The following is a 57671-nucleotide window of genomic DNA, read 5'->3' as shown; positions in this document are numbered from 1 at the left end:
AAATATTATTATCGGTGTTTTTGCTTATTGAGTTATTGGGAATTATTTTAACGTTAGGAATTTCATGGTGGACGAATGAGCCAATTTCTTTCTTATATAATAATCAAACATTGTTTCCTGCAATTCAAGCTATAATTCTTATGATAATTTTTCTTAAATTTAAAGTTGATAGTTTTTTGAATCATAAAAGAAATATTATTATAAAAATATCACGTTATACTCTATTTATTTACTTATTTCATCCTTTTGTTATAAATTTTTTAGATAATAATTTAAGAATAAATTCTTTATCTTTGAATGAATGGGTATCAGTACCACTAATATCCATGATAGTAGTTATTATTTGTCTGTTATTTGCGTTTGTTTTATCACATATACCTATTGTAAAGAAATGGATTATATAAGGAGAATGAAAATGATTATATTTTTAGTATTTTTATGTTTTATCATGATTTGTTCCTGCAAATTTTGTTTTCCAAATTTAGATAGTAAATATCTTTCAAAAGAATATACACAGGCTATAAAGGGAATTTTTGTTATTATTGTATTTTTAAGCCATGTAAGAACTTATGTAGATTTTAATGGTGCTGGTGATATTTTTGTTATTCAAATACTGAATTATTTTGGACAATTGATGGTAGCATTGTTTTTGTTTTATTCAGGTTATGGTATATATGAATCTATTAAGTATAGGGGGCAAAAATACATTGATTTATTGCCTAAAAATCGTATAGGTAAAACTTTTTTTGATTTTGCTTTAGCTATTATATTGTTTTTAATTATTGATCTTATTATAGGGAAGAATTATTCAATTTCTACTATTTTGTTATCTTTTACTGGTTGGACAAGTATTGGTAATAGTGCTTGGTATATGTTTGCTATATTTACTTTATACATTGTTACATATATATGTTTTAAAATGTTGAAAAATAAAAGATTTTTATCTATTTTGCTTATTACAATATTATCTTTATGCTATATATATATTATGTCTTTATTGAGAGATAATTATTGGAGTAGTACATATTTGTGTTATGTTGCTGGTATGTGGTATTCTTATTTTAAAGAAAAGATAGATTGTTTTTTTAGTAGAAATCAAAAAATCTATTATATAGTAACTTTGTTAATAGTATTTATGTATATTTATTTCTTTCAATATAGATACACAAGATTAATGATGTTTAATTTTGTTTCAATATTATTTTGCCTTTCTATTGTTTTATTATCATTTAAGATATCTTTTCAAAGCCAATTGTTAAAGTGGTTTGGAAATCATTTATTTTGGATATATATTCTTCAAAGAATTCCAATGATTTTATTGCAATATTTTCATATTGAGCAATATGATTCCTATCTGTATTTGAGTTTGTGTTTTGTTATTACAGTGATTTTTGCGCATTATACTAATATTTTTTCAGGTTATTTAAAAAATAAGATATGGAAATAACTGTGTTAAAGGAAGTGTGAGAGTATGAAGAAAATTAAAAGAAAAATAAAAATATTAATATGCATTATCTTAAACAGGATATTCATTTTAATTTTTCCACTTCAAAAAAATAAAGTGACATTTTTATCAGATGTCAGAAAGGTCATGGGTGGAAATCTGGAATGTGTATATGAGTATCTTGATGATTGTCAGTATAAAAAAATTATTGCTTTAAAAGGTGATCATAGAGATAAGAGAGGGTTTATAAAAAAAATTAAATTAATATATCATTTAAGTACTTCACATTATATTCTTTTAGATGATTTGTCTAGAGAATGTAATTATTTAAAGGTTCGTAAAAATCAAGAAGTTGTTCAATTATGGCATGGAGCAGGTGCTTTTAAAAAGTTTGGTTGGTCCAGATCAAATACTGGAGAGGATGTGGGTCCCATTCATAAAGGATATCGTACTTACACAAAAGCTATTGTCAGTAGTGATGATATTAGAAGTTGCTATGCTGAAGCTTTTCATATGGATATCTCTCAAATAAAGGCGACTGGTTTTCCCCGCACAGATATGTTTTTTAATGATCAATATAAAGAAAATATAAAAAAAAGTTTTTATCAACGACATCCACGTTATCAAGGGAAAAAAATCATTTTATTTGCACCTACTTATAGAGGTGCTCCTGTTTCTAAAGCAACTTATGATTTTTCTAAAATTGATTTTCAACAAATATATGAAACATTCCATGAAGACTATATATGTATATTAAAATGGCATCCTGCATTGTATAATAATATTCAAAGAGGATATGTAGAAATGCCAGATTTATCACAATACAATCATTTTTATAAAGATTTTTCTAATTATCGTGATATTAATGATTTGTTGATTGTTAGTGATATTTTAATTACTGATTATTCATCTGTTATTTTTGATTACTATTTTACACATAAACCTATTATTTATTTTGCTTATGATTTAGATGAATATACAGGTTATGGTGGTAGAGGACTCTATTTTGATTTTTATGACTATGTCTATGGAGCCATTGCAACAACGACCTCTCAATTAATAGAAGATATTCAAAAGAGAGAAATGTATGATGAAAAACGACAGGTTTTTTATCAAAAGTTTTTAAGTGCCTGTGATGGGCAATCTACAAAAAAATCATGTGAATGGATTTTTAAGGAGTCAGCATAAGCAAGACTCCTTTTTTAATCTCTAAAATATAAATCTCTTGTGTAAACTTTCTCAATGACTTCATCAATTTCATGAGTATAACGATTTGCTAAGATAATATCACTTTGTGTTTTGAATGCTTCTAAATCATTAACAAGTTTCATATCTTCATAGCTATCTTGATTTAAAGTAGGTTCATAAATAATAATCTCAACCCCTTGTTTTTTGATCATATTCATAACATCTAAAATAGCACTTGCTCTAAAGTTATCGCTATTCGCTTTCATTGTTAAGCGATAAATACCGACAGTATGAGGATGTTTGTCTAAAATCATTTGTGCAATATGTTTTTTTCTTGTCATATTAGAATCTACAATAGCTTTGATAATATCATTTGGAACACCTTCATAATTTGCTTTTAATTGTTTTGTATCTTTAGGTAAGCAATATCCTCCATATCCAAAAGAAGGATTGTTATAATGCATTCCAATACGTGGGTCCAAACAAACACCTTCAATAATTTGTTTCGTATTCAGATTCTTAATTTCACAATAAGTATCTAGCTCATTAAAATAAGCGACTCTTAAAGCAAGGTACGTATTTGCAAAAAGCTTTATAGCTTCAGCTTCTGTAGGATTTGTAAATAATAATGGAATATCTTGCTTCATAGCACATTCCTTAAGCATTGATGCAAAAACATGAGCACGTGAACTATTTTCTCCTACAATAATACGTGAAGGATATAAATTATCATATAATGCTTTTCCTTCTCTTAAAAATTCAGGGGAAAAGATAATACGATCAGTATGGAATCTCTCATTGATACTTTTTGTATAACCAACAGGAATTGTTGATTTAATGATGATGGTTGCATAATCATTATATTTCATGATTTCTGTAATGACAGATTCTACAGCACTTGTATCAAATTGATGAGATTCATCATCATAATTTGTTGGAGCAGCTACAATGACGTAGTCAGCATCTTGATATGCCTCTTTACCTATACAGGTTGGCGTTAATTGAAGCTCCTTATGAGCTAAAAAGTCTTCAATTTCTTGATCTTTAATTGGAGATTTTTTATTTTTAATGAGTTTAATTTTTTCGGGAACAATATCTATAGCTGTCACTTCATATTTTTGAGCGAGTAGACAAGCAAGACTTAAACCAACATATCCCAATCCAGCAACTGTAATTTTCATAATCTACCTCTTTTCTTTTTTTAGTTTAAACAATTAAAAATCTTTGTAAAGGCTTTTAACAAGACTTTAACATGACTTTACAAAAACTTAATTTAATACTTTATTCTAGAAATGAAGTTTAAAATAGTCAAAGAATAAATGTGAAAAGATGATTTGTTTTTAACATACCATTAACATAAACTTAATTTGATTTGGTAGTTTCAAAAGCATAAAAAAGAGTATATTACTGATATAATGTCAAGAAGGTGAATTTTATGCTCAAACGTAAGGCGTATCTTCAAGTTTTAAGTGTTCTTTCATGTTTTGCTGTTATTTTCTTACATGTTAATCACTGTTTTTGGGATTTTGGTTATGAAGATTATTGGATATTAGCTAATTTTATTGAAAGTATCATGTATTTTGCTGTTCCAGTTTTCTTTATGATAACAGGTGCGACATTATTAAATTATCGAAAAAGGTATTCTACAAAAAAATATTTTCAAAAACGTATTCATAAAGTTGTTATTCCATATGTCATATGGTCAATAATAGGAATACTATTTATGTTGGCATATCGAAGAATAGCTTTGGAAGATATCAGTTTAAAGATGATTGTTGATACTTTCATGAATGGCAATGTAGTCACTGTTTACTGGTATTTTATTCCATTATTTGCAGTTTATTTAAGTATACCTGTTCTATCTTCAATTGAAGAAAATCAACAACAAAATATTTTTGGATATATGATTATTATTTCTTTTATGACAGTGTCTTTATTACCATTAGTCTTTAAATTGATAGATATTCCTTATAATGGTTCTTTACAATTTCCGGTTGGAATGAATCATATTATTTTTGTATTAATTGGTTATTATGTTGATCATTATGAATTATCTAAAAAACAAAGAATGATGATTTATGTATTAGGAATTTTAGGATTTTTAGCTCACTGGTTAGGAACGTGGTATGCTTCTTATCAAATAGGTGAAGTCAGTCGTTTATGGAAAGGATATACGAATGCACCATCAGTGCTTTATTCTTCAGCTATTTTTGTTTTCTTTAAATATTTTCCAAACAAATCAATAATGAATGTTTTGGAAAAAGTAAGTTCTTACTTTAAAAATGTGACATTTGGAACATACCTTATTCATTGGTATATTATTCAAATGATTTTGACCATATTACCCATTTCACAACGTCAAGTTATATATCGTATTATAGGGCCATTTGTGATTATGATTATTTGTTCTATGATTATAAAAACGATGCAAAAAATACCAATGATTAAAAATAGCGTACCTAAATAAAAGAAAGGATGAGAATGATGAAGTACGATTATTTAATAGTAGGAAGTGGATTGTTTGGCAGTATCTTTGCCTGTGAAGCTAATAAGAAAGGAAAGACATGTCTTGTTATTGATAAAAGAAGTCATGTTGGTGGAAATATTTATACTCAAGAAGTGGAAGGCATCAATGTACATAAGTATGGAGCTCATATTTTCCATACTTCAAATAAAGAAGTTTGGGATTATATTCAGCAGTTTGCACAGTTTAATAGATACACAAATTCACCTATTGCCAATTATAAAGGTGAAATCTACAACATGCCTTTTAATATGAATACTTTCAATAAGTTATGGGGTGTTGTCACACCTGAACAGGCTAAGGAAAAGATTGATGAACAGATTAAAGAATCAGGAATTACTGAACCTCAAAATCTTGAAGAACAGGCTATTTCATTAGTTGGAAAGGATATCTATGAAAAGCTTGTTAAAGGCTATACACAAAAGCAATGGGGTCGACCATGCAACGAGTTACCTTCATTTATTATCAAGAGATTACCGGTTAGATTTACATATGATAATAACTATTTTAACGATTTGTATCAAGGTATCCCTATCGGTGGATATACACAAATTATTGAAAAAATGCTTGAAGGAATTGATGTCAAAGTCAACTGTGACTTCTTTGAACATCGTAAAGAGTTAGAAGAAATAGCAGATAAGATAGTCTTTACGGGAATGATCGATCAGTATTATGACTATTGTTATGGAGAACTGGAATATCGTAGTTTAAGATTTGAAGAAGAAATTTTAGATACAGATAACTATCAAGGAAATGCCGTTGTCAACTATAACGAATATGAAGTACCTTATACAAGAATTATAGAACATAAGCATTTTGAATATGGAACACAACCTAAAACAGTGATTACAAAAGAATATCCAGCTTCATGGCATAAAGGTGATGAACCTTATTATCCAATGAATGATGAAAAGAACAATGCTTTATATGAAAAATACAAAGCATTGGCACAGAAGGAAGATAAGGTTATCTTTGGAGGCAGATTAGGTATGTATAAATATTTTGATATGCATCATGTTATTGAAGAAGCATTAAAATGTGTAAAAAAGGAAATGATATCATTGAGGTGTAAAGGATGAGTGATATTAAAGTTTCGGTGATTATACCGGTTTATAATGGAGGTCAAGCATTTAAGAAATGTCTTTATGATGTTATGAATCAAACTTTAAAAGACATAGAAATCATTTGTGTAGATGATGGTTCAACGGATGAATCAGCTCAAATTATATCACAGGCTGCTTTAGAAGATTCAAGAATTCAATATGTTTATCAAAATAATCAGGGAGCTGCAGTTGCAAGAAATAAAGGTATGGAATATGCGACTGGTGAATATGTATCTTTTCTTGATGCAGATGATTTTTATGAAGCTGAAATGTTAGAAAAAGCTTATATAAATAGTGTGAAACATGATGTTGATATATGTATTTTTAGAGGAAATAAATATGATGCTTCTTCTCACCAGTATTTATCAATGGATTATGCTTTACGTTTTCACGAAATTCCATGTAATCCATTTACTTATAAAGATATCTCGGACAATGTTTTTCATTTTTGTGTAGGATGGGCATGGGATAAACTTTATCGTAGACAGTTTATTATTGATGAGAAATTATCTTTTCAAAATTTGAGAACATCAAATGATTTGTTTTTTGTTTTTTCTTCACTTGTTAAAGCAAAAAAAATTTATGCATTAAATGAACTTTTAATTCATCATCGTGTCAATGATTCTTTATCGCTTTCCGTAACAAGGGAAAAATCATGGAATTGTTTTTATTTGGCAGCGAATGCTTTGAAACAAGAATTGGAACGTATCGGTAAATATCATGAGGTTGAAAAGTCTTTTGTGAATTGGTATGTACATTTTAGTTTTTGGAATCTTGATACTATTGAAGGAGATGCTTATAAGAAAGTCTATGAACTGATCAAGTATGAAATCCTTCCTTCACTTCATCTTGAACAATATCCAGCTGGTTTTTTATCAACCAATTATGTAAAACGTGTTTTCGATGTTCAATCTTATGATTGTGATGAATATGTGTATGAACAATTTTTTAAATTAAGAAAAAAGGCAAAACAAAAAAGTGATGATGGAGCTAAACGAATTAAAAATTCTAAGACATATAAAGTAGGAAAGATTGTATTGTTTATTCCATTGCACATAAAGAAATGGTTGAAAAGGAGAACGAAATAATGGCTAAAGTATCAATTATTGTACCTATTTATAATGTTGAACAATATTTAGTTGAATGTATGGAAAGTATTGTTCATCAGACTTTGAAGGATATAGAAATTATATGTGTTAATGATGGTTCAACAGATAATTCATTAAAAATAGTTCAAGATTATGCTCAAAAAGATAATCGTATTGTGATTATTGATAAGCAAAATGAAGGTTATGGTAAAGGAATGAATGATGGTCTTGATAAGGCAACAGGAGAATATGTTGGAATTGTTGAGCCAGATGATTATGTAGACTTACATATGTATGAAGACTTATATAAAATTGCTCATGAAAATGATCTTGATGTGATTAAAGCTGATTTTTATCGTTTTGTATATAAGAATGGAACTCTTATAGCAACTTATAATCAGTTATCTAAAGATGGAACAGGTTATAACCAGATTGTTAATCCTAAAGAGCATCCACAAGTTTTTCGATATATTCTCAATACATGGAGTGGGATTTATAAACGAGAAATGCTTGAAAAATATCATATCAGACATAATACAACACCGGGAGCTTCGTTTCAAGATAATGGATTCTGGTTTCAAACGTTTGCATGGGCTGAAAGAATGTATTTTGTGAATAGACCATATTATATGAATCGTCGAGATAACCCTAATTCTTCTGTAAACAGCAAATCAAAAGTTTATTGTATGAATGAAGAATATCAATTTATTCATGAATTTTTAGATAGAAATCCACAGTTAAAAGAATACTTTATTTATGAATATTCCTTAAAACGTGTCAGAAATTATTTTTGGAATTATGGACGTATCGCAAAAGAATTCCGTCTAGAATATTTATATCAACTTTCAAAAGAATTTAAAGAAGCGATGAACTTAAAAGAAATGCGTGAAGAAGATTTTACGAAGTTAGAATGGCAAAAAATAACACGTATTATCGAAAATCCTAAAGCTGCTTATAAATGGATGAATACAAGTGCACGTATTCGAAAAACAAAAAATTTCATCAAAAGACGTATTAGAAATGTAAAGAAAATATTACATATTTAAAGAAGATGAAAAGGAGGATTTATCGGTGAATCAAATTAAAGTCAGTGTGATTGTTCCGGTGTATAATGCTCAGCAATATTTAAAGGATACTTTAGATACTATTCTTGGACAATCTTTAAAATCAATTGAAATTATCTGTGTGGATGATGGTTCATCTGATGAATCTTTATCCATATTAAAAGATTATCAAAATAAAGATTCTCGATTAATTGTATTAACACAACAAAATCAATATGCTGGTGTTGCGAGAAATAATGGGTTGAATATTGCTAGAGGGAAGTATGTAGTGTTCTGGGATGCTGATGATTTATTTGAAAAGAATGCTCTTGAATGTATGTATAAAAAATGTGAAAAAGATCAGGCTGATTTATGTGTATGCGCAGCTAACCGATATGATTCATTGACTCAAACGATCATTAAGACAGGAACATATTTAAAAAAAGAGATGTTACCAGATCATATTCCTTTTTCTAAAAAGACCCATCCTCGTTATATCTTTAATTTTTCTACAAATGTTCCATGGAATAAGATGTGGAAAAGATCTTTTATAGAAAAACATCATTTAAGATTTCAAAATCTTAAACAAGCAAATGATACTTATTTTTCCATGATGTCTTATTTTTTGGCAGAGTGTATTACTGTTGTTGATAAACCATTAATGCATTATCGTATTAATAATACGCAAAGTTTAACGGGTAAAGCATCTTCTACAGTTTTTTGTAGTTATCAAGCTTATTATCAAGTATATCAAGATTTAAAAAATGATATTCATTTTACAACAGAAATTAAGCAGTCTTTTGACAATAGGCTTATTAATGGTATGCTGTATTCTTTAAAAACACAATCAATGGTGCAATCCTTTATGAAAATATATATCAAATTACAACAAAGTCTTATTCATGATTTTCAAATTTCACAACAATTAAATCAAGATTATTTCTATGTCAAAAAAGATTATCAAGACTTTAAAGATGTTATGACACTTACTCCACATCAGTTTTTACTAACACAATATCAAATGACTAATCAACATATATATACACGAGGTCATGGCTTTTTATATCGTATTTATTATGCCCTTTATTATTCAAGGATATGGAAGCTTTGTATGAAATTAAAAGAAAATCTCAAAAAGTTATAGGTTATGTGAAAATGACTTATAATTTTTTTATTTTTATGACAAGATATGTTATAATGCATAAAAGCAGGTGATGATTTTGAAAAGTTATATAAAAATGGTTTTACAAGTTCTTCGACGTTTAGATTATATACTTATATATATATGGTATAGAATGAGGTATGGAATAACACCAAGACAGGTTTTGTTTTTATCAGATTCTCGAAATACAATGACTGGTAATTTTAATTTTATTGAGAAGGCTTTGGATGAAAGTTATATTATCAAGAAACATTTATATGAATCAAGTTTGATGAAACATGATAAAAAATCAATCTGTAAAGATATGGCGACTTCTCAATATATTCTCATAGATGATTTTTATCCCATTATTTATCCTATACCTTTAAGAAAGCAGACAAAATTGATACAGGTTTGGCATGCGGTAGGAGCATTTAAAACGGTAGGTTTTGCTAGAAAACAAAACCATGATCGATTTTCTATGACACATCGTCATTATACAGATACGATTGTAAGTAGTGAAAGTATTAGAAAAGATTATGCAAAAGCTTTTCGTATGGATATTCAAGATGTTCATAGTTATGGAATTCCTAGAACAGATATTTTTTTTGACAAAGATTATAAAAAGCAAATCAAAAAAGATTTATATGATAAATATCCAATGTTAAAAGGGAAAAAGGTTATATTATTTGCTCCTACATTTAGAGGTAACGATATTCATAAGGCTTATTATGATTTTAGTCAAATACATTTTTCATCTTTACAACAATCATTAGGTGAAGATTATGTTTGTATTATCAAATTACATCCATTTATTAAAAACAAATATCAAGAAACTTTAGATCCTCAATTTTATATTGATTTGACTTCAATGCGTGAAATTAATGATTTATTGTTTATAACAGATATATTAATAACGGATTATTCATCTGTTATTTTTGAAGCATCATTACTTGATATTCAAACTATATTCTTTGCTTATGATTTACAAGAATATATTCAAGCACGAGATTTCTTTTATCCTTATGAAGAATATACTTATGGTCCAGTTGTTAAAAATCAAAAGGAACTAGAGAAGGCTATTTTAAATCCAAATGATTATTCTCAAAAAAAGGAAAAATTTCAGAAAAAATTTATGTCATCTTGTGATGGAAAATCTACAAAGCGTTTTGTAGAACAATTATTAGGAGGAAAATCATGAGTATTATTGTTAATATTGGTATTTTTGGATTAAATATTTTGTATTTTTTTATGAAATGTTTACCAGTTCAAAATAAGATAACTTATATATCACGTCAAATGGATGTGACACCTTTGGATTTTCAAATGATCATAGATGAAACAAAAAAAATAACCCCAGATATTCAACATGTTGTTTTAGCAAAAATGTTAAAAAAAGGAATGAAAAATCATATTTTATATTGTTTTCATATGTTAAAACAAATGTATCATATAGCAACTTCTAAAATGGTTATTTTAGATACTTATTGCATTCCTGTATGTATATTAAAACAACGTTCAGACTTAGTTGTCATTCAAATTTGGCACGCTTTAGGTGCGTTTAAAAAATTTGGATATAGCATTTTAGACCAACCAGAAGGATCAAGTTCAAAGATTGCTCATTTAATGAGAATGCATAAAAATTATACTTATGTTTTTTCAAGCAGTGAATATACAAGACCTTTCTTTGCTGATGCATTTCATGTAGACTTATCTCAAGTCAAAGTCTTTCCTTTACCCAAAACAGATTTATTAGTTGATGAGAATCATAAACAGGTTATAAGCCAGAATATACTAGAAACTTATCCACAACTATGTCAGTCAGATAAAAAAATCATTGTTTATGCTCCTACTTTTAGAAAAGATGACCACGTACTCTATAACGCTATTAAAGAGCTTATTGATGTTATAGATTTTAATCAATATCATCTTGTATTAAAATTGCATCCATTAACAACATTTCATATTCATGATTCTAGAATTATCGAAGATCATCAATATACTTCTTTAGAATTTTTCCATGTTGCAAACTACATTATTACAGATTATTCGGCAGTTATATTTGAAGCCTCATTATTAAACAAACCTTTGTTTTTTTATGCATTTGATTATGAAGAATATATGAGAAAACGTAGCATGTATATTGATTATCTACATGATTTACCGGGAACTATTTTTCAAAGCCCAAAATCTCTTATAGAATCTTTGAATCATCCACAAAGATATGATATTCAATCTTTTGCTCATAAGATGATTGCTAAACCTCAAACAACATATACACAAGATATTGTTCGTTTTATGATGGAACAGTGGAAATAAAGAATGCCTGTTTTGTGCATTCTTATTATTTTATGTCATCATATTTTTCTTATCTTATTCATATACTATTTGTATGATAGGAGGACAATATGAATAGGGGAGAAATATATTATGCAGATTTATCACCAGTCATTGGTAGTGAACAAGGTGGATATAGACCGGTTTTGATTTTACAGAATAATAAGGGTAATAAATATTCTACAACGGTTATCGTCGCACCTATTTCTTCAAGAATGACCAAAAATGATTTACCAACACATGTCATCATTGAAACACCTTTTTTAGAAAAGAAGTCTGTGATTCTTCTAGAACAGATACGTACCATTGATAAAAAAAGAATAGATGAGCGTCTAGGAGTTTTATCTCAATCTTTTATGGAAAAGGTAAATCAGGCGATTAAAACAAGTTTAGACATTAAATAAGAGATATGATATAATGTTGGAAATTAAGGGGTGATAAAAATGAATATAAAAATGATAAAAGAAAGAGCCAGTCAAATTCAAAATATGAATAGAACTCAATATATGCGTATTTTGTTGATGATTGTTTTGCTTGAATTAATTCCAAATATTTTTAACATTGGAGAAGATATATTATCTCGTTTACTTTATTTAGTTATGAGTATTGCTTTTTTAACGGTTTCACATGGTTATATTGTGAGTTCATTAAAAATGGTAAGAAATCAATCTCAGTCATTAAAAGATGATGATGCTTTTGTAGGATTCAAACGTTTTAAAGAATTGTTTTCTACATATATATTAATCAATATATTTATGATGGCTGTTTTATTTATTGTTGCTTATATTTTATTAGTGATTATAGGTGTATTTCTATCACAGTCGTTACAGGGAATTTCTGGTGAAATGCTTTTAACAGGAAATTATGCTTATATATTGTCATATATTCTCAAACATTCTCCACAAACATTATCAATGTTTGTACTCTGTTATTTTGTATTGTTGATTATTTTATTCTTTGTATCTTCATATCTTTTTGCAGCGCCTTATTTATTAGAAAGATTTCATATGAAAAATTTAAAAGCTATGAAAGCTTCATTTTCTTTAATGAAAGGACATATTTTTGAATATTTTAAATTATATCTTTCATTTTTTGGATGGATCTTTTTAATGGTTATTATTCAAAGTATTATTGCAGAACTATTGTCTTTTTTACCTGTTTTAGGTTCTTTAATAGCGGCAATTATTGCAGGAGTTATCAGTGTTTATAGCTATTTACCTCGTTTTCATTTAGCACAGGCGATTTTCTTTGAAGAACTGGCTTATCATCGCTATGAACAAACAAATACTTATAATGGAGATGAGCAATATGTTTAATCAACATTTTACAAGGAGAGTACCAACCCAAGCTAAGTGGATGTTTGTGCTTGTGATATTGCCTCTTTATGTTTATTGTGGTTCATTGATTTTAAGTGCTTTATTTAAATTTGTTATTATACAGTTTCAACTGGAATTTGATTATAATCAGATGAATGCCTATTTAAATTTGATCTTTGATGTCTTTTTATTAGGATTGGCAGGTTGGTTATTAAAAGATAGCATGTTAGAACAATGGCGAGATTTTAAAAAGAATTTAAAGCAGTATCTTATTGAGGGCTGTGTTATAGGTGTTTTGCTTATCTATGCATGTCAAATCATTGGTGGTTTAATCACAATGGCTTTAGGTGGAAATCAGGCAAGTGAAAATCAGCAATTTATTGAAACTATTACAACTTCTTATCCAGTTTTAATGATTTTTGTTTCTTGTGTTTTAGCACCTATTTTAGAAGAAATGTTATTTAGAGGTATTGTCTTTGGCTGGATTTATGAATGGAATCCCAAAATGGCTCATCTTATTTCATCATTTATATTTGGTTTTATTCATATTATGAGTGCTGTCTTTAATGGAAATACAGCAGAATGGATACAGATTTTTTCATATTGTTTTATGGGGTTTGTATTAAGTTATCTATATGAAAAAAACAATAATATTTATGTTCCTATTTTATCTCATATGATGAACAATATGATTTCTATGTGTATGCTTTTATTGTAATTGGGGATTTTTGTTGATCAAAGATCCTTTTTTTATAAAAAAAGAAACCTACAGGTTTCTAAATATAATAAATGAAAACACCAATACCTATACCTAAAAGCATACCACAGATGACATCACTTAAAAAATGAACAAAGAGATAAATTCTTGAAAGTCCTGTTAAAAAAGCAAAGAAATAGGCAAATACACCCCAGAAGGGGTAGAAAAGAAAGATAATCGTACTACATGCAAATGCAGAAGTGGTATGACTGGAAGGAAAAGAAGAATCATGAGGAGTTGGAACAAGCAATGGGATATGAGGATATAAATGGCAAGGACGGTGTCTTTGAACAAGTGATTTAATAGAAATTTGTCCAATCAGTGCTGAAGCAATCAAAGCAATGAGAAGATGGATTGACATTGAACGTGAAGCAGGGTTGATGAAAGTCATCAAAGCGACAAAAAGCCATATCATACCATAATTACCACAAAAACTGATCCACTTCATGAAATGATTGAGGATATGGTGATGATAAAGCTGAGTCATATAAAATGACAGTCGAAGATCATAGCGATGGATATTATGAAGAATGGTTTTCATTGTCAGAATCTCTCCTTAAAATATAAATAATGATTTTAATAAAACTCATGAGGATAATTTGAAAAATAAAGATATTAAAGAGTTGTATGCCATCTAAAGAAAACATTTGATTATTTATGAGGTAATCTTGATAATTTGGAATGATAGGAATTAGGGTATGTAAGCTATTAAAGAAAACTCTAAAACATGATTCAATCATAGCATAATATCCTTGAAAGATGACAGTAATAATCTGAAAAAACATGTTTGGATTTTCAAATTGAGGAAGTAATGCTATATAAATAATAATACCTACAAAAATAATTAAAAATGAAGTTGCAATAATATAAATAAAATTAAAAATAAAATCAATCCATGAAAAAGATGTTTCTTCATCGTATTCATCTTCATCCTCGTTTTCAATATGGTCTTGATTGTTTTCATCAATCAAAACATCCGTATCTTTCTTATGATTAATTTGAGATAATAATGCAGTTAATTCATCTTCTTCTTTTGAATTTAAAGAAGAAAATGATTTTTGTACAGGCTGCGTTTTATTTTCTTCTTGATCAATAAGGTTTTCTACTGGTTCTTTAGAAGGAGTATCATCAGGTTCATTTTCATCATCAAAACGAAAAGTTTTTCTGGAACGTGTTTTTTGCATATAGACACTGCCATCTTTGACAACAGGTTCATTTAAATGAGCTAAATGATATGCATAAGTCTGATTCACAATCTGATTTAATTGTGAATCATCTGGATAGTCTTCTTCCCATTTATTTTTGACAGAATCTAATTCTTTTTTTGACATATGTTTATGCATTCCTAGAAGTGATGAATACATATCCATTTCATTATATCTATCAAATAATAAAGTATTAAACACGTCAAAAAGATTATGACATGTCTGATAAGATGTTTCTTTTTCATAGCTACTGGCAGCTTTTAAATCTTCACAAAAAAGGATATTCATATGAAGCTGATAACTGGCTTTATTTAAAGCTTCAAATGAAGAAATAACTAAAGTCTTTTCAGGTTTGATTTGAAAATGTTGTAAAACATTTTCAAGCATTTCTTTACCGGGTAAAGGCATACTCACCATATCACTACCAATGATATAATCGACTTTTTGTCTTAAATGAGCCATTTCTAAATATTTGATGGCATCTTTATAACGATGTGTCGATATCACAGCAATAGGAATATTCTTTTGACGAAGATATTCTATCAGTTCTAAAAATCCTTCTTTAGGTTTGAGTCCTTTATATGTAAGATACTGCATCATTTCTCTTTCTATTTTAGCATTATAAAGTCCCTCGTTCATAATTTTAGCAACTGGGGTATCATTATACATTTCATACATATTACAAAGGTGATGATAAAAATCATCAAGTGAATAATCAAGATGATGACTTTCACAAAAATGGTGGGTGTAATTATATCTATATCGATTGAGGTTAAAAATAGTACCATCTAAAGGAACGATTACTAATTGAATATCTTGAATAGATTGCTTATACATTATTTCACCACCTTTATGTGTAACATTATATCAAATATTATGTAAATATTCCATTTAAATATCTTGATTTTTTATAAGCTTTAGTGTATTATATATAAGTCGATTATCTCTCCGTAGCTCAGCTGGCAGAGCATCTGACTCTTAATCAGAGGGTCCACGGTTCGATCCCGTGCGGGGAGACCATTTGAAGAAATGCGAAAAACGTTGATTTTATCGGTGTTTTTCGTTTTTTTATATAAATAAAACCATAAAAATGGGTATCCAAGTTTGCTGCTTTTTTGTGTTTTTTATCGACTTTTAAAGGGTCAAAAAAAGCAGCTAATTAATAACTTTTAGCTGCTTATCCTTGTTAATTTTTTTATTTATGTAATTGTTTAATTTTGTATCAGCTTCCATATTCTTTTGTCTTAGATGCGTATATATCTTTCTTGTCGTGGAAATATCAGCATGTCCCATTAATTTTTGCGTTTCAAGCTCGTTGACATCACTGTAGAAAAGATTTGTACTAAATTCGTGTCTAAGCATATGTGCAGTCAGTGTCGTTATTGTTTCTTCATCATAAAGATCACGTGATTTCTTTGATTTTTGAATCTTAGGCAATTCAACACCATCACATGGATTGAATGTTATGATTTTATTGATGATTGCAGCCTTGAATATCTGCTTTAAAGTCATATGGACCTTATGGCATTGATTAGGCTTGTCATAACATTCATTTAAACATTGTTGAACATCATCAGATGTAATTTCGCCGAGTTTCATATCAGCAAGATAATCAATATGATTATTAAGAACATTGAGATACATATCCTTAGTCTTTTCCTGCTTGTTTGATTTATATGCATAATACCATTTAACTGCATAGTCATCAAATAATATATTTTGACTCCACGTTTTAATTTTATCTGAACATCAATGTAGTTATTATTTAATTCTTCCAGTATATGCCCATAGACATAGATGATACCTTCAGGCGTATTTATAGATTTTCTATAACGCTCACCACTTCTTTTTTTTAAGTGATTTTCTTCCCATAAAGATTGGTTTAGATAATTCTTATGATAATCGTAAGAAGATTGCCAAGAAAAATGGTATTTCAAACTACTCTGGTACTGTCAGCCAAAATGAAAAATTATTATCTCTTTTAAAACAGGCTAAACTCAAAAAGGCATAAAAATGGTAAAGTTTATTTTCGTAAAAATTGCATATCGAGCACCTACAATTGATGGTGATCATATGCCATTGTGGCTTTATGATCGTCCATTATATGTAATTAAAGAAAAAGGAGACACTGTTGTTGTGAGATGCAACAATAACGAGTTTTACACATATGAAAGAGTATATAGAAAACACCTCTAGCCATTGTGGTTAGAGGTGTTTTTTTTATATAGTTTTTAATCTTTCTTTTAGAGCATCTTGAAGAATTTGTGAAAAGTTTAAATTTTTCTTTGTAGCTAAATCATTAAGCCAGTAAGGAATAGTTAATGTTTTTTTGACAGCTCTGTTATCAAATGATTTTAAATATTCATCAATATCAAGTTCAATCAATGCAATACATTCATTTTCTTTTGTTTTGATATTTTGCAATTGAGATGGTTCAGGTGCAGAGGCAAATAAGTCTTTCAGATAATCTTCTAAATAAAGTTCCATTGCTTCTTTTGCCATATCATATGCTTCCTCAAATGTAGATGCACAGCTTATACATCCGGGTAAATCTGGAAAAGTAATAGTGATACCATCATCATCTTGCAAAAATACTGCTGGATAAATTAATTTTTTTGACATATAAAGACCTCCGTTTATAAATATATGGGAAAGTAGGACTTATTTTTTAAGCCCTGTTTCCTTTAATATGGCTTGTTCAGTGCCTTTCGGCAAATCACCATTATGCATAGGGACAATAGTTGTTATATTGGTTTTAGAATTGTAAAGCTTGAGATGAGAACCTCTTTGAGCAACTTCTTTAAAACCATTCTTTTTAAGGAACTTAACCATTTCTCTTGCTGTCATTGGCAATTTAACATTCCTCCCTTACCACAATAATATTATAACACGTACAAATACGTACGTCAATAGAATTATACGTGTTTATGCGTATTATAATATTATTTAAGAATATAAAAAGGGTCAAAAAGGGTCAATAAAAAGAAAAAAACTTTATAAATAGGGAATATTTTTTAATAAAACAATGACTCTTAATCAGAGGGTCCACGGTTCGATCCCGTGCGGGGAGACCAGTAGAAAATAAAAGTCTGCATGTTATTGTGGACTTTTTTATTTATATTTTACATAAAATTAATATAAATTTCATATCGAAATGATTTTTATATATGTTATTTTTGTTAAAATAATAGTGGCTATTGCGTAAGTCATCTTAGTGTCAGTTCTGTTTATGCAATAGTTGAAATAAAGGTATACCTTATTTCGAATAATTCTCACTATCTCATGTTGTCAAAACCAATCTCTTAACACACAAAGACAACACATAAAAAATCAGATTTGTTCTGATTTTTTATTTTTTTACGCTCTTTTTAATAAAAATGTTGCTGCTATTATTACTTTTTTATTTTAACACCGTTTTTTAGGTGTTTATCCATTGTTTTAGAAGTTATCTATTTTTCATATATGCTATACTTTTCATAGAAGGATTGGCGATACTTATGATTAATGAAAAACAAGTTATTGATTTCTTAAAAACTAAAGATAAATCTTATATAGATTATTTGTTTTCATTATTGAATAATAATCTAAATAACACTGATTCATCTGATCAGGTTTGTCCTATCTGTGGATCAACACATGTCAAGAAAAACGGAAAAGATTCTAATGAGCGTCAGAGATATCTATGCAAAGAGTGTCATAGAACATTCAATGATAGAACCCATACACTTTTCAGTTGGTCGCATCTTACAATGGAGCAATGGATACTTTTTGTTGATCTGGAGATTTCTGAAATGAAACTGGAAGACGAAGCACATTTTCTTGGTGTCAGTACGACGACATGTTTTTACATGCGTCACAAGCTTTATCATGCTGCTACTGAAATCATCAATAATCAGATCCTTTCAGGAGAAATTGAAGTTGATACTCAATATCTGAGTATCAACCTGAAAGGAACAATGCCTCATAATATGCCAAGATATTCTAAAAAAAGGGGTGGACAATCTGCATTTAGGGGTATATCACATCATAAAGTCAGTGTGATATGTGCTGTTGATGAAAATGATCATATGATCATGAACATTACAGGACTTGGAAGCGAATCTTTTGAAAAATATATATCAAATGAAATGTATTTTGGCGATATTAAAGAAATCATTTCTGATTCAAAGTCATGCATACAGCAGCTTGCAAATCATCTTGGAACAACTAACAACAAAGTTCCGACCTCACCAACAGAAAAGAGATACCTGACTAGAGATGGTAAATCATTAGGTGTCATCAACGAAATGATGACTGAGGTAGCCGGTCTGATTATAAAGACAAAAGGCATAGGCACGAGATATTTGCAGGGATATCTGAACTTCAATATACTAAGAAAACAGATGAAGTACAGATACAAACGAAATGAGATGCCAGAAAAGATTATGAATTTATTGGTAGAAACATCATCATTTAGGAATATATCTGTATTGGCAACACCAATGCCAATATCTCTTAAAGAAGCTTATTATGAATATCGTTATGGAATATTTGCAGAATAAGCAAGTCACAGCAATAATTTTTTTAAAAAGAGCGTTTTTTTATTTGATTGTATTTACAATAAGAGAAAAGAGGTTTAAACTTATAGTTAGCAATATTTAACTTGAAAGAAGGAAATGATATGAAAAGATTTGGAAATGATGAATGTTGGTGTGGGAGTCATAAAAAATATAAAAAATGTCATGAAAAATTTGATGGAAGACTGCAATATTTAAAAAAACAGGGATATGTTATTCCAAAACGTGCAATGATTAAAAATGATAAGCAAATAGAAGGAATCAGACAGGCTGCCATTGTGAATAATGGGTTATTAGATTATATTGAAGAACATATTTGTGCAGGGATGACAACTCAGCAGATAGATGATATGACTGTTGAATATTTAAATAGTCATGATGCTTCTTCAGCTGATCTTCATTATGAAGGCTATCCTAAAAGTATTTGTACATCTGTTAATGATGAAGTCTGTCATGGGATTCCTAGTGATGATGTGATATTAAAGGATGGGGATATTATTAATGTTGACGCAACGACATGTTATAAAGGATATTATGCTGATGCCTCACGTATGTTCATGATCGGCAATGTCAGTGATGAAGCTAAACAGCTGGTTGCAGTTACACGTGAATGCTTATATAAGGGGATAGAATCTATTCAACCATTCAAAAGTACCATTAGTGATATTGGTAGAGCTATTGAAACGCATGCACATCAATATGGATATAGTGTTGTCAGAGAGTTTTGTGGACATGGTGTCGGTTTATCTATGCATGAAGATCCTTATGTACTTCACTTTGATCCACATTGTCCTACAACTGTGCTTGTGCCAGGTATGGTGATAACAATTGAACCGATGATTAATGCAGGAGAGCGCTTTATTCATATTGGCTCTAATGATTGGACAGCTTATACAGATGATGGCTCATTATCAGCCCAATGGGAACATACACTTTTAGTGACGGATACAGGAGTAGAAATTCTTTCTATGTAATATCGATTAATTTCGGTATTTTCTTTTTATGAAATTATGATTATCGTCAATTGAAAAAGGTGTAAAATATTTTTCATGAAATAGGCGAAGTCTAGAAGACCTCGCCCCTTCCCGAACCGTACGGGCACCTTTCAATGCATACGGCTCTCCATTTCTAAATGAGTTTTCGTTTTGTCATTTGATTGTATTCTAAAAGGTTTTGACTAACCTTTATAAAACATTCTCTGCATAAGCATATCTGCCTACGGTTTATTCTTATCATTTCTTTGATGATATGAGAATAAGGCATATGCAGTGAACTTATCCTTTTTCTATGAAACATGACATGATGTTGTGGATTGCCACATATGTAACAGTTTCTTTTGAGAGGATTCGTATCTCTATATCTGTATTCCACGTCCTGCTTGATTCTACGAAGCCACTGTGGGAAGAATGTTTTATCACGTTTGAATGAAGGATATAAAGCTAATCTGATTGTTTTAGCTTCTCCCCTGTCATTCATATACGAATAAATCAGTTGTGTATGATGTTTCTTAAAGACTTTCTTTATTGAAATATCACATTTACGTGCAATCGTATAGGCAATGGAATATTGAATGATGTACTGGATTCTATGCATGTCATAGTAGTTCCTGCAGCCCTGATTATTGTTGACCAGACCCCTGAGAACCTGATTACCATAGGTAATGATGTCTTCTATGGGTTTGCATAATAATCGTTTTATGGAAGCAGGATTTCCAGATGCATCACACATTCCGTTGTCATGCAGTTTGCGTATGAGTTTTTGTTTGTCAATGAAGATGTCAATGTTAGGGAAATCTCCTGCTGATGAGATATCCAAGAAAGTGTGCCTTTTCATTTTTTGCATGTGTGATAAGGGTCTTTTCTTCGCTGAGCCTGAGATGAAGTTCATCTTCAAGGAATTGTTTAATTTCCTGTTTGAGCTGTTGAGCATACGCTCTTGAAGAAATGGTTCCTATCAAGAAATCATCGGCATAGCGTACGTAATGTACCCTACGAAATGAAGAATCAAAGTTATCAACAGATGATGTTGACTTCAGTTCTTTTCTTAGTCTTTTGATTTCCTTGACATCGTGCACTGATATCGCTTTGTCAAGCTGATATCTTAGCCTGGCATATTCAGGATTCTGTCTGCGATGTTTTCCCATCGTATCGCGTTCGATAACTTCTTCCATGAATCTGTCCAGCTTATCCAGATAGATATTTGCAAGAATCGGACTGGCACAGGAACCCTGTGCATTGCCTTGTTTCGTTGAATGGAATTTGTGTTCCATGTCAAAATATCCAGCCTTAAGCAGTTTATTGATGAGGCGAATAAAGCGTTCATCATGAATTCTCTCACGAAGGATGGATTCTAGAATACGATGGTCGATTTCGTCAAAACATGCAGAGATGTCACCCTCAATGAACCAGACCGTAGAGCGCCAGGTTTCAACTTGAGCCAACGCACTATGTACACTGCGATTGGGACGGAAGCCATGGGAAAGGTTTGAGAATGTAGGTTCATAGATACATTCGAGTATGATATGAACGCATTCCTGTACCAGCTTGTCCTTTCCATTGGGAAAGCTAAGCTTACGCATTTTCCCATTTTTCTTGGGGATGTAAGTAATTCTGTTGGGCTGGGGCTGATAGCTTTCATCTCTAAAGGATGAAATCAATTCATCAATCCACTCCTCACAGAAACCATGAAGAGATGTTCCATCGCTGCCAGCAGTTTCAGCACCATCATTGGATTTGATACTGTTGTAGGCAATGTAGTAGAAATCTCTATCGTATAGAAGGCGATAGACATCCTTGTTGATGTAACAGTGATTCTGGCTGTTACGGGAACGAAAACCTTCTAGTTTCGTTAAAAGTTTTTGATGACTCATTCGGGTCAACTCCTTTCAAAAATAGAAATTAGAAACTGTCTCCTTTCACCATGTATTATCCATTACAGATAATCGTTGGGCTACTGTAGAGACTCTCTACCCGTGATGGTTAAAATAAAGAAAAACCAGAGCACTAGGGTATATCACGGTAACGCTTAATATAGTCACTCCATACTTAGGTATCCAATTGGTCTTTTAGGTTGATGATGTCAACTGTGCTAAACGGCCTGCTTATATTCAATCCCTTGAATATTGAATATACTGTTTAGAGACAGGAGTGGTTACCTGAATGTCTTCCTAAAACCACAAGACTTGGATTCAGCTCTGGAAGCTTTACCATATATGGCCTAGCTAGCCAGGCCACTCGTTCATAGAGAACTAATCCTGGCTTTACCGACATGCTTTGGTCCCCGTCGGGTTATCCCCTAAAGGTAAGTCGGTTGCTTTACATCGCAATGCAGGAGCGATGATTTCAAAAGAAATATATATTAAGCGCAAGAACGTGCGCACAAAGGGGAGGAAAATATATGAACTATAAAAAATATAGAAGATTTGAAACAATTAAATTGGCAGATCGTACATGGCCAGATCATGAAATTGAACAAGCGCCTATCTGGTGTTCGGTTGATTTACGTGATGGGAATCAAGCTTTAATTACACCAATGGATATTAATGAAAAAGTAGAAATGTTTCAAATGCTTGTTGATTTAGGCTTTAAAGAGATAGAAGTTGGTTTTCCATCATCATCACAGATTGAGTTTGACTTTTTAAGATTACTAATAGATAAAAATCTGATACCTGATGATGTGACAGTGCAGGTATTAACACAAGCGAGAGAACATTTGATTAAAAGAACATTTGAATCCTTAAAAGGATTAAAAAAGGCGATTGTGCATATTTATAATTCAACATCTATTTTACAAAGAGATGTTGTGTTTCATAAAAGTAAGGAAGAAATTAAGAAAATTGCTGTTGATGGAACAAAATTAGTCAAGGAGTTATCTCAGGATTTTGATGGAGAAGTTATTTTAGAATATTCGCCTGAAAGTTTTACTGGTACGGAAGTTGATTATGCGATGGAAGTCTGTGAAGCTGTTTTAGATACTTGGGGTGCTTCAAAAGAACATAAAGTGATTATTAATTTACCATCTACAGTTGAAATGGATACACCAAATGTATACGCCGATCAGATTGAATGGATGTGCCGTCATTTTAAAGATCGAGAAAGAGTTATTGTGAGTGTTCATCCACATAATGATAGAGGTTGTGGTGTGGCTTCTACTGAACTTGCTTTATTGGCAGGAGCTGATCGTGTTGAAGGAACATTGTTTGGAAATGGGGAAAGAACAGGAAATGTTGATATTGTGACATTGGCTTTAAATATGTTTACACATGGCATTGATCCAAAATTGGAATTAGGTCAAATGAATCAAATTAAAGATGTTTACGAAAAATGTACAAAAATGGAAATTCCACCAAGACAGCCATATGCTGGAGAACTTGTTTTTACTGCCTTTTCTGGCAGCCATCAAGATGCCATTAATAAAGGTATGTATGCTTATCATCAACGTGGAGATGGTATTTGGGAAGTCCCTTATTTACCAATTGATCCAGCTGACTTAAATCGTCAATATGAGCCAATTGTACGTATTAATTCACAATCAGGTAAAGGTGGAGTCGCATTTGTGATGGATACTGTCTTTGGTTATCATTTACCAAAAGCATTGCAGGCTGATTTTGCAAAAGCTATTCAAAATATTAGTGAAATTGAAGGAGAAGTTTCTCCAGAACGTATTTATGACACATTTAAAAAGGAATATATAGATTTGGAATATCCATATAAATTTATTAAACAGAGATTAATAGATATTAGTGATGAAGATAATGAGTATGAAAGACGCGCTGAAGTGACAATTGAAGATCATGGTGAAGTGAAAACTTTAATTGGATATGGCAATGGACCTATTGATGCAGTTAAGAACGCATTCAATGCCACAGATGATTTTCTATATACAGATTTAGTGGATTATAGTGAACATGCTTTAACATCTGGTTCAAATTCTAAAGCTGCTGCCTATGTCCAATTAAGACCACAAGGTGAAGAGCTTTGTGAATATGGGGTAGGAGTGCATTTGAATATTACAACAGCGACGATTAAAGCTATGATTTCAGCTATGAATCGTATTTATCAAAATATAAAAAAGGAAGGATAATTTATGGAAGAACTTATTTTATCAATTCTTGTACACAATAGTGCAGGGGTTCTGACACGTGTGAGTGGTTTGTTTTCAAGACGTGGCTATAACATTGATAGTTTAACCGTAGGACCAACAAACACAGAAGGTATTTCAAGAATGACAGTGGTTGCACATGGGAATCAGCAAATTCTTGAACAGATTGAAAAGCAGCTTAGAAAGTTAGAAGATGTCATTGAAATCTTTGCCTTACCAAGCGAAGCATCTGTTTACCGTGAACTTGTCATGATTAAAGTTGAAGCTGATTGTCACACACGTGCAGATATTGTTTCAATCGTCGATATATTTAGAGCTAAGATTGTTGATGTGTCACCAGATTCAATGGTTATTGAAGTAACAGGAACACATAATAAAATCAATGGTTTATTAGCAATGTTAGATGGCTTCAATATTGTTGAGATCGTGCGTACTGGTTTAGCTGGTATTTCAAGAGGTCTTAATAATTTTGAAATAAATAAGAAAGAAAACAGGGGGTAAAAAAATGTCAAAAATTTATTATGAATCAGATTGTAATTTAGCTTTATTGGATGGAAAAACAGTCGCTATTATTGGTTATGGATCACAAGGACATGCTCATGCATTAAACTTAAAAGAATCAGGAGTACATGTTATTGTAGGACTATATGAAGGTTCAAAATCTTGGGCAAAAGCTGAAGCACAAGGATTTGAAGTTTATACTTCAGCTGAAGCTGCTAAAAAAGCAGATATTATTATGATTTTAATTAATGATGAATTACAGGCAAAATTATATAAAGAATCAATTGAACCAAATTTGGAAGAAGGAAACATGTTGATGTTTGCACATGGATTTAATATTCATTTTGGTCAAATTGTGCCACCAAAAAATGTTGATGTGACAATGATTGCACCTAAAGCACCAGGACATACAGTACGTAGTGAATATCAGGCTGGAAAAGGAACACCATGTTTAGTAGCAGTAGAACAAGATGCAACAGGTCGAGCTTTAGATATGGCTTTGGCTTATGGTTTAGCTATTGGTGGGGCAAGAGCAGGTATTTTGGAAACAACATTCAGAACTGAAACTGAAACTGACTTATTTGGTGAACAGGCTGTATTATGTGGTGGTGTCTGTGCATTAATGCAGGCTGGTTTTGAAACATTAGTAGAAGCAGGATATGATCCAAAGAATGCATATTTTGAATGTATTCATGAAATGAAATTGATTGTTGATTTGATCTATCAATCAGGATTTGAAGGAATGAGATATTCTATTTCAAATACAGCAGAATATGGAGATTATATTACTGGACCAAAGATTATTACTGAAGATACAAAGAAAGCTATGCGTCAAATCTTAAAAGATATTCAAGATGGAACATTTGCGAAAGATTTCTTATTGGATATGTCACCAGCTGGAGGACAAGCTCATTTCAAAGCTATGCGTAAATTAGCTAAAGAACATCAAAGTGAAAAAGTTGGAAAAGAAATCAGAAGTTTATATAGCTGGTCTGATGAAGATAAATTAATTAATAACTAAAATACACACACTTTGTGTGTGTTCAGTAAAGAGTCATTTGACTCTTTAGTGAGGACATACAAAGTCATAAGGGGGAATATATATGTCAATGACAATGACACAGAAAATATTAGCTGATCATGCAGGATTGAAAGAAGTTGTGGCTGGTCAGTTAATTGAAGCAAAACTAGATGTTGTAATGGCTAATGATATTACAGGGCCAATGGCTTTGCCGATTTTTAAACAAATGGCTGATCATGTTTTTGATAAGGATAAGGTTGTTTTGGTTCCTGATCATTTTACGCCTAATAAAGATATGAAATCAGCAGAAAATTCAAAGGCCATCAGAGAGTTTTCTAGAGAACAGTGTTTAACACATCATATGGAACAGGGAAAATGTGGTGTTGAACATGCCATTTTACCAGAACAGGGAATTGTCGTTGCTGGAGAGTGTATTATTGGGGCTGACTCACATACTTGTACTTATGGAGCGTTAGGGGCTTTTTCAACAGGTGTTGGAACAACTGATATTGCGACAGGTATGGCCACAGGAGAACTTTGGTTTAAGGTGCCAAGTGCTATTAAGTTTGTTTTAAAAGGAGCATTACAGCCGTATGTCAGTGGTAAAGATGTGATTTTACATATTATTGGACGTATTGGTGTTGATGGTGCTTTATATAAATCTATGGAATTTACTGGGGAAGGTGTTTCTTCTTTAACGATGGATGATCGTTTTACAATTTGTAATATGGCGATTGAAGCAGGTGCTAAAAATGGTATTTTCCCAGTTGATGACAAAACAAGAGAATATATGAAACAACATTCAAAGAAAAGTTATAAAGAGTATCAGGCAGATGAAGATGCAGAATATGATGAAGTCATTGAAATTGATTTATCAAAAATTACACCAACTGTGGCTTTCCCTCATTTACCAGGAAATGCACATACAATGGAAGAAATCAATGAAAGTGAAAAGATTTATATTGATCAAGTTGTGATTGGTTCATGTACGAATGGTCGTTTAAGTGATTTGCGTAAAGCTGCGGCGTTATTAAAAGGAAAGAAAGTCGCTGATACAGTTAGAGTCATGGTCATTCCTGCAACACAGAAAATCTTTGTGGAATGTATTCGAGAAGGTTTGGCAGAAATTTTTGTGGAAGCAGGATGTGCATTCAATACACCAAGCTGTGGACCATGTATGGGTGGTCATATGGGTGTTATGGCAAAAGGTGAAAAATGTGTTTCTACAACAAACCGTAACTTTGTAGGAAGAATGGGAGATACAGAATCTTTGATTTATTTAGCTTCTCCTGAGGTTGCGGCAGCGAGTGCTATTGCAGGATATATAGCTGATCCAAGAAAGGTGGGAAAATAACATGAAAGCCCAAGGAACTGTTTTAAAATATGGGGATAATGTGGATACGGATGTGATTATCCCAGCACGTTATTTAAATTCATTTGATGCAAAAGAATTAGCCAGTCACGCCATGGTGGATATTGATCCAACATTTGTAGAAAGATTAAATCCAGGAGATATTATGGTGGCAGGAAAAAACTTTGGCTGTGGTTCTTCACGTGAACATGCTCCATTAGCTTTAAAGACGGCTGGAGTCAGTTGCGTGATTGCTCAGTCTTTTGCTCGTATTTTTTATCGTAATTCGATTAATATTGGATTTGCTATTTTGGAATGTCCTGAAGCCGCTCAAGACATAGATGAAGGCAATCAGGTAGAAGTTGATTTTGATACAGGAATCATTAAAAATATAACAAAAAATAAACAATATCAGGCACAGCCATTCCCTGAATTTTTACAAAAAATGATTCAGGCAAATGGATTGGTGAATTATGTTAACGAAAAGAAAAGAGGATAATCTATGGAAAAAACAATTGCAGTCATTAAAGGTGATGGTATTGGTCCGGAAATTGTCAATGAAGCATTGAAAGTCTTAGATGCTATTGCCAAGAAATATCATCATACTTTTCATTATCAATATATAGATATGGGTGGTATATCCATTGATAAATATGGTGTGCCTTTGACTGATGAAGCTATTGAAATGGCTCAAAAAAGTGATGCCGTTTTATTAGGCTCTATTGGTGGCGATACAAATACTTCACCATGGTATCAGTTAGAACCATCATTAAGACCAGAAGCCGGGTTGTTAAAGATGCGTAAAGCTTTGGGGTTGTTTGCCAATTTAAGACCTGCTTATTTATATAAAGAATTAAAAGGTGCCTGTCCATTAAAAGAAGAACTAAGTCAGGATGGTTTTGATATGATCATTGTTCGTGAATTGACAGGGGGACTTTATTTTGGTGAAAGAGAAACCAAAGAGATTGATGGACAGATGGTGGCTCATGATAATCTGATTTATAGTGAAGCAGAAATTCGTCGTATTGCTAAACGTGCATTTGACATTGCAATGAAGCGACGTCATAAAGTGACAAGTGTTGATAAGGCTAATGTTTTAGATACTTCTCGTTTATGGCGAAAAGTTGTCAATGAAGTTGCCAAAGATTATCCAGATGTGGAATTAGAACATATGCTTGTGGATAACTGTGCAATGCAGTTAGTCAAAGATCCACGTCAGTTTGATGTCATTTTGACTGAAAATATGTTTGGAGATATTTTAAGTGATGAAGCTAGTATGATTACCGGATCAATTGGTATGTTATCAAGTGCATCATTAAGAGAAGATAAACTGGGTATGTATGAACCAAGTCATGGAAGTGCACCAGATATTGCTGGAAAGAATATTGCCAATCCTATCGCAACAATTCTTTCAGCAGCAATGATGCTTCGCTATTCATTTGATATGGATGAAGAAGCAGATGATATTGAACAAGCTGTAGAAAAAGTTTTGGAAAAGAACTATCGTACAACAGATATTATGTCTGAAGGAAAACAACAGGTGACATGTTGTCAAATGGGACAATATGTTGTAGAGAACTTATAGGAGGTAAATGCATGAAAAGTGATCAAGTCAAAAAAGGAGTAGAAAGAGCTCCACATCGTTCATTATTTAATGCTTTGGGAATGACTGAAGAAGAATTAGATAGACCACTCATTGGAGTGGTAAATTCTTATAATGAAATTGTTCCAGGTCATATGAATTTAGATAAAATTGCTGAAGCAGTGAAAAAAGGAATTTATTTAGCAGGTGGAACACCTGTTGAAATACCAGCAATTGCTGTTTGTGATGGTATTGCTATGAATCATACAGGAATGAAATATTCATTAGTCACAAGAGAATTGATTTGTGATAGTACTGAATGCTTAGCCAACGCACATCAGTTTGATGGTTTGGTAATGATTCCAAACTGTGATAAAAATGTTCCTGGTTTATTAATGGCAGCCGCAAGAATTAATGTGCCAACAATTTTTGTGAGTGGTGGACCAATGCTGGCTGGAAGAAGATTAGATGGCAAACAGACATGTCTATCATCTTTATTTGAAGCTGTAGGACAATATAATGCAGGGAAAATAACAGCAGAAAAATTAAAGGAATTTGAAGAAAAAGCATGTCCAACATGTGGTTCATGTTCAGGTATGTATACAGCTAATTCTATGAATTGTTTAACTGAAGTTTTAGGAATGGGATTAAAAGGTAATGGAACTATTCCAGCTGTCTATAGTGAAAGAATAAGATTAGCTAAACATGCAGGTATGCAAATTATGGAATTAGTCAAAAAAGATATCAAACCAAGAGATATTATGACAAAGGATGCTTTCTTGAATGCTTTGACTGTTGATATGGCTTTAGGTTGTTCAACAAACTCCATGTTACATTTACCTGCTATCGCATATGAAGCTGGAGTTGAGTTAAATTTAGAAATTGCTAATGAAATCAGTCAACATACACCAAACTTATGTCATTTAGCGCCTGCAGGGGATACATTTATGGAAGATTTGAATGAAGCTGGTGGTGTGTATGCTGTGATGAATGAATTAGATCAATTAGGTATTTTACACACAGATGTTTTAACTTGTACAACAAAAACATTAAAAGAAAATATTGAAGGATGTGTTAATTTAGATCCAAATATCATTCGACCAGTAGAAAATCCATATATGAAGACAGGTGGAATTGCTGTTTTAAAAGGAAACTTAGCACCTGATAGCTGTGTTGTGAAACAAAGTGCAGTAGCTCAAGAAATGTTACAACATAAAGGACCAGCAAGAGTCTTTGATTGTGAAGAAGATGCGATAGCCGCTATTCGTGCTGGAAAAATTGTTGCTGGTGATGTTGTTGTGATTCGTTATGAAGGACCTAAAGGTGGTCCAGGAATGCGAGAAATGTTATCACCAACTTCAGAAATTGCAGGTATGGGATTGGATAAAGATGTTGCCTTAATTACTGATGGTCGTTTCTCAGGAGCAACACGTGGAGCATCTATTGGTCATGTTTCACCAGAAGCAGCAGTTGGAGGACCAATTGGGCTTGTGAAAGAAGGAGATATGATTGAAATTGATATTATCAATCATCGTATTGAATTATTAGTGAGTGATGAAGAATTAGAAGAAAGAAGAAAGAATTTTAAACCAAAATTACCAGTTGTCAAAGGATATTTGAAAAAATATGCGTCTATGGTGACATCTGCAAATACTGGAGCGGTTTTAAAAGTCAAAGAATAGGAGGAGAAGTATATGTTATTAACGGGGGCCGATATTGTCATTGAATGTTTATTAGAACAGGGTGTTGATACTGTTTTTGGTTATCCTGGAGGAACAATTTTAAACGTTTATGACAGTTTATATCATTATCGAGATCGAATTAATCATGTTTTGACTTCTCATGAACAAGGGGCTTCACATGCCGCTGATGGCTATGCCAGAGCTACAGGAAAAGTAGGTGTCTGTATGGCTACAAGTGGACCAGGGGCGACAAATCTTGTGACAGGAATAGCAACAGCTTATATGGATTCTGTACCTTTGGTTGCTATTACAGCCAACGTAGGTGTGCCATTGTTAGGAAAAGATAGTTTTCAGGAAGTTGATATTACAGGTGTGACAATGCCTATTACAAAACACAATTATATTGTCAAAGATGTAGAAAGTTTAGCACCAACAATTCGTAAAGCTTTTCAAATTGCCAAAGAAGGTAGACCTGGACCCGTTCTTGTGGATATTACAAAAGATGTTACAGCTGCAAAATGTGAATATCATCATCAAAAACCAGAAAAAATAGAAAGACGTAGTTATACTTATCCAACATCAACATTAAAAGAAGCTATTGAAATGATTGAAAAAAGTGAAAAGCCATTTGTTTTTGTTGGAGGAGGTGTTGTCAGATCTAATGCTTCCCAGGAACTACGTGAGTTTGTAGAAAAGATTGATGCGCCTGTTACCGATTCTTTGATGGGAAAAGGTGCTTTTGATGGAACCAATCCACGTTATACAGGAATGCTTGGAATGCATGGAACAAAAACAAGTAATCTTGGTGTTTCTAACTGTGATTTATTAGTAGCAATAGGTGTCAGATTTAGTGACCGTGTCATTGGAAATGCTCAAAAATTTGCGAGACATGCTAAAATTATTCATATTGATGTTGATGAGGCAGAGATTAATAAAAATGTCAATGTTGATTTAGGTATTGTGGGTGATGCGAAAAGTGTTTTAAATGCTTTGAATTTATTGTTAAAGCAACAAAATCATTCACAGTGGTTAAAGGAAATTAGAGCTTTAAAAGAACAATATCCATTATCTTATGATAGTGATAAATTAACAGGACCTTATGTGATTGAACAAATTGAAGCACTCACAGATAATAATGCCATTATCTGTACTGAAGTAGGTCAAAATCAGATGTGGGCTGCTCAATATTATCATTTTAAAAGACCAAGTCAGCTCATTACCAGTGGTGGACTTGGAACGATGGGTTATGGCTTAGGGGCTTCCATTGGTGTAAAGTATGGAAAACCTGATCAATATGTCTTTAATATTGCTGGAGATGGATGTTTTAGAATGAACATGAATGAATTAGCAACAGCTTCACGTTATCAAGTTCCTATTATTGAAGTCATTTTAAATAATCATGTTTTAGGAATGGTTCGTCAATGGCAGACATTATTTTATGGAAAACGTTATTCAGCAACTGTACTTGATGATAAAGTTGATTTCTGTAAAACAGCAGAGGGACTTGGATGTAAAGCCATAAGAGTCACAAAGAAAGAAGAAGTGGCTCCAGCTATTTTGGAAGCAATGGATAGTCAGGGACCAGTAGTGATTGAATGTATGATTGAAGAAGATGATAAAGTCTTCCCAATGGTTGCTCCTGGTGCACCAATTGATGATGTTTTTGATCAAAATGATATACAGGAATAGTCAAAAACTATTCCTTTTTGTATACAATAAATATCCACCAGAAGTTGGTGGATATTTAAAATCATATTATTTTTAATGAAGATGTTGTTAATAATGTTATGCTTCATCTATGTTGATTCATATATTCTTTTAATATAGCTAAAGTCATATTTTTTGCGATTATAGAAGATTTGATACAATTTTTTTCAAAATTTTCAACACCTTTGTGTTCAGCAGTATCAGTAATACAGCGAATTGAAAGAAATGGTATTTTGTTTACATAGCATACATGAGCAATACTGGCTGTTTCCATATCAACTGCTACAGGGGCAAATTCATCATTGATCTTTTTACGTCCCATATCTGTTATAAAAGCTTCTCCTGTCACAATTCGTCCCCAAAAGACATTGTTTTTTGATTCTATGTTTTTTACAGCACTTTTTGATATTTTTATTAAGTCTTGATCTGCTTTAAAAAATACAGTTTTTAGCCATGGATGAAATTCTGTTAAAGTATCTTGTGCAACATCATGGTAACAGACTTCGGTAGATATAACAGTGTCAAATATTTTCAGTTTTGGATTCATTCCACCAGCGGTCCCTGCATTTATAACTATATTTACATTAAAATGATCAATCAGTATTTGTGTTGCTATAGCAGCATTGACTTTACATACCCCAGAAAATAGGGTGACAACTTGTATGCCATAAATCTCTCCCTCATAAAATTTAAGCATTGCCTTTTTTTGTGATATTATAGTTATCTATCATGGCTAAAAACGGAGAAAGTTCATCATCAGTGGCACATACAATTCCGATTTTCAATTTTATTCCCTTCTTTCGTTTATGAAAATTAAAATTTATCTAAAATAATTATCATCAATTTCTCCAAATTGGAATTTGAAAACCATAAAATTATGAGTGATTATTGCTCTCCATAGGTTATCAATAAAATCCTCCGAAAGCCTTGAAAACAAAGGATTTATCGCAATCAGTACACCTTATCTCTTTATATGGTTTCACACAATGTTACCCTTGTTCTGCACAATCATAAGGGCAAAATCAAGGGCAAGAAAATCTCATAACAAGATATAACAGAGTGTGGCAATCGGAGAACTGTGACATATGTGCGAATATATTATAACGGAGGATTTTTTAATGGACAAGTATATTTATGATGCAAGCAATGGTTTATGGTATGAGTTGCAGGGGGATTATTATATTCCTTGCCTTACTTTACCAGCCGAAAAAGAAAACAAACCTATCAGTTTGTGGGGGCAGCGACACAAACACTACTTACAGGAACATAAACGGACGGTTTATATTTCGCTGCTCACAAGCGGCAAATTGAATAATTACCTTGCCGACATTGACGAACAAGCAACGGAAATGATGTTTCGATTGGTTGAGCAAATGGCTGACAAGGAGGGCGTGACCGAACAACTTAAAGTAGAAAACCCGATGTTGTGGGTTGGTCGAATGAATGAGATACAGGCAAGAGCACGAGAAATTGTATATGCCGATATTATCTATAAGTAAAAAATGTAATATATAGAATATTAAAATTGTGACAGTCAAAAATTAAAACTTTGCCTGCCACAATTATGATTCGATGTGTTTTCTTTCATAATGACTTTGGTAATTCATTATGCTATAATGAATTTAATTTACGGTATCGCGCTGCATCTACTAATTTGGAGTTCGATTAGAACAGGAAAAGATTATATTGATTGCTCTCTATGCGAGATTAAAACCGATTATACAGGAGGAAATTGAATGAGCAATATTATTCAAATCAATAATCTTAATAAAAGTTTTGGAAGTGTAAACGCTGTTCAGAATTTGAGTTTTCGTGTGAAAAAAGGAGAGTTGTTTGCCTTTCTTGGTATCAATGGGGCAGGAAAATCAACTACAATCAATATTATGTGTGGACAACTGTCGAAAGACAGTGGAAGCGTTTTTATTGATAAACACGATTTAGATAAGGATATGGACTATATTAAGCGTGAACTGGGCGTAGTTTTTCAATCATCTGTCTTGGATTCTGCCCTTTCTGTTTATGATAATTTGGAAAGTCGTGCCGCTTTATATGGCATTACTGGAATGGAGTTTAAGAAACGACTTGAGGAATTGGCGAAAATATTAGATTTTGAAAATTTATTGAAACGCACCGTTGGTAAATTATCAGGAGGACAACGCCGAAGAATTGATATTGCAAGGGCTTTGTTTCATAAGCCTAAAATTCTTATTCTTGATGAGCCGACAACAGGGCTTGATCCGCAGACACGCCGACTTATTTGGAATGTTATATCAAGTTTTCGCAAAGATGAAAATATGACTGTATTTTTAACTACGCACTATATGGAAGAAGCTGCGGAAGCTGATTATGTTGTAATCATTGATGATGGAAAAATATCCGCAGAGGGTACTCCGCTTGAATTAAAAAATATTTATACTGGGGATTACATCACAATTTATGATGTAGATGAAAAGGATATTAAAGCACTTGATGTGGAATATGAGCAAATCCGAAACGGTTATCGCCTTTCTGTACCGAATACAAAGGCTGCAACTGAATTGATTATTCGTAATCCACAGTTGTTTAATGATTACGAAATAACAAAAGGAAAAATGGACGATGTTTTTCTTGCTGTTACAGGAAAAACATTAGTGGGAGGTGCTGAAAAATGAGTATGGCTTTCATTCTTATCAAAAGGAATATCAAATTGTTTTTCAAAGATAAGGGAATGTTCTTTACCTCTTTGATAACGCCTGCTATATTGCTTGTACTCTATGTAACTTTTCTTGGGAATGTGTATCGGGATAGTTTTACATCTAATTTACCTAATTCATTAAAACTATCAGAAAGTATAATAGAGGGACTGGTAGGCGGTCAACTTATCTCCTCTATTCTTGCTGTTTCGTGTGTAACGGTTGCTTTTTGTTCTAATTTTTTAATGGTGCAAGATAAAGCAAATGGTACGATAAGAGATTTAAGAATATCTCCTGTGAAGTCAGCTACACTTTCGCTGAGTTATTATGTTGCAACCTTGCTTTCAACACTTATTATTTGCTTTGCTGCAACGGGTATCTGTCTTACTTATGTAGCAATTGTCGGTTGGTATATGTCACTCGCAGATATATTCTTTTTGTTTCTTGATATTTTACTTCTTGTTTTGTTTGGAACAGCATTATCTTCGATTATTAATTTTTTCTTATCAACACAAGGACAAATTTCAGCGGTAGGCACAATCATCAGTGCGGGATATGGTTTCATTTGTGGTGCATATATGCCTATTTCTTCATTTGGAGAAGGGCTGCAAAAAATAATCTCATTTTTGCCAGGCACTTATGGTACATCACTTATCCGAAATCATACAATGCAAGGGGCGCTTGCCGAAATGCAAAATCAAGGTATTCCAACAGAGGTTATTGAAAAAATAAAAGATTCCCTTGATTGCAATATTTATTTTTTCGGAAGTCAAGTAAATATTGGAATGATGTATATGATACTTGGTATCACTATTTTGGTATTGATTGGAATTTATATTTTGTTAAACAAATCAAAAAAATATAACTGTTAATTTAGTAGCTGCAAATGATTATGTAATCCGCCACTATGGGTAAAACCATAACGGCGGTTTTTCAATGCCTATCGGCTATCTCTGTCAATGGATTTTTTACGCTTTCTTTGCGGTGGGTTCTGCTTGTTGCGTTCCTGTATCTCACGCAAATGTTTTAGCACGCTCTGCTTTTCGGGCGGTCTAAGCTGTTCTTTAGCGGTGGCTGTCGGTTTCCTGCTGACTTGGCGTCCCCATTCGGCAAGGTCACGGTTGTATTGTTCCACAACGCTTTCCATTTCTCGGAAAGTACGCATAAATATCTGAACATCGGGATAACCGTCCTCTTTGAGCGTGTCGGGGATTTTATCCAGCCTGTCGGCAATCTCTGCTTCGGTTTCTTTGATTTTTACTTCCAACGCTTTTCGCTCTTTGACTTTGAAAAGCCCCTTTGTATCGGCAAGCTGCTGTTTCAACTGCGGCAGAACTTTGTCCTGCTGGAGGTTAAAGAAAAAGACCGCACCTACTATGAGGTTTACAGTCTGCCGAGGTCGGAGGAAGTCCTAGAGGGCTACAAGGAATTATCCTTTGTCTGCCTTAGACCTGACGGGGCATTTGAAGCACCGAGTACAGTGGAGATTATGTGCAGGACAGCAAGAAAAAAGGTGGAGGGATTGGAGGATTTCCACTTCCATATGCTCAGACACACCTATACAAGCAATCTACTTTCAAATAGAGCTGCCCCGAAAGATGTGCAGGAACTTCTCGGACACGCTGATGTCAGTACCACAATGAACATTTACGCTCACGCTACAAGGGAAGCGAAGCGTACTTCCGCAAGACTGCTGGATAAGGTAATCGGCGGAGAATAAAAAATTTCCCTTGTTTCGGCTCATAAGGGCAAAAACAAGGGAAAATACATAAGGTTTGAACATTTAATAGGCGATATGCCTTGAAAATACAGGGTTTATAGAGGATTGAATAGATAAATAAGAATTTGTAAAATATTTCTATCTCATTATTTTTTGTTCCTATTTATCATAGGACAAATATACCTTTATTTTTTTAATTTAGATAGACTGATTTGAAAATTTATTGTTATATTTTTAAGTGTTGGATAAAAATTGGCTTTTTCTCATATACAAAAATGGAAAAATAATTTGTCTTTAATCGCATTATATTATGTGCTTATAAGTATTTCTATTTCTTTTTCTACTTTTGAAAAGATACTTCATACTATATTGCTGATACAGGTTCTTCTATAACTTTATTATTTATTTTTTATAGATAATCTGACACTTTTGTTGAAAATATCTTAGCTTATTCTTTCAAATAATTTTATTAAAACACAAAACTAAGAATTGCTTATATAAACCAACTGATTTAAATGGTCAATGAAGTTTATTTAGAAAAACTTTAGAAAAAATACATGGCTTTTCCATATAAATATGATAAGATTAGAAATAGTTATATATTAAAAATGGGTGATATTATGAGTGAAGTGAAGGGTTTAACAAGTCAGCAGGTGAAAGAACAAGTTCAGTTAGGACATGTGAATGTTTCACCAAAACCTTTAGTTAAGACAAATAGACAGATTTTTTGTGAACATGTGTTTACACTTTTTAATGTTTATAATTTTGTGATTGCCTGTGCTTTGATTTATGTTAAAGCATGGTCAAGTTTATTTTTTGTATTGATTGTCACAATGAATACAGTGATTCATATTTATCAGGATATCCGTTCACGTAATATGGTGGCACGTTTAAATTTAATTATTTCACCAAAGACAAAAGTTTTACGTGATGGCTGTATTCAGGAAATAGATAATGAAGAGATTGTTTTGAATGATGTTGTTTTCTTTGAAACAGGAATGCAGATATCATCAGATTGCATTGTGCTAGATACGCAGGTAGAAGTTGATGAGTCATTATTAACTGGTGAGGCTGATCCTGTTTTAAAAGATATCGGTGATCATCTTTTATCAGGAAGTTTTATTATTTCTGGAGCATGTCATGCTTGTGTTGAACATGTGGGTATGGATAACTATGCAACAAAGATTGCTAGTGAAGCACGTAAACGTAAGCCAGTGACATCAGAGTTGGTGAAAACTTTTAAGAAAGTCACACGTTTTACAAGTATGCTTGTATTACCAATCAGTATTTGCTTGCTTTATCAGGCTATGGGTATCAGAAATGAAACTTTGAATACAACCATTGTCAATACGTCAACAGCATTATTAGGTATGTTACCTATTGGTCTGGTTTTATTAACAAGTGTATCTTTAGCCACAAGTGTTGTAAGACTGGGGAAACGAAAAGTGTTAGTTCAGGAAATGTTCAGTATCGAAACATTATCCCATGTCGATGTGTTATGTTTGGATAAAACAGGAACATTAACACAGGGAAAAATGCAAGTTCAAGATGTTTATACTTTTGATACACAATGGAGTCATCAATTTTCTTTGATTATGAATTCATTTGTGAAAGGAACTCTTGATAATAATGCAACGTCTTTGACTTTACAGGATTATTTTCAAGGCGAAGCCCCTTATTCCACATTAAGAAGAGTCTCTTTTTCTTCAGCAAGAAAATGGAGTGCACTAGAATTAGAAAATATAGGAACGATTATTGTTGGAGCACCTGAAATCATCTTGCCTGATTTTGTTTTACCAATCCAAATTGAAGAGGCTAAACATCAAGGTGCTAGAATTTTATTGATTGCTAGACATCATGATTTTGATACTTTTCAGGAAGATATGATGCATAGTGTTCCATTGGCAGTGATTGTTATTTTAGATCCATTAAGAGAAGATGCTAAAGAAACAATACAGTTTTTTAAAGATAACGATGTTGATGTGAAAGTTATATCTGGGGATAATCCTGTCACTGTTAGTGCTTTAGCGAGTCAGGCTGGTATTGAAAATGCTCAAAATTATATTGATGCCTCTACATTATCAACGCCACAAGAATTAGAAGATGCCATTTTAAATTATCATGTGATAGGACGTGCCTCACCATCACAGAAACATGAGATGATTTTATGTTTACAAAAACATAAACAAAAGGTTGCGATGACTGGTGATGGCGTGAATGATGTTTTGGCTTTAAAAGATGCTGATGTATCTATTGCTATGGGTTCTGGATCAGATGCCGCTAAACAAATTTCACAATTTGTTGTCATCAATGGTGAACTATCAACAATGGTAGATGTTGTGAAAGAGGGAAGACTGGATATTAATAATGTGACACGTTCTGCTTCGATGTATTATTTAAAAACAATCTATACAATTTTGATATCTATCACATGTATTCTTTTAAATATGCCTTATCCATTTATTCCTTTTCAAATGACATTACTGGATAACTTTGTAGAGGGATTCCCATCATTTATGATTTTATTTGAAAAGAATATCTCTAAACAAAAAGAATCTATTGGTAGGTATACAATGCGCTATTCATTTCCAAATGCTATTGCGATTGTTTTATGTGTCATTGCTTTAAAACTATTAGCACCGACATTATCATTATCTTTAAATCAGGCTTTTACAATTCTCTACTATACAACAGCTATTTTATCCATTCATATGATTTATCGTATTTATAGTCCTATTAATCTTTATCGAACAGTCGTTTTAATTGTTGATATTGTAGCTTTTGTACTTGTTTCTTATATCACATATGATTTATTGCAACTTGCGCCAGTGACTTCACTGTTGCTTCAGTATCTTATCATGACACTTCTTTTTGGTTTGATTGTGTCAACATGTTTATCAAAAATAGTTGTCCATTATTTAGATACACATCCTCAAGACTAGGCTTAGCCTAGTTTTTTGATAATGACTTATGTTAAAATAAAAATACGAGGATGGGTGATGTTATATGAAAGCTGTGATTATTGATGATGATACAGAGTTTACAAAACAATTAAAAACATATTTAAATCAGACATTTCAAGATATACAAATGGATACATATATTTCTTTTTGTAATGATATTTACACGAAAGAATATGATTGTGTGTTTTTAGATGTAATGTTAAAGGAAGGAGAAAGTTTTGAATATGGTATGAATATTTCAAAACTTTATCCACATACTATTATTGTTTATATTTCTAGTGTTGATCATTTTGTTTATGAAAGCTATCAACAAAATACTTTTTTCTTTATCAGAAAATCACATTTTAATGAAGATTATCAAAACTTTGTTAAAAAATATCAAAAAATGCATTTACGAATTCAAGAAGAGATTTCATTCATTATTAAAGGTGTCCATATCCATATCAAACAGCAAGACATTATTTATGTAGAGTCATTGCGTAATCAGATTATCATACATACACCCATACAAACATATACTTCATATCAGACACTTAAACAAACATATCAAGAATTAAATCATCATAACTTCTATAAATTTAATAATCATATCATTATTAATTTAGATTATGTTGTCAGTATACAAAAACAACATATTGAACTCATCAAACAAATCTGCATTCCTTTTACTCGAGGGAGTAAAAAAACATTTATGCAAAGATATATGCACTATAGGAGTCAACGCATATGGAATGGATAGGATTAAATGTCATCAGTTCTTTATTACAGACATGGTTTATAACAGAGTTGTTAGATATAAAGAAAAATATGAGCTGGTTTTATAGAATCACGATGGTTATTATGAATGTTGGCATTGTGACAGTGTATGGATTGACAGATATTTTTGATATTCCTCTATCATATGTTTTTATTGTGTTAAATATTATTTTAGCATGTATATTTACATACAATAAAATAAGTGAAATAGTATTTGTTGTTATATTGGAAAGTATTTATAGTTTGACAATGAATATCATGTTGTTGTTTATTAATAAATTATTTTTATTGGAATTCAATGATTATTATGCTAAGTTTTTTTATTTTATATTAGCGCTATTCTTTTTGAAAAAACTAAAAGCTATGCGTCTTTCTTTGCATCCAATGAATTATTATATTTTAATTGTTGTTTTATTTGGCTTATATTGTATAACTTTACTCTTTACACAGGAGTATCTTGCTTTAAATTTTGATACGCCTGAATTAATCAAAATGTTTGGAATACTATTATTATGTTTGTTAGGTGTTTTTATACTTTTGCTTTATCTGTTTGATTTAAATAATAAAAAAGAAAAATATGAAAAATTAAAACAACAACAAAAGAATGAACAGGCACTACTTCATATATATGATCAATTAAAAATGACAAAACATGATTTGAAACATGATTATCAATTAATTGACTACTATTTGAATCAAAAGGATTACATAAAAATTAAAGAATTAATCAATAATCATAGTAATCTGATTTCATCAACACCTGTATTAGTTAAAACAAATAATCAGCTGATCGATACTATTATCAATAATAAAATCATTGATGCTGATATGAAACACATAAAAGTAGAATGTTTGATTAATGTTCCTCAACAATTTCATATCCAAGATTATATTGTAAATGATTTACTATCTAATATATTAGATAATGCGATAGAAAATTGTCCTGAAAATGGACTGATAAAAGTTAATATTATTTATGAACAACAAGTATTACATATTCAAGTGGAAAATGATATAGATCAGTCATTTGATCAAACTCTGAAAACAAAGAAAGATAGAAGATATCATGGGTATGGATTGAAAAGTATTCGAAGAATAGTAAAACAATATGATGGACAAATCAATATAGAACATAATGATAAAATATTTATTATACAGATAGCATTGTTTATAAAATAGAGCTATTTATCCTGAAAATTGACACTTTATCCTTAGTGGATATATAAAATCTCTTTTTTACTATATAATAAAGTCAAGATGGTGAGGACAAAAAGAACAAAAATTATGGCAGATCTAATATTTGTTAAATATTGTCAAGATACACCATTAAAATAATTTGGAGGAGGGTTATTATGAAAAAATTATTAACTAGTATTTTGACTGCAGTGTTAATTTTAGGAGGTGTTTGTGTAAGTACTTATGCTTTATCAGAAGAAAATGTTGTAGAACCAAGAGCACAGATTTTTGAGGAAGAAATAACTAAAGCAATTCCTGTGAAAAATGCATCTGGGAAACAAATTGGGACTCTAAATACAAAATGTACAGCTACTCTTAGATATGTTAATGGAAAATTTACAATAGATTCATATAAATTGACTGCCACAAGTAAGTCAATTGGGACAACAAGGGTGAGTGCAACAGTGGTAAGCAAATCTTCTAGTGGTTTGTTGATTTCTGTAACTTGGAAAGTAAAAGCCCAATTTGCAACTATTCCACCTCAAATTGTATATACTACTTCATCAGTAAATTATAATTTTAATTAACTTAAATTAAAAAAAGATGGATTTTATTCATCTTTTTTCAATATATTGAATAAATATGATATTTAGAATGTAGTAGGTGATATTATGTTAGAACTAAACAATATATGTATACAATATGACGACTATGTAGTATACAATAATACTTGTTTTTGTGCTAAAGACAATGAACTGACTGTTGTGATTGGGAAAAGTGGGAGTGGGAAATCTACTTTACATGAATTATTAACTTTTCAAAGAACAGGAACATATGAGTATTATTATAATGGAAAAGATATAACACATTTAAATGAGAATCAACAACAGGAATTTATTCAATCTCATATGGGAATTGTGAATCAGATACCTGTATTTATTAATGATTTAAAGATTAAAGATCATATTAAATTATGTCAATCATTATTTCATGGATATGATATTGATGAGATTTCCAAACAATTAGAAATTCAACATACTTATTCATTATTTCCTCAACAGTTATCTGGTGGAGAAAAAATAAGGGTTAGTATTTTATTGGCTATGATTCATCAACCTGAAATACTTGTTTTTGATGAACCTACGTCATCTCTAGATAAACATCATACGCAATTGATTGTGAAATTACTCAAAGAATATGCTCATCAAGGACATACAGTCATTATTTTTACACATGATGCTTTAATAAAAAAAGAAGCTGATGTTATTTATCAGATTGAAAATTGTCAATTAATGCAAAATATAATCAATGTTCCTCAAAGAATTGAAAAAAATCAGTCTGTTTTAGCGAATTCAAAACATTATACGCAATATTTATATAAAATGTTTGAACATCGCAAACTATTAAAAATGATCATGATTTTTTTCGTTTCTTTGTCTATTGGATTATGTAGTTTTTCTGTTTTATATGGTCAATCTGTTATTCAAAAGTATATAGATCAATTAGAACCTTTGAATAAAGGGGGTGTATTTTATCATGAGTATTCTCAAAATAGCATTGCACCTCCTTCGATTGGTGAGGAAATGAAAGGAGTTCAAAAATTATCGCATATAAAAACATGGCCATTTGTTATAGATCAAAGCTGGGAGAGTCATTTAGGTATAGAGGAAAATGATAGAACATTAAAGATATATCAAAATGGTCAATTAGAAAATCAAGCAGAAATAGAAGTCAATGTTGGAGCTTTTTCAGTCGCATCTTATAATGAAGATTATGATTATAAAATCAATGATGTGAAAGAAATTGATAATGATGAAGGTATCTATATCTCACCTGATTTTTTATATTTTTTAAAAACGGGAGATTTGATAGAAGATTTTGGTGCTCATAAAGAAGAATTAGAAAGAATGTGCCAAGAAGTAAACGAAGATACAGAAATAGAATTTCCAATCAATGTTCCTATTTATCGTACAATGGATAATGATATAGATGATATTTGTTATAAGACAGTCAAAGTCAAAATGAAAGTCAAAGGGATTATAGAAACGTCTTATTCATTAACGATGTCGACAGGGAATGGTATGTTAGATGCTGATATTTTTTATCCTTTGAGTGTTATGGAACAATACCAAAAAGAACTATCCAAAACAATACCAGAAGGTACAGTGCCTTTTTATTATAATTATTATCAATTTGTAGTAGAAGATGGTTATGATTTTCATGAAGCTAAAGAAGATATTGAAGCTTTAGGTTTTAAAGTTACATCTATGTATGATGAAACTTATACAAAAGTACAGATTGTCAAACAATTAAATGAAAGTATTTTTATGATTTCAGGATTAATTATGCTCGTTGTTTTCATGTTGTTTTTTGGGGTGAAATATAATCAAAAACAGGATTATGTTGATTTTATTCATTTCTTTACAAAACGTGGTTTAACAGTTTCTCGTTCAAGAAAAATGTTAGGTATTTATTTTTTGTATGAAAGTTTGATATGTATTGTTTTATCCATTATTTTTATGTTTATCATTGCGTATGTGTTTTTTGATTTGATGTATAATGAAGTATTTATTGTTCGTCCATCATTCTTTGTATTTTGTATGATAGTTAGTTTATGTATAGAAGTAGGTATACCAATGATTGTATTGGGGAGGGTTGAAAGATGATTCAATTAACACATCTGTCCACACGTTATACATCAAAGAAGGTGAAAAAACAAAGTTTATGGATTCCTGAACATCATTTAACATTTATTCAAGGATTAAGTGGTAGTGGAAAGTCAACTTTATTATATAAATTAGGTTTAATATCACGTGATCAAAAGTATCACTATAAATATCAAAATCAGGATATAATGACTCTAAGTAGTCGTCAACAAGCAAAATTAAGAAGGTATACTATTGGCTATGTTTTTCAGGATTATGGTTTACTAGAAAATATGAGCGTAGCTGAATGTTTAAAATATTATTGTTATTTAAGTGGGAAGTCATTTGATGAAGATGCGATGAAAGTACTGTTAGATAAGGTACATCTTGATTGTCATTTTAATCAAAAAGTGAAAACTTTATCAGGAGGAGAAAAGCAAAGATTGGCGATTGCCTGTGCTTTACTGAAAGAACCAGAAATTTTGATTTTGGATGAACCAACAAGTGCTTTGGATGAAATAAATGAAAGAGACATTTTTCAATTATTAAAAGACTTATTGAAAACAGAAAATTGTACGATTATTGTAGCAAGTCATAGCTATCTTGTTGAAGAATACGCAGATTGTATCTATGAAATGAACGAACAGGGAATTGTATTAAAAAAAGAATGTGAAGACCAACCTATGAGTCACGTTCAAAAAATAATGCAACCTAGAATAAAGTTTCTTTTATATTATTTAAAACAAAGTTTTCACAATGAAAGATTGATGAATATACTAATGGTTATTGTCTTAGCTCTAGGAAGTTTAGGAACGTTAGTGATTCAAAAATCTATTGATCAGGCCTTAATGGATGTAGATGATAAGATGCGTCGTATATCTGATTTTCAAATGATGATTGAAAGTCAGGATGTATCACAGAAATTAGGGGTTTATCGAGATGCTTCTCCACTACCACAAGAATTGATAGAGAATATTCAAGAATTTTCAGGAGTTAAAAAAGTTTACCCATATTTTGATTTATCTGTTCAAGTAGGTGAACAGACAGTGCCAGTATATCCACTGTATCCTGAAAATCATTTGGAAGGAAAATTGTTTCAGACAATTCAAGACAACAGACACCTCTATCCTTCTTATCATAGTCTATATCAATTTATTAATGACAATAACGAATATCATTTCTCACACTTTATTTTTGATAGTGAGGTTACAGTGAATCAGGAAGTTCCCGTCAGTGGAATTATGGCGATAGGAATGAATGTAGCGTATGAAAGTTCGTTGGATTATATGTTGATGGATTATAGTGATATGCAGGCTATGGCTTTACGTGCTGGTGTTGAACCGGTAAAAAGTGCATATGTAATCTTTTGTGACAATATTGATGCATTAAACGAATTAGAAGATTATATTGTGAAAAAATACGAAAATATTTATATTAATGATCAATTTCAAGACAACATTTTATTAATCAATACAAAAAATGAAACAATACGTATGTATACAATGGAAAAGTATATAACAATGATATTGTTTGCTTTGATTTTTGTTTATATGTGTTATTGGTCATTAAAAAGACGTGAAAAAGAACTTACTATTCTAAAAGCTAATGGTGTGATGTTTGATGAATTTATTTTTATTTTAAATATGGATCAAGTATTGAAAATGTTTTTATCTTTCATATGTGTGTTGATATTATCTTGGATTATTCAAATACAGTCTTTAGAAATGATAGCTATTTTATGTTTTATTTATGGCTTATCGCTTTTATGTTCTATTTTATTATCTTGTGTTATGGTTAAGAATCTGAATCCTGAAAAAATCTTTAGAAATTAAATGTATTGAAAGCGTTTTGATAAAGCGATATAATATGTGTCAGGAGGATACGGGAAATGAAAAGATTATTAAATTGTACAACAAGTGAAATGTTATCAATGAACAAAGATGAATTGAAACAATCTATTCTAGCCAGTGAAGGAAGAACAATTATGACTGAAACAGTTGTGGCTTGTCCACCTTTACTTGGTGATTTAACAAATGCTGAATTAGCTGTTTCTTTTGGAAGTGATATGGTTTTATTAAATGTTTTTGATTGCAATAATCCTCATATCAATGGATTACCTGAAACAGATGAACCTGTGAAATTATTAAAGAAATTAGTAGGTAGACCAGTAGGGTGTAATCTTGAACCAATTGATGAAAATGCCAAAATGATGGAAAACAGATTAGAAATTTCTAGTGGTCGTCATGCAACAAAAGAAACATTTATCAAAGCTAAAGAATTGGGATTTGATTTTATCTGTTTAACAGGAAATCCTGGAACAGGTGTAAGTAATGCATCTATTGAAAATGCCATTAAACTTGCAAAAGAATACTTTGGTGGAATGATTATTGCAGGTAAAATGCATTCTTCAGGAATTGATGAAGCATTAGTTGATTTAGATAGCATTGAAAGATTTATTGATGCAGGTGCTGATATTATCTTAATGCCTGCTGTTTATACAGTGCCTGGTTTATCAGAAGAAGAAGTGACTGCTGCTTGTAAATTAATTAAATCTAAAGGAGCTTTATCATTAAGTTCTATTGGAACTTCTCAAGAAGGTAGTGATGAAGGAACAATTCGACAAATTGCATTAGTCAATAAACGTTGTGGTATTGATATCCAACATATTGGTGATGCTGGTTGGTGTGGTATTGCTTTACCTGAAAATATTATGGCATTATCAATTGCGATTAGAGGTAAACGTTGGACATATCATAAAATTGCATCTTCAGTGAATAGATAGGATTCGAAAGAGTCCTATTTTTTTATTTGAAAAAACGAGTTTTCTTGTGGTGAGAAATTATTTTTTATAAAATAAAAGAAAGAAGTCTTAAAAAAGAAAGGAGTGTTTGTATGGATGATTATGGAATTAAAAAATATGGGATTAGTACGACAGGAAATGTTTTTAGAAATATTCCAGCGGGATCATTGATTGAAAAAGCTTTAATTAAAAAAGAAGGACGTTTAAGTCGAGCTGGATGTTTATGTGTGGAAACAGGTCAAAGAACGGGACGTTCACCTCATGATAAATATGTTGTAGATACGCCAGCTGTTCATGATAAAATTGCTTGGGGAAAAGTGAATCAACCTGCATCTAGAGAACAGTTTGAAAAAGTTTATCAGGCAATTATTCAACATTTTCAAGATAAGGATTTATATATTTTTGATGGTTATGCTGGCGCAAATCCAAAGTATTCTTATGGTTTTAGAATTATTAATGAAAAAGCAAGTCAAAATCTTTTTATTTCTAATTTATTAATTAAACCAACACCACGTGAATTACAACATTTTCAAGAGGATTATTTAGTATTGGTTGCTCCTGATTGTCATGTTGATGCATCAGTCGGTTTAAATAGTGATGTGGCTGTTATGATTGATTATGAAAAACAGATTGTTTTGATTGCAGGAACTGGATATTCTGGAGAAATCAAAAAGAGTATTTTCTGTGTCATGAATTATATGTTACCTCAACGCAATGTTTTTACAATGCATTGTTCAGCTAATATTGGGGAAGATGGAAATACGGCATTATTTTTTGGATTGTCAGGAACAGGGAAAACAACGTTATCAACAGATCCTCATCGTCAATTGATAGGTGATGATGAACATGGTTGGTCACGAACTTCTGTTTTTAATTTTGAAGGTGGATGTTATGCAAAATGTATCAATCTTTCACAAAAAAATGAGCCAGATATTTGGGATGCTGTTAGATTTGGGGCTATGGCAGAAAATGTCTGTTTATTTGAAGATACAAGAATTATTGATTTTGATGATGATTCTATTACAGAAAATACACGTGTGGGGTACCCACTTGAATTTATTAAAAATATTGAACCAAGTGGTATGGGACCTATCCCTAAGACAATATTCTTTTTAGCTGCTGATGCTTTTGGTGTTTTGCCACCTATTTCTAAATTGGATCAAAATTCAGCTGTTTACCACTTTGTATCAGGTTATACAAGTAAACTGGCTGGTACGGAAAACGGTATTACTGAACCACAGGCAACATTCTCTACATGTTTTGGAGAACCATTTTTACCAATGGATCCACTACTTTATGCGAAACAATTTCAAAAACGCATGACCAAAGCAGGATCTAATGTCTTTTTGATTAATACTGGATGGGTTGGCGGTTCTTATGGTATAGGACGTCGAATTCCATTAAAATATACTAGAGCAATGATTGAAGCGGCCATTAATGGAGAATTAGATTATGTTAGCTATGAAGTTGATCCATTCTTTAATTTAAACATTCCACTCTTTTGTCCGGGAGTTCCTCATGAATTATTAAACCCTCGAACAACATGGGTTAGTAAAGATGCTTATGATATGACAGCTCAAAAGCTTGTTGAAATGTTCCAGGAAAACTTTAAACAATATACAAATTTCCCAGAAATGATTATCAATGCTGGACCAGGAGGAAAGATTAACAATACGTTTTAAAAAATAATGGGTTGTCTTTTTTAACTTGTATAGAACAATGAAGATATGTAAATACTATGAGTGATAAGTGATTTTGAAAGTATAAAGATTGCACAAGATCAGAAAATGTGTTATTCTATTAATAGTTAGTTATAACTAACTTATATGTGATATAGATCATACAATGAAACTTATTAGGAGGAAAGTAAAATGAGTCAAATCGTCAGTGTCTATGCAAGAGAAGTCTTGGATTCACGTGGGAATCCAACAGTAGAAGTAGAAGTGAAAAGCGAAAGTGGTGCTTTTGGTAGAGCCATTGTTCCAAGTGGTGCTTCAACAGGTGTTCATGAAGCTGTTGAATTAAGAGACAAAGATGCCAACAGATATTTAGGATTAGGTGTTTTAAATGCTGTTCAAAATGTTAATGAGGAAATTGCAAAAGCAGTTGTAGGTGAAGAAGTCACTGCACAAAGAAAAATTGATCAGATGATGATTGATTTAGATGGAACACCCAATAAAGGTCGTTTAGGAGCCAATGCGATTTTAGGTGTGTCATTAGCTGTTGCCAAATGTGCTGCTCATGAATTACATGTTCCTTTATATCGTTATATTGGAGGAGCGAATGCTCATGTGTTACCTACGCCAATGATGAATATTATTAATGGTGGGGCACATGCGGATAATAATGTGGATTTCCAGGAATTTATGATTATGCCAGTCAATGCACCTTCGTTTAAAGAAGCTATTCGTATGGGAGCTGAAGTTTTCCATGCATTAAAGAAAGTTTTAAAAGGAAAAGGATTAAACACTGCCGTTGGTGATGAAGGTGGTTTTGCGCCTAACTTAGCATCTAATGAAGAAGCAATTCAAACAATCTTAGAAGCGATTGAAACAGCTGGATATAAACCTGGTGTTGATGTGAAATTAGCTATGGATGTTGCAAGCAGTGAATTCTACAAAGATGGAAAATATACATTACCAGGAGAAAACAACAAATCATTTACGTCTCAAGAACTTGTTGATTTCTATGTTGAACTTTGTGATAAATATCCAATTATTTCTATTGAAGATGGATTAGATCAAGATGATTGGGAAGGATGGGGTTACTTAACTGAAAAATTAGGTGATCGTGTTCAATTGGTTGGTGATGACTTCTTTGTGACAAATACAAAACGTTTACAACAAGGTATTGAAAAAGGTGTTGCTAACTCTATTTTGATTAAAGTGAATCAGATTGGAACTTTAACTGAAACATTAGAAGCTATTGAAATGGCTCAAAAAGCAAACTATACAGCTGTTGTTTCACATCGTTCTGGAGAAACAGAAGATACAACAATTGCTGATATTGCAGTAGCGACAAATGCTGGTCAAATTAAAACTGGATCTGCTTCTCGTACAGACCGTATTGCAAAATACAACCAGTTGATGAGAATTGAAGATGAGTTAAAAGATCAATCTTGTTATGCATCAACAGAAGCTTTTTATCAATTAAATAATCAATAATATTTTATTGGTCATAGATAAAATGGAAAGACTTGAGTATCAATCATAAGTCTTTCCTTTTTTATTAAAAATATTGTTCATTTTTTAAAATCAGTAAGGATTGAAAGCTATGTGGAAAATATTGACATTGAAAACCTAATTGTTGGCATTGTTCTGCCATCTTTTTAGCAGTTTTTCCAGTATCACAGATAAAATATAGAAGTTTATCATGAGGTAAATAAGGAATTTGACTTTTTAAATCATCCCCAGGAATATTGATAGCATTTTTTAAATGAAGTTGACGAAAAGAAAATTCATCACGTAAATCAATAATGAGAGTTTGTGGATTATAGATATGTTGAAGGATATCATCATACATAAAATCACCACTATTAATATATGTCAATATCATGTGTTGGTGAAAGTGTTTTTATAGAATGAGTCAATAAATGACGATTATACGGAGATTATTTTGAGTTCACATAAAATATAAAAACAGCTTTTTCTATTTTTACAAAAAATGACAATTCTTATTGCTTTAACAACTATAAAAGCAATTGAAAATCAGTTGTAAGAATGTTATAATTTGCACATGGAGGGTTGAGAAAAATGGACAAAAAAACAATTAAAGATATTGAAGTCACTGGAAAAACTGTCTTAGTTCGTGTTGACTTCAACGTACCTAGAAACAAAGAAACAGGAGAAATTACAAATGACAACAGAATTGTTGCCGCATTACCTACTTTAAAATATTTGTTAGAACAAAAACCAAAAGCTATCGTATTGTTCTCACATTTAGGTAAAGTAAAAACTGAAGAAGATAAAGCTAAAAATGATTTATCTGTTGTAGCTCCTAGATTATCTGAATTATTAGGAGTAGATGTGAAATTTGTAAACTGTACAAGAGGACCTGAACTTGAAAATGCTGTTAAAGAAGCTGATAATGCTCAAGTCATCTTAGTACAAAATACACGTTATGAAAAAGGTGAAAGCAAAAATGATCCTGAATTAGGTCAATATTGGGCATCACTTGGAGATGTATTCGTTGAAGATGCATTCGGTTCAGTACATAGAGCACATGCTTCTACTGCTGGAATTCCTGCTCATTTACCATCTGCTGCTGGATTCTTAGTTGAAAAAGAAATTGCTTATATTGGAAAAGCTGTAAGTGATCCTGAAAGACCAATGGTTGCTATTTTAGGTGGAGCTAAAGTTTCTGATAAGATTTTAGTTATTGAAAACTTATTAAAGATTGCTGATAAAGTTATCGTTGGTGGAGGTATGACTTATACTTTCATGAAAGCTATGGGACATGAAATTGGTAATTCTTTAGTTGAAGATGATCGTATTGATGTTGCTAAAGAAATTATTGAAAAAGGTGGAGATAAATTAATCTTACCTGTTGATTCAGTAATCAATAATGCATTTGCTGCTGAAGGTGATATTAAAGTATGCGGTGAAGATATTCCAGAAGGATACATGGGATTAGATATTGGACCTAAATCAGTTGAAAATATCAAAGCTGCTTTAGAAGGAGCTAAAACTGTTGTATGGAATGGTCCAATGGGTGTATTTGAAATGGAACCATTTGCTAAAGGAACTATCGCAGTATGCGAAGCTTTAGCAAACTTACCAGATGCTAATACAATTATCGGTGGTGGAGATAGTGCTGCTGCTGTTATGCAACTTGGATATGCTGATAAAGTTTCTCATATCTCAACTGGTGGAGGAGCTTCATTAGAATATATGGAAGGTAAAGTATTACCTGGTATTGCTGCAATTGATGATAAATAATAAGGGGATTATGACAATGAGAAAACCAATTATCGTAGGAAACTGGAAAATGAATAAAACAATTGCCCAAACAAAAGCTTTTGTTGAAGCAGTTGATGGAGCATGCACTGATAAAGCTGATTGGGGAATTGCAACTCCATATTTAGCTTTACAGACTGCTAAAGGTGCAGCTCAAAACTTAATTGTTGCTGCTCAAAACTGTCATTTTAAAGATAGTGGTGCTTATACTGGAGAAGTGAGTGTAAGCATGTTAAAAGAAATTGGAGTAGAATGGGTTATTTTAGGTCACTCTGAAAGAAGACAATATTTTGGTGAAACTGATGAAACAGTGAATGCAAAAATGCGTCAAGTTTTATCAAATGATTTAACTCCAATTGTATGTGTTGGTGAAACATTAGAAGAATATGAAGCAGGAACAACTAAAGATGTTGTGAAAACTCAAACAGTAGCTGCATTTAAAGATGTATGTCCAAACTGTGCAAGTCGTGTTGTTATTGCTTATGAACCAGTATGGGCTATTGGTACTGGAAAAACTGCAACTAATGAAATTGCTCAAGATGTTTGTGCATATATTAGAAGCGTTGTTGCTGAATTATATGGTCAGGAAGTTGCTGATCAAGTGAGAATCCAATATGGTGGATCTGTAAAACCAGAAGGTTTAAAAGCTTTATTAGAACAACCTGATATTGATGGAGCATTAGTAGGTGGAGCTTCTTTACAAGAAGATTCATATAAAGCTATGATTGCTGCATTAGACTAATTGTTCATTGAAAAGTCAACCTATAAATATGGGTTGGCTTTTTTTGAAAATGAAAATAAAAGATATGGAAAATATTGATTTTTATTGGGAAAAATAGTTTTATAAATTGAAAAGGTTTACATTGTTTTTTCGCTTTTTTTATTATGAAAAATATATACTCTTGCTTGTTTTTTCACAAGGAATATAGTATATTAGACGTGTAAATAATTTTATGATGTCGGAGGAAATGTTATGGCAGAAAAAAAAGCTGTAAAAAAAGAAGCCCCAAAGGCTGAATGGACTAATGAACAAGTTGATGCTCATATTGATGAGTTAGTACAAAAAGCATTAGTTGCATTAGACAAATTTGAATCTTTTGATCAAGATGCTGTAGATTACATCGTTGCAAAATGCTCTGTTGCTGGATTAGATCAACATGGTGTTTTAGCAGAAGCAGCTGTCAAAGAAACTGGAAGAGGTGTCTTTGAAGATAAAGCTGTTAAAAACTTATTCGCCTGCGAATATGTAACAAGTAATCTTCGTCACTTGAAAACTGTAGGAATTATCAACGAAGATCCTTTAACTGGAATTACTGAAATTGCTGAACCAGTTGGTGTTATCTGTGGTATTGTTCCAACAACAAACCCAACTTCAACAGTTATCTTCAAATCATTAATTTCATTAAAGACAAGAAACCCAATCATCTTCTCATTCCATCCATCTGCATATGAATGTTCAGTTCAAGCTGCAAAAGTAGTGAGAGATGCTGCAATTGCTGCTGGAGCTCCAGAAGATTGTATTCAATGGATTGGTGTACGTGGATCAATGTATGCAACTAGCGCATTAATGAACCATCCAGGTGTTGCAACGATCTTAGCAACTGGTGGTAACGCAATGGTTAAAGCTGCTTACTCTTGTGGTAAACCTGCTTTAGGTGTTGGTGCTGGTAACGTACCTGCATATGTTGAAAAATCTTGTATCTTAAAAAGAGCAGTTAATGATATCGTATTATCAAAATCATTTGATAATGGTATGATTTGTGCTTCTGAACAAGCTGCAATCGTTGACCAAGAAATTTATAATGAATTTAAAGAAGAAATTTCTCGTTTTAAAGTATATTGGGTAAATGCTGAAGAAAAAGCTAAACTTGAAAAATATATGTTTGGTGCTGAAGCATACAGTGATAAAGTTAACGAAGTTGGAACTGTTAATGCTGCAGTTGTTGGTAAAGCAGCAACTTGGATCGCTGAACAAGCTGGATTTAAAGTACCAGAAGATACTCAAATCTTACTTGCTGAATGTAAAGAAGTTGGTCCAAATGAACCATTAACAAGAGAAAAATTATCTCCAGTATTAGCTGTATTAAAAGCAACTTCAACTGAAGATGGTATTGCTAAATCTGCTGCTATGGTAGCATTCAACGGTTTAGGACACTCTGCTGCTATTCATACACAAAATCATGATATTTCAGTAGAATTTGGTTTAAAATGTAAAGCAATTCGTGTTATCGAAAATGCTCCATCTACATTCGGTGGAATTGGTTCAGTTTACAATGCCTTCATTCCATCATTAACATTAGGATGTGGATCTTATGGTCACAACTCAGTATCTAATAACGTTAGTGCTGTAAATTTATTAAATATTAAGAGAATAGGGAGACGTAACAACAATATGCAATGGGTTAAACTTCCTCCAAAAATCTACTTTGAAAGAAATTCAATTAGATATTTAAGAGATATGAAATACATGGAAAAAGCCATGATTATTACTGATAGAGGTATGTACAATCTTGGATATGTTGAAAAGATTGAAGACGTTATCAGAAGAAGACGTAATAAAGTTGACTTAGAATTATACTTCGATGTAGAACCAGATCCAAGTATTGATACAGTTAACGAAGGTGTTGAATTAATGAGAAAATTCCAACCTGATGTTATCATTGCATTAGGTGGTGGATCATCAATGGATGCTGCAAAAGTTATGTGGTTAATGTATGAACATCCAGAAGTTAACTTTGATGATATCAAACAAAAATTCATGGATATCAGAAAACGTGCATTCAAATTCCCTGAATTAGGTAAGAAAGCAAGATTAATCTGTATCCCAACAACTTCAGGAACAGGTTCAGAAGTTACACCATTCGCAGTTATTACTGATAAGAAAGCTAATAAGAAATATCCATTAACTGACTACGCATTAACTCCAACTATAGCTATCGTAGATCCAGAATTCGTTATGAGCTTACCACCAGCAATTGCTGCTGATACAGGTATTGACGTATTAACACATGCAATTGAAGCATATGTATCAATTTTAGCTTCTGACTTTACTGATGGATGGGCTAAACAAGCTGTTAAGATGGTATTTGATTACTTAGAAGAATCAGTGAAGAAAGGAACTCCATTAGCTAGAGAAAAAATGCATAATGCTGCAACAATCGCAGGTATGGCATTCGCTAATGCATTCTTAGGTATGAACCACTCTATGGCTCATAAGATTGGTGGAGAATGGCATATTCCTCATGGACGTACAAATGGTATCTTATTACCACATGTTATTAGATACAATGGTACTGTTCCAACTAAATTAAATATCTGGCCAAAAATTGAAAACTATAAAGCAGATGTTAAATACATGGAATTAGCTCAATTAATTGGATTAAAACCAAAAACTCCTGCTGAAGGTGTAGAAATGTTCGCTGAAGCAGTTGAAAAATTATGGGTAAGCGTTGGTGGAGCATATAACGTTAAATCTCAAGGTATTGATAAAGATGCTTGGGAAGAATCAGTTCATAGAATTGCTATGAACGCATATGAAGATCAATGTACTCCAGCTAACCCAAGAATGCCAATCGTAAAAGATATGGAAGAAATCTTACGTACTATTTACGATTATGAATCAAAATTTGCACCTAAAGATGCAAAATAATATAAATCGAGCATAACCTTATGGCTATGCTCTTTTTTCTTACAAATAGAAAAAAATATTGTATAATAAAGTTATAAGGGAATGGAGGTAATAAGAAATGGGTTTTCCTAAAGGATTTTTATGGGGTGGAGCAGTTGCTGCCAACCAATGTGAAGGTGCTTATCTAGAAGATGGAAAAGGTTTATGTGTGCCTGATATGTTATTAGGTGGAGATGTGAATACACCAAGAACATTTTTACCAAAAACAGATCCTACAGCCTTTTATCCAAGTCATGAAGCTGTAGATTTCTATCACCATTATAAAGAAGATATTGCTATGTTTGCTGAAATGGGATGGAATGTTTTTAGATTTTCAATTAACTGGGGACGTATTTTCCCTAATGGTGATGATGAAGAACCAAATGAAGCAGGTTTGAAGTTTTATGATGATGTGATTGATGAATGTCATAAACATGGAATGGAACCTTTGATTACTTTATGTCACTATGAAATTCCATGGAATATTGTCACAAAATATAATGGGTTTACTGATCGAAGAGTGATTGATTTATTTGTAAAGTATGCAACAACATGCTTTAAACGATATAAGGATAAAGTGAAATATTGGTTAACTTTTAATGAAATCAATATTGCATGTATGGGTGAAGGAGGAATTGGAAATCTTTATGGTTTAGGAATGATGGATCCTGAAGATGTCAATTCAGATCATCGTATTCCATTGGATGAATTAAAGAGTGATCCACAAAAAATGTTTGAAGCATTACATAATGAATTTGTTGCCAGTGCATTAACTGTGAAAGCAGGACATGAAATTAACCCTGATTTTATGATAGGAAACATGATTGCTCATACAACAGTTTATCCATTGACACCAAATCCTAAAGATATTTTAGCTGCATATGATGAAGATGATTTCAAGAACAATTTCTGTGGTGATGTTCAGGTTCGAGGTGAATATCCATCATATATGTGGCGCTATTTTAAAGAAAACGGTATTGATACTTCTTATATTACTGAAGAAGATAAGAAAATTTTAAAAGAAGGAACAGTTGACTTCTATACATTCTCATATTATCAATCTAACTGTATCACTGTAAATAAGGATGTAGAAATGGCTAAAGGTAATATGACAGTTGGTGCTAAAAATCCTTATTTAGAAGCAAGTGACTGGGGATGGCAAATTGATCCAGATGGTTTACGTTATACATTAAAATTATTGAATGGCCGTTACCCACATACACCATTAATGATTGTTGAAAATGGACTTGGAGCATTTGATAAGGTTGAAGAAGATGGTTCTATTCATGATGATTATCGTATTGCCTACTTAAGACCACATATTGCTGCTATGAAAGAAGCTATTGAAGATGGTGTTCCATTAATTGGTTATACAACTTGGGGACCAATTGACTTGGTTTCAGCAGGAACAGGACAATATGCAAAACGTTATGGATTTGTTTATGTGGATAGACATGATGATGGAACAGGAGATTTCTCTAGAAGTCGTAAAGACTCATTTTATTGGTATAAAAAAGTTATTGCATCTAATGGAGAAGATTTAGATTAAGTAAAAAAAGGGGCTGTAACGAAATAAATATTCGTAAGGCCACCTAAAAAAGAAAACGACAATGATTATCTTTAATGATTATCATTGTCGTTTTTGGTATAATTAGATTATGGAATCTTCTA

At 31.7% G+C, this 57671-nt stretch carries 51 protein-coding genes and 1 tRNA gene (1 of these 52 running past the window's edge); 41 read left to right on the top strand and 11 right to left on the bottom strand.

All coding sequences use genetic code 11. From position 1 onward, the window contains the following. The 3 genes in view from B5G32_RS01695 to B5G32_RS01685 are tightly spaced (at most 24 nt apart) and all read left to right on the top strand, a layout consistent with a single transcriptional unit that may run on beyond the window. A protein-coding gene (locus tag B5G32_RS01695; RefSeq protein WP_087305094.1) for an acyltransferase crosses the window boundary here: on the top strand, positions 1 to 404 show its 3' end. The gene continues 637 nt to the left of window position 1, outside the view; the window shows 404 of its 1041 coding nt (coding positions 638-1041); its start codon lies off the left edge, out of view; it ends in the stop codon at positions 402 to 404. Between the two features lie 11 nt (positions 405 to 415). Then, entirely contained in the window at positions 416 to 1447 is a 1032-nt protein-coding gene (locus B5G32_RS01690) for an acyltransferase family protein (protein ID WP_158093946.1), read from the top strand. A 24-nt stretch (positions 1448 to 1471) separates the two neighbouring features. Then, positions 1472 to 2632 (top strand): CDP-glycerol glycerophosphotransferase family protein, encoded by a 1161-nt coding sequence (locus B5G32_RS01685; protein ID WP_087935634.1) that lies wholly within the window; start codon positions 1472 to 1474, stop codon positions 2630 to 2632. 14 nt (positions 2633 to 2646) lie between these two features. Here the strand turns inward: B5G32_RS01685 and B5G32_RS01680 are convergent, their stop codons facing one another. Next, on the bottom strand, positions 2647 to 3813 hold the full coding sequence (locus B5G32_RS01680; protein ID WP_087935633.1) for a nucleotide sugar dehydrogenase: 1167 nt from the start codon (positions 3811 to 3813) through the stop codon (positions 2647 to 2649). A 254-nt stretch (positions 3814 to 4067) separates the two neighbouring features. Here B5G32_RS01680 and B5G32_RS01675 point away from each other — a divergent pair, with 254 nt between their 5' ends. The 10 genes from B5G32_RS01675 (at position 4068) to B5G32_RS01630 (ending at position 13902) form a co-directional block, all read left to right on the top strand. Next, complete coding sequence (locus B5G32_RS01675) at positions 4068 to 5099, top strand: acyltransferase (RefSeq protein ID WP_087935632.1); 1032 nt, start codon at positions 4068 to 4070, stop codon at positions 5097 to 5099. A 17-nt stretch (positions 5100 to 5116) separates the two neighbouring features. Beyond that, positions 5117 to 6235 carry a UDP-galactopyranose mutase gene (gene glf / locus B5G32_RS01670; protein WP_087935631.1) on the top strand — a complete coding sequence of 373 codons (1119 nt, stop codon included), beginning with the start codon at positions 5117 to 5119 and terminating at the stop codon, positions 6233 to 6235. Next, positions 6232 to 7347 (top strand): glycosyltransferase family 2 protein, encoded by a 1116-nt coding sequence (locus tag B5G32_RS01665; RefSeq protein WP_087935630.1) that lies wholly within the window; start codon positions 6232 to 6234, stop codon positions 7345 to 7347. The genes glf and B5G32_RS01665 overlap by 4 nt, the downstream gene beginning before the upstream one ends. Continuing rightward, the gene (locus tag B5G32_RS01660; protein ID WP_087935629.1) at positions 7347 to 8393 is read left to right on the top strand and encodes a glycosyltransferase; all 1047 of its coding nucleotides are present in this window, start codon (positions 7347 to 7349) and stop codon (positions 8391 to 8393) included. The genes B5G32_RS01665 and B5G32_RS01660 overlap by 1 nt, the downstream gene beginning before the upstream one ends. Positions 8394 to 8418: 25 nt before the next feature. Next, positions 8419 to 9534 (top strand): glycosyltransferase family 2 protein, encoded by a 1116-nt coding sequence (locus tag B5G32_RS01655; protein WP_158093945.1) that lies wholly within the window; start codon positions 8419 to 8421, stop codon positions 9532 to 9534. Between the two features lie 76 nt (positions 9535 to 9610). Next, positions 9611 to 10732, top strand: a complete 1122-nt coding sequence (locus B5G32_RS01650; RefSeq protein ID WP_158093944.1) for a CDP-glycerol glycerophosphotransferase family protein — start codon at positions 9611 to 9613, stop codon at positions 10730 to 10732. After that, positions 10729 to 11850, top strand: a complete 1122-nt coding sequence (locus B5G32_RS01645; protein WP_087935627.1) for a CDP-glycerol glycerophosphotransferase family protein — start codon at positions 10729 to 10731, stop codon at positions 11848 to 11850. Before B5G32_RS01650 ends, B5G32_RS01645 begins: the two co-directional genes overlap by 4 nt. An 89-nt stretch (positions 11851 to 11939) precedes the next feature. After that, positions 11940 to 12272 carry a type II toxin-antitoxin system PemK/MazF family toxin gene (locus B5G32_RS01640; RefSeq protein ID WP_087358566.1) on the top strand — a complete coding sequence of 111 codons (333 nt, stop codon included), beginning with the start codon at positions 11940 to 11942 and terminating at the stop codon, positions 12270 to 12272. 39 nt (positions 12273 to 12311) lie between these two features. Beyond that, positions 12312 to 13184 (top strand): DUF975 family protein, encoded by an 873-nt coding sequence (locus B5G32_RS01635; RefSeq protein ID WP_087935626.1) that lies wholly within the window; start codon positions 12312 to 12314, stop codon positions 13182 to 13184. Beyond that, the gene (locus B5G32_RS01630; RefSeq protein WP_087935625.1) at positions 13177 to 13902 is read left to right on the top strand and encodes a CPBP family intramembrane glutamic endopeptidase; all 726 of its coding nucleotides are present in this window, start codon (positions 13177 to 13179) and stop codon (positions 13900 to 13902) included. Before B5G32_RS01635 ends, B5G32_RS01630 begins: the two co-directional genes overlap by 8 nt. Before the next feature lie 58 nt (positions 13903 to 13960). Here the strand turns inward: B5G32_RS01630 and B5G32_RS01625 are convergent, their stop codons facing one another. Further along, on the bottom strand, positions 13961 to 14482 hold the full coding sequence (locus B5G32_RS01625) for a phosphatase PAP2 family protein (protein WP_087935624.1): 522 nt from the start codon (positions 14480 to 14482) through the stop codon (positions 13961 to 13963). After that, positions 14463 to 15983, bottom strand: coding sequence for an HAD hydrolase-like protein (locus B5G32_RS01620; protein WP_087935623.1), 1521 nt, complete (start codon positions 15981 to 15983; stop codon positions 14463 to 14465). The genes B5G32_RS01625 and B5G32_RS01620 overlap by 20 nt, the downstream gene beginning before the upstream one ends. 107 nt (positions 15984 to 16090) lie before the next feature. Between B5G32_RS01620 and B5G32_RS01615 the strand changes: the two genes are divergently transcribed. Continuing rightward, positions 16091 to 16166, top strand: a tRNA-Lys gene (locus B5G32_RS01615). 135 nt (positions 16167 to 16301) lie between these two features. Here B5G32_RS01615 and B5G32_RS01610 read toward each other — a convergent pair. From B5G32_RS01610 to B5G32_RS01595, 3 genes are all read right to left on the bottom strand, one after another. Beyond that, a complete protein-coding gene (locus B5G32_RS01610) occupies positions 16302 to 16862 on the bottom strand; it encodes a tyrosine-type recombinase/integrase (protein WP_239386171.1) in 561 nt (186 codons plus the stop codon). A 504-nt stretch (positions 16863 to 17366) separates the two neighbouring features. Beyond that, complete coding sequence (locus tag B5G32_RS01600; protein ID WP_087935621.1) at positions 17367 to 17768, bottom strand: type II toxin-antitoxin system HicB family antitoxin; 402 nt, start codon at positions 17766 to 17768, stop codon at positions 17367 to 17369. Between the two features lie 39 nt (positions 17769 to 17807). After that, a complete protein-coding gene (locus tag B5G32_RS01595) occupies positions 17808 to 17993 on the bottom strand; it encodes a type II toxin-antitoxin system HicA family toxin (RefSeq protein WP_343286428.1) in 186 nt (61 codons plus the stop codon). A 650-nt stretch (positions 17994 to 18643) separates the two neighbouring features. On the opposite strand from B5G32_RS01595, the gene B5G32_RS01590 reads away from it, so the two are divergent. After that, on the top strand, positions 18644 to 19687 hold the full coding sequence (locus tag B5G32_RS01590; protein WP_087935619.1) for an IS1/IS1595 family N-terminal zinc-binding domain-containing protein: 1044 nt from the start codon (positions 18644 to 18646) through the stop codon (positions 19685 to 19687). Positions 19688 to 19806: 119 nt separating this feature from the next. Further along, positions 19807 to 20676, top strand: a complete 870-nt coding sequence (locus B5G32_RS01585) for a methionyl aminopeptidase (protein WP_087297350.1) — start codon at positions 19807 to 19809, stop codon at positions 20674 to 20676. A gap of 154 nt (positions 20677 to 20830) precedes the next feature. On the opposite strand, the gene B5G32_RS13885 is transcribed toward B5G32_RS01585, so the two are convergent. Continuing rightward, positions 20831 to 21535, bottom strand: coding sequence for a group II intron reverse transcriptase/maturase (locus B5G32_RS13885; protein ID WP_255374731.1), 705 nt, complete (start codon positions 21533 to 21535; stop codon positions 20831 to 20833). After that, a complete protein-coding gene (locus B5G32_RS13880; protein ID WP_204209573.1) occupies positions 21486 to 22571 on the bottom strand; it encodes a reverse transcriptase/maturase family protein in 1086 nt (361 codons plus the stop codon). Before B5G32_RS13880 ends, B5G32_RS13885 begins: the two co-directional genes overlap by 50 nt. A gap of 527 nt (positions 22572 to 23098) precedes the next feature. On the opposite strand from B5G32_RS13880, the gene leuA reads away from it, so the two are divergent. From leuA to ilvB, 8 genes are all read left to right on the top strand, one after another. Beyond that, positions 23099 to 24784, top strand: a complete 1686-nt coding sequence (gene leuA, locus B5G32_RS01575; protein ID WP_087935618.1) for a 2-isopropylmalate synthase — start codon at positions 23099 to 23101, stop codon at positions 24782 to 24784. Between the two features lie 3 nt (positions 24785 to 24787). After that, complete coding sequence (ilvN, locus tag B5G32_RS01570) at positions 24788 to 25303, top strand: acetolactate synthase small subunit (protein WP_087935617.1); 516 nt, start codon at positions 24788 to 24790, stop codon at positions 25301 to 25303. A 4-nt stretch (positions 25304 to 25307) separates the two neighbouring features. Continuing rightward, positions 25308 to 26324 (top strand): ketol-acid reductoisomerase, encoded by a 1017-nt coding sequence (gene ilvC / locus B5G32_RS01565; protein WP_087297218.1) that lies wholly within the window; start codon positions 25308 to 25310, stop codon positions 26322 to 26324. A gap of 82 nt (positions 26325 to 26406) precedes the next feature. After that, complete coding sequence (leuC, locus tag B5G32_RS01560) at positions 26407 to 27678, top strand: 3-isopropylmalate dehydratase large subunit (RefSeq protein ID WP_087935616.1); 1272 nt, start codon at positions 26407 to 26409, stop codon at positions 27676 to 27678. 1 nt (position 27679) lies between these two features. Next, positions 27680 to 28174, top strand: a complete 495-nt coding sequence (leuD, locus tag B5G32_RS01555; protein WP_087243837.1) for a 3-isopropylmalate dehydratase small subunit — start codon at positions 27680 to 27682, stop codon at positions 28172 to 28174. 3 nt (positions 28175 to 28177) lie between these two features. Further along, positions 28178 to 29260, top strand: a complete 1083-nt coding sequence (leuB, locus tag B5G32_RS01550; RefSeq protein WP_087303736.1) for a 3-isopropylmalate dehydrogenase — start codon at positions 28178 to 28180, stop codon at positions 29258 to 29260. Positions 29261 to 29271: 11 nt separating this feature from the next. Next, entirely contained in the window at positions 29272 to 30939 is a 1668-nt protein-coding gene (gene ilvD / locus B5G32_RS01545; protein WP_087935615.1) for a dihydroxy-acid dehydratase, read from the top strand. Positions 30940 to 30951: 12 nt separating this feature from the next. Continuing rightward, on the top strand, positions 30952 to 32628 hold the full coding sequence (ilvB, locus tag B5G32_RS01540) for a biosynthetic-type acetolactate synthase large subunit (RefSeq protein WP_087243834.1): 1677 nt from the start codon (positions 30952 to 30954) through the stop codon (positions 32626 to 32628). A gap of 103 nt (positions 32629 to 32731) precedes the next feature. Here the strand turns inward: ilvB and mtnN are convergent, their stop codons facing one another. After that, the gene (mtnN, locus tag B5G32_RS01535; protein ID WP_204209571.1) at positions 32732 to 33343 is read right to left on the bottom strand and encodes a 5'-methylthioadenosine/S-adenosylhomocysteine nucleosidase; all 612 of its coding nucleotides are present in this window, start codon (positions 33341 to 33343) and stop codon (positions 32732 to 32734) included. Between the two features lie 421 nt (positions 33344 to 33764). Here mtnN and B5G32_RS01530 point away from each other — a divergent pair, with 421 nt between their 5' ends. From B5G32_RS01530 to B5G32_RS01520, 3 genes are all read left to right on the top strand, one after another. Next, positions 33765 to 34145 carry a TnpV protein gene (locus B5G32_RS01530; RefSeq protein WP_087178933.1) on the top strand — a complete coding sequence of 127 codons (381 nt, stop codon included), beginning with the start codon at positions 33765 to 33767 and terminating at the stop codon, positions 34143 to 34145. A 237-nt stretch (positions 34146 to 34382) separates the two neighbouring features. Further along, complete coding sequence (locus B5G32_RS01525; protein ID WP_070088321.1) at positions 34383 to 35297, top strand: ABC transporter ATP-binding protein; 915 nt, start codon at positions 34383 to 34385, stop codon at positions 35295 to 35297. Beyond that, positions 35294 to 36190, top strand: a complete 897-nt coding sequence (locus B5G32_RS01520) for an ABC transporter permease (RefSeq protein WP_164483496.1) — start codon at positions 35294 to 35296, stop codon at positions 36188 to 36190. The genes B5G32_RS01525 and B5G32_RS01520 overlap by 4 nt, the downstream gene beginning before the upstream one ends. A gap of 68 nt (positions 36191 to 36258) precedes the next feature. On the opposite strand, the gene B5G32_RS01515 is transcribed toward B5G32_RS01520, so the two are convergent. Further along, positions 36259 to 36642, bottom strand: a complete 384-nt coding sequence (locus tag B5G32_RS01515) for a hypothetical protein (RefSeq protein WP_239386170.1) — start codon at positions 36640 to 36642, stop codon at positions 36259 to 36261. 156 nt (positions 36643 to 36798) lie between these two features. Here B5G32_RS01515 and B5G32_RS14345 point away from each other — a divergent pair, with 156 nt between their 5' ends. The 10 genes from B5G32_RS14345 (at position 36799) to eno (ending at position 50542) form a co-directional block, all read left to right on the top strand. Next, positions 36799 to 37038: a tyrosine-type recombinase/integrase gene (locus B5G32_RS14345; protein ID WP_479684580.1), complete on the top strand. Its 240-nt coding sequence runs from the start codon at positions 36799 to 36801 to the stop codon at positions 37036 to 37038. Positions 37039 to 37658: 620 nt separating this feature from the next. Further along, positions 37659 to 39980: an HAD-IC family P-type ATPase gene (locus B5G32_RS01505; protein ID WP_087935649.1), complete on the top strand. Its 2322-nt coding sequence runs from the start codon at positions 37659 to 37661 to the stop codon at positions 39978 to 39980. A 64-nt stretch (positions 39981 to 40044) separates the two neighbouring features. Continuing rightward, entirely contained in the window at positions 40045 to 40740 is a 696-nt protein-coding gene (locus tag B5G32_RS01500) for a LytR/AlgR family response regulator transcription factor (protein ID WP_087244930.1), read from the top strand. Then, positions 40728 to 41936: a sensor histidine kinase gene (locus B5G32_RS01495; protein WP_087935613.1), complete on the top strand. Its 1209-nt coding sequence runs from the start codon at positions 40728 to 40730 to the stop codon at positions 41934 to 41936. Before B5G32_RS01500 ends, B5G32_RS01495 begins: the two co-directional genes overlap by 13 nt. Before the next feature lie 173 nt (positions 41937 to 42109). Next, positions 42110 to 42520 carry a hypothetical protein gene (locus B5G32_RS01490; protein ID WP_087935612.1) on the top strand — a complete coding sequence of 137 codons (411 nt, stop codon included), beginning with the start codon at positions 42110 to 42112 and terminating at the stop codon, positions 42518 to 42520. An 84-nt stretch (positions 42521 to 42604) separates the two neighbouring features. Further along, on the top strand, positions 42605 to 44599 hold the full coding sequence (locus B5G32_RS01485) for an ATP-binding cassette domain-containing protein (RefSeq protein WP_087935611.1): 1995 nt from the start codon (positions 42605 to 42607) through the stop codon (positions 44597 to 44599). Next, positions 44596 to 46410: an ATP-binding cassette domain-containing protein gene (locus B5G32_RS01480; RefSeq protein WP_087935610.1), complete on the top strand. Its 1815-nt coding sequence runs from the start codon at positions 44596 to 44598 to the stop codon at positions 46408 to 46410. Before B5G32_RS01485 ends, B5G32_RS01480 begins: the two co-directional genes overlap by 4 nt. A gap of 56 nt (positions 46411 to 46466) precedes the next feature. Beyond that, on the top strand, positions 46467 to 47360 hold the full coding sequence (locus B5G32_RS01475) for a DUF7916 family protein (RefSeq protein ID WP_087244926.1): 894 nt from the start codon (positions 46467 to 46469) through the stop codon (positions 47358 to 47360). Between the two features lie 110 nt (positions 47361 to 47470). Next, positions 47471 to 49060 (top strand): phosphoenolpyruvate carboxykinase (ATP), encoded by a 1590-nt coding sequence (pckA, locus tag B5G32_RS01470; RefSeq protein ID WP_087244925.1) that lies wholly within the window; start codon positions 47471 to 47473, stop codon positions 49058 to 49060. A gap of 189 nt (positions 49061 to 49249) precedes the next feature. Further along, positions 49250 to 50542, top strand: a complete 1293-nt coding sequence (gene eno / locus B5G32_RS01465) for a phosphopyruvate hydratase (RefSeq protein ID WP_087935609.1) — start codon at positions 49250 to 49252, stop codon at positions 50540 to 50542. A 64-nt stretch (positions 50543 to 50606) separates the two neighbouring features. Here eno and B5G32_RS01460 read toward each other — a convergent pair whose 3' ends face one another. Further along, the gene (locus B5G32_RS01460; protein ID WP_158093943.1) at positions 50607 to 50900 is read right to left on the bottom strand and encodes a rhodanese-like domain-containing protein; all 294 of its coding nucleotides are present in this window, start codon (positions 50898 to 50900) and stop codon (positions 50607 to 50609) included. A 230-nt stretch (positions 50901 to 51130) separates the two neighbouring features. Here B5G32_RS01460 and B5G32_RS01455 point away from each other — a divergent pair, with 230 nt between their 5' ends. From B5G32_RS01455 to B5G32_RS01440, 4 genes are all read left to right on the top strand, one after another. Further along, entirely contained in the window at positions 51131 to 52315 is a 1185-nt protein-coding gene (locus B5G32_RS01455) for a phosphoglycerate kinase (RefSeq protein ID WP_087935608.1), read from the top strand. 16 nt (positions 52316 to 52331) lie between these two features. Continuing rightward, positions 52332 to 53075, top strand: coding sequence for a triose-phosphate isomerase (gene tpiA / locus B5G32_RS01450; RefSeq protein WP_087935607.1), 744 nt, complete (start codon positions 52332 to 52334; stop codon positions 53073 to 53075). Between the two features lie 231 nt (positions 53076 to 53306). Continuing rightward, complete coding sequence (gene adhE, locus B5G32_RS01445; protein WP_087935606.1) at positions 53307 to 55982, top strand: bifunctional acetaldehyde-CoA/alcohol dehydrogenase; 2676 nt, start codon at positions 53307 to 53309, stop codon at positions 55980 to 55982. A 97-nt stretch (positions 55983 to 56079) separates the two neighbouring features. Continuing rightward, positions 56080 to 57549, top strand: coding sequence for a glycoside hydrolase family 1 protein (locus B5G32_RS01440; RefSeq protein ID WP_087244332.1), 1470 nt, complete (start codon positions 56080 to 56082; stop codon positions 57547 to 57549). Positions 57550 to 57671: the final 122 nt, after the last annotated feature.

Origin of the sequence: Massilimicrobiota sp. An80 (genome assembly GCF_002159255.1) — a bacterium.
GTDB lineage: Bacteria > Bacillota_I > Bacilli_A > Erysipelotrichales > Coprobacillaceae > Allocoprobacillus > Allocoprobacillus merdigallinarum.
The sequence above is the reverse complement of the archived record's forward strand: the minus strand, read 5'-3'. Positions and strand labels throughout refer to the sequence as shown.

Excerpts from the sequence above, each read along its gene's own strand:
- ilvN (WP_087935617.1), top strand. The coding sequence starts at position 24,788 with ATGGAAGAACTTATTTTATCAATTCTTGTACACAATAGTGCAGGGGTT.
- B5G32_RS01440 (WP_087244332.1), top strand. The coding sequence starts at position 56,080 with ATGGGTTTTCCTAAAGGATTTTTATGGGGTGGAGCAGTTGCTGCCAAC.
- B5G32_RS01475 (WP_087244926.1), top strand. The coding sequence starts at position 46,467 with ATGAAAAGATTATTAAATTGTACAACAAGTGAAATGTTATCAATGAAC.
- B5G32_RS01485 (WP_087935611.1), top strand. The coding sequence starts at position 42,605 with ATGTTAGAACTAAACAATATATGTATACAATATGACGACTATGTAGTA.
- B5G32_RS01600 (WP_087935621.1), bottom strand. The coding sequence starts at position 17,768 with ATGTCAAAAAAATTAATTTATCCAGCAGTATTTTTGCAAGATGATGAT.
- leuA (WP_087935618.1), top strand. The coding sequence starts at position 23,099 with ATGAACTATAAAAAATATAGAAGATTTGAAACAATTAAATTGGCAGAT.
- B5G32_RS01625 (WP_087935624.1), bottom strand. The coding sequence starts at position 14,482 with ATGAAAACCATTCTTCATAATATCCATCGCTATGATCTTCGACTGTCA.
- eno (WP_087935609.1), top strand. The coding sequence starts at position 49,250 with ATGAGTCAAATCGTCAGTGTCTATGCAAGAGAAGTCTTGGATTCACGT.
- B5G32_RS01505 (WP_087935649.1), top strand. The coding sequence starts at position 37,659 with ATGAGTGAAGTGAAGGGTTTAACAAGTCAGCAGGTGAAAGAACAAGTT.
- B5G32_RS01665 (WP_087935630.1), top strand. The coding sequence starts at position 6,232 with ATGAGTGATATTAAAGTTTCGGTGATTATACCGGTTTATAATGGAGGT.
- tpiA (WP_087935607.1), top strand. The coding sequence starts at position 52,332 with ATGAGAAAACCAATTATCGTAGGAAACTGGAAAATGAATAAAACAATT.
- B5G32_RS01460 (WP_158093943.1), bottom strand. The coding sequence starts at position 50,900 with ATGTATGATGATATCCTTCAACATATCTATAATCCACAAACTCTCATT.
- B5G32_RS01495 (WP_087935613.1), top strand. The coding sequence starts at position 40,728 with ATGGAATGGATAGGATTAAATGTCATCAGTTCTTTATTACAGACATGG.
- B5G32_RS01640 (WP_087358566.1), top strand. The coding sequence starts at position 11,940 with ATGAATAGGGGAGAAATATATTATGCAGATTTATCACCAGTCATTGGT.
- mtnN (WP_204209571.1), bottom strand. The coding sequence starts at position 33,343 with ATGCTTAAATTTTATGAGGGAGAGATTTATGGCATACAAGTTGTCACC.
- B5G32_RS13880 (WP_204209573.1), bottom strand. The coding sequence starts at position 22,571 with ATGAGTCATCAAAAACTTTTAACGAAACTAGAAGGTTTTCGTTCCCGT.
- B5G32_RS01595 (WP_343286428.1), bottom strand. The coding sequence starts at position 17,993 with ATGACAGCAAGAGAAATGGTTAAGTTCCTTAAAAAGAATGGTTTTAAA.
- B5G32_RS01675 (WP_087935632.1), top strand. The coding sequence starts at position 4,068 with ATGCTCAAACGTAAGGCGTATCTTCAAGTTTTAAGTGTTCTTTCATGT.
- B5G32_RS01530 (WP_087178933.1), top strand. The coding sequence starts at position 33,765 with ATGGACAAGTATATTTATGATGCAAGCAATGGTTTATGGTATGAGTTG.
- ilvD (WP_087935615.1), top strand. The coding sequence starts at position 29,272 with ATGAAAAGTGATCAAGTCAAAAAAGGAGTAGAAAGAGCTCCACATCGT.
- B5G32_RS01690 (WP_158093946.1), top strand. The coding sequence starts at position 416 with ATGATTATATTTTTAGTATTTTTATGTTTTATCATGATTTGTTCCTGC.
- ilvC (WP_087297218.1), top strand. The coding sequence starts at position 25,308 with ATGTCAAAAATTTATTATGAATCAGATTGTAATTTAGCTTTATTGGAT.
- B5G32_RS01660 (WP_087935629.1), top strand. The coding sequence starts at position 7,347 with ATGGCTAAAGTATCAATTATTGTACCTATTTATAATGTTGAACAATAT.
- leuD (WP_087243837.1), top strand. The coding sequence starts at position 27,680 with ATGAAAGCCCAAGGAACTGTTTTAAAATATGGGGATAATGTGGATACG.
- B5G32_RS01635 (WP_087935626.1), top strand. The coding sequence starts at position 12,312 with ATGAATATAAAAATGATAAAAGAAAGAGCCAGTCAAATTCAAAATATG.
- B5G32_RS01630 (WP_087935625.1), top strand. The coding sequence starts at position 13,177 with ATGTTTAATCAACATTTTACAAGGAGAGTACCAACCCAAGCTAAGTGG.
- B5G32_RS01585 (WP_087297350.1), top strand. The coding sequence starts at position 19,807 with ATGAAAAGATTTGGAAATGATGAATGTTGGTGTGGGAGTCATAAAAAA.
- adhE (WP_087935606.1), top strand. The coding sequence starts at position 53,307 with ATGGCAGAAAAAAAAGCTGTAAAAAAAGAAGCCCCAAAGGCTGAATGG.
- B5G32_RS01500 (WP_087244930.1), top strand. The coding sequence starts at position 40,045 with ATGAAAGCTGTGATTATTGATGATGATACAGAGTTTACAAAACAATTA.
- B5G32_RS01525 (WP_070088321.1), top strand. The coding sequence starts at position 34,383 with ATGAGCAATATTATTCAAATCAATAATCTTAATAAAAGTTTTGGAAGT.
- B5G32_RS01455 (WP_087935608.1), top strand. The coding sequence starts at position 51,131 with ATGGACAAAAAAACAATTAAAGATATTGAAGTCACTGGAAAAACTGTC.
- leuC (WP_087935616.1), top strand. The coding sequence starts at position 26,407 with ATGTCAATGACAATGACACAGAAAATATTAGCTGATCATGCAGGATTG.
- B5G32_RS01520 (WP_164483496.1), top strand. The coding sequence starts at position 35,294 with ATGAGTATGGCTTTCATTCTTATCAAAAGGAATATCAAATTGTTTTTC.
- pckA (WP_087244925.1), top strand. The coding sequence starts at position 47,471 with ATGGATGATTATGGAATTAAAAAATATGGGATTAGTACGACAGGAAAT.
- B5G32_RS13885 (WP_255374731.1), bottom strand. The coding sequence starts at position 21,535 with ATGAAAAGGCACACTTTCTTGGATATCTCATCAGCAGGAGATTTCCCT.
- ilvB (WP_087243834.1), top strand. The coding sequence starts at position 30,952 with ATGTTATTAACGGGGGCCGATATTGTCATTGAATGTTTATTAGAACAG.
- B5G32_RS01645 (WP_087935627.1), top strand. The coding sequence starts at position 10,729 with ATGAGTATTATTGTTAATATTGGTATTTTTGGATTAAATATTTTGTAT.
- leuB (WP_087303736.1), top strand. The coding sequence starts at position 28,178 with ATGGAAAAAACAATTGCAGTCATTAAAGGTGATGGTATTGGTCCGGAA.
- B5G32_RS01490 (WP_087935612.1), top strand. The coding sequence starts at position 42,110 with ATGAAAAAATTATTAACTAGTATTTTGACTGCAGTGTTAATTTTAGGA.
- B5G32_RS01620 (WP_087935623.1), bottom strand. The coding sequence starts at position 15,983 with ATGTATAAGCAATCTATTCAAGATATTCAATTAGTAATCGTTCCTTTA.
- B5G32_RS01680 (WP_087935633.1), bottom strand. The coding sequence starts at position 3,813 with ATGAAAATTACAGTTGCTGGATTGGGATATGTTGGTTTAAGTCTTGCT.
- B5G32_RS01590 (WP_087935619.1), top strand. The coding sequence starts at position 18,644 with ATGATTAATGAAAAACAAGTTATTGATTTCTTAAAAACTAAAGATAAA.
- B5G32_RS01685 (WP_087935634.1), top strand. The coding sequence starts at position 1,472 with ATGAAGAAAATTAAAAGAAAAATAAAAATATTAATATGCATTATCTTA.
- glf (WP_087935631.1), top strand. The coding sequence starts at position 5,117 with ATGAAGTACGATTATTTAATAGTAGGAAGTGGATTGTTTGGCAGTATC.
- B5G32_RS01480 (WP_087935610.1), top strand. The coding sequence starts at position 44,596 with ATGATTCAATTAACACATCTGTCCACACGTTATACATCAAAGAAGGTG.